At 71.2% G+C, this 56,928-nt stretch carries 51 protein-coding genes (1 of these 51 only partly in view); 31 read left to right on the top strand and 20 right to left on the bottom strand.

What is annotated here, in order from left to right; all coding sequences use genetic code 11:
* The first annotated feature begins 149 nt into the window (after window positions 1-149).
* The 9 genes from ABJI51_RS16915 to ABJI51_RS16955 all read left to right on the top strand — a co-directional run bounded on the left by ABJI51_RS16915 (window position 150) and on the right by ABJI51_RS16955 (window position 8,732).
* Window positions 150-1,040 carry a transposase family protein gene (locus tag ABJI51_RS16915; protein ID WP_348948736.1) on the top strand — a complete coding sequence of 297 codons (891 nt, stop codon included), beginning with the start codon at window positions 150-152 and terminating at the stop codon, window positions 1,038-1,040.
* A gap of 394 nt (window positions 1,041-1,434) precedes the next feature.
* Window positions 1,435-2,544: an inositol-3-phosphate synthase gene (locus ABJI51_RS16920; RefSeq protein ID WP_348951911.1), complete on the top strand. Its 1,110-nt coding sequence runs from the start codon at window positions 1,435-1,437 to the stop codon at window positions 2,542-2,544.
* Window positions 2,541-3,374 (top strand): SCO3242 family prenyltransferase, encoded by an 834-nt coding sequence (locus ABJI51_RS16925; RefSeq protein ID WP_348951913.1) that lies wholly within the window; start codon window positions 2,541-2,543, stop codon window positions 3,372-3,374. The genes ABJI51_RS16920 and ABJI51_RS16925 overlap by 4 nt, the downstream gene beginning before the upstream one ends.
* On the top strand, window positions 3,371-4,192 hold the full coding sequence (locus tag ABJI51_RS16930; RefSeq protein ID WP_348951915.1) for a sugar phosphate isomerase/epimerase family protein: 822 nt from the start codon (window positions 3,371-3,373) through the stop codon (window positions 4,190-4,192). Before ABJI51_RS16925 ends, ABJI51_RS16930 begins: the two co-directional genes overlap by 4 nt.
* The gene (locus ABJI51_RS16935; RefSeq protein WP_348951917.1) at window positions 4,189-4,734 is read left to right on the top strand and encodes an EboA domain-containing protein; all 546 of its coding nucleotides are present in this window, start codon (window positions 4,189-4,191) and stop codon (window positions 4,732-4,734) included. The genes ABJI51_RS16930 and ABJI51_RS16935 overlap by 4 nt, the downstream gene beginning before the upstream one ends.
* Complete coding sequence (locus ABJI51_RS16940; protein WP_348951919.1) at window positions 4,734-5,585, top strand: TatD family hydrolase; 852 nt, start codon at window positions 4,734-4,736, stop codon at window positions 5,583-5,585. The genes ABJI51_RS16935 and ABJI51_RS16940 overlap by 1 nt, the downstream gene beginning before the upstream one ends.
* On the top strand, window positions 5,582-6,709 hold the full coding sequence (gene eboE / locus ABJI51_RS16945; protein ID WP_348951921.1) for a metabolite traffic protein EboE: 1,128 nt from the start codon (window positions 5,582-5,584) through the stop codon (window positions 6,707-6,709). The genes ABJI51_RS16940 and eboE overlap by 4 nt, the downstream gene beginning before the upstream one ends.
* Window positions 6,706-8,076 carry an alkaline phosphatase family protein gene (locus ABJI51_RS16950; protein WP_348951923.1) on the top strand — a complete coding sequence of 457 codons (1,371 nt, stop codon included), beginning with the start codon at window positions 6,706-6,708 and terminating at the stop codon, window positions 8,074-8,076. The genes eboE and ABJI51_RS16950 overlap by 4 nt, the downstream gene beginning before the upstream one ends.
* Complete coding sequence (locus tag ABJI51_RS16955; protein WP_348951925.1) at window positions 8,073-8,732, top strand: ThuA domain-containing protein; 660 nt, start codon at window positions 8,073-8,075, stop codon at window positions 8,730-8,732. The genes ABJI51_RS16950 and ABJI51_RS16955 overlap by 4 nt, the downstream gene beginning before the upstream one ends.
* A 131-nt stretch (window positions 8,733-8,863) precedes the next feature.
* Here ABJI51_RS16955 and xylA read toward each other — a convergent pair whose 3' ends face one another.
* Window positions 8,864-10,012, bottom strand: a complete 1,149-nt coding sequence (xylA, locus tag ABJI51_RS16960; RefSeq protein WP_348951927.1) for a xylose isomerase — start codon at window positions 10,010-10,012, stop codon at window positions 8,864-8,866.
* A gap of 98 nt (window positions 10,013-10,110) precedes the next feature.
* On the opposite strand from xylA, the gene ABJI51_RS16965 reads away from it, so the two are divergent.
* Complete coding sequence (locus ABJI51_RS16965; protein ID WP_348951929.1) at window positions 10,111-11,274, top strand: ROK family protein; 1,164 nt, start codon at window positions 10,111-10,113, stop codon at window positions 11,272-11,274.
* Window positions 11,275-11,335: 61 nt separating this feature from the next.
* Here the strand turns inward: ABJI51_RS16965 and ABJI51_RS16970 are convergent, their stop codons facing one another.
* Complete coding sequence (locus ABJI51_RS16970; protein ID WP_348951931.1) at window positions 11,336-14,569, bottom strand: S8 family serine peptidase; 3,234 nt, start codon at window positions 14,567-14,569, stop codon at window positions 11,336-11,338.
* A gap of 207 nt (window positions 14,570-14,776) precedes the next feature.
* Between ABJI51_RS16970 and ABJI51_RS16975 the strand changes: the two genes are divergently transcribed.
* The 5 genes from ABJI51_RS16975 (at window position 14,777) to ABJI51_RS16995 (ending at window position 21,863) form a co-directional block, all read left to right on the top strand.
* Complete coding sequence (locus tag ABJI51_RS16975) at window positions 14,777-15,379, top strand: TetR/AcrR family transcriptional regulator (RefSeq protein ID WP_348951933.1); 603 nt, start codon at window positions 14,777-14,779, stop codon at window positions 15,377-15,379.
* Between the two features lie 2 nt (window positions 15,380-15,381).
* Window positions 15,382-16,290, top strand: a complete 909-nt coding sequence (locus tag ABJI51_RS16980) for an ABC transporter ATP-binding protein (protein WP_348951935.1) — start codon at window positions 15,382-15,384, stop codon at window positions 16,288-16,290.
* Window positions 16,287-17,831 carry an ABC transporter permease gene (locus tag ABJI51_RS16985; RefSeq protein ID WP_348951937.1) on the top strand — a complete coding sequence of 515 codons (1,545 nt, stop codon included), beginning with the start codon at window positions 16,287-16,289 and terminating at the stop codon, window positions 17,829-17,831. Before ABJI51_RS16980 ends, ABJI51_RS16985 begins: the two co-directional genes overlap by 4 nt.
* Window positions 17,832-18,004: 173 nt before the next feature.
* Window positions 18,005-19,453, top strand: coding sequence for an amidohydrolase (locus tag ABJI51_RS16990; protein WP_348951939.1), 1,449 nt, complete (start codon window positions 18,005-18,007; stop codon window positions 19,451-19,453).
* 76 nt (window positions 19,454-19,529) lie between these two features.
* Window positions 19,530-21,863, top strand: coding sequence for a GH92 family glycosyl hydrolase (locus ABJI51_RS16995; protein WP_348951941.1), 2,334 nt, complete (start codon window positions 19,530-19,532; stop codon window positions 21,861-21,863).
* A 48-nt stretch (window positions 21,864-21,911) separates the two neighbouring features.
* On the opposite strand, the gene ABJI51_RS17000 is transcribed toward ABJI51_RS16995, so the two are convergent.
* Window positions 21,912-23,282 (bottom strand): MFS transporter, encoded by a 1,371-nt coding sequence (locus ABJI51_RS17000; protein WP_348951943.1) that lies wholly within the window; start codon window positions 23,280-23,282, stop codon window positions 21,912-21,914.
* Window positions 23,283-23,398: 116 nt separating this feature from the next.
* Here ABJI51_RS17000 and ABJI51_RS17005 point away from each other — a divergent pair, with 116 nt between their 5' ends.
* Window positions 23,399-23,971 (top strand): TetR/AcrR family transcriptional regulator, encoded by a 573-nt coding sequence (locus ABJI51_RS17005; protein ID WP_348951945.1) that lies wholly within the window; start codon window positions 23,399-23,401, stop codon window positions 23,969-23,971.
* A 2-nt stretch (window positions 23,972-23,973) separates the two neighbouring features.
* Here the strand turns inward: ABJI51_RS17005 and ABJI51_RS17010 are convergent, their stop codons facing one another.
* The 3 genes from ABJI51_RS17010 to ABJI51_RS17020 are packed head-to-tail and all read right to left on the bottom strand — an operon-like array spanning window position 23,974 to window position 27,117.
* The gene (locus tag ABJI51_RS17010; protein ID WP_348951947.1) at window positions 23,974-26,250 is read right to left on the bottom strand and encodes an ATP-binding protein; all 2,277 of its coding nucleotides are present in this window, start codon (window positions 26,248-26,250) and stop codon (window positions 23,974-23,976) included.
* Entirely contained in the window at window positions 26,244-26,855 is a 612-nt protein-coding gene (locus ABJI51_RS17015) for a DUF6879 family protein (RefSeq protein WP_348951949.1), read from the bottom strand. Before ABJI51_RS17015 ends, ABJI51_RS17010 begins: the two co-directional genes overlap by 7 nt.
* On the bottom strand, window positions 26,848-27,117 hold the full coding sequence (locus ABJI51_RS17020) for a hypothetical protein (RefSeq protein WP_348951951.1): 270 nt from the start codon (window positions 27,115-27,117) through the stop codon (window positions 26,848-26,850). Before ABJI51_RS17020 ends, ABJI51_RS17015 begins: the two co-directional genes overlap by 8 nt.
* Before the next feature lie 178 nt (window positions 27,118-27,295).
* Here ABJI51_RS17020 and ABJI51_RS17025 point away from each other — a divergent pair, with 178 nt between their 5' ends.
* On the top strand, window positions 27,296-27,775 hold the full coding sequence (locus ABJI51_RS17025) for a DUF2127 domain-containing protein (protein WP_348951953.1): 480 nt from the start codon (window positions 27,296-27,298) through the stop codon (window positions 27,773-27,775).
* Window positions 27,776-27,897: 122 nt separating this feature from the next.
* Here the strand turns inward: ABJI51_RS17025 and ABJI51_RS17030 are convergent, their stop codons facing one another.
* The 4 genes from ABJI51_RS17030 to ABJI51_RS17045 all read right to left on the bottom strand — a co-directional run bounded on the left by ABJI51_RS17030 (window position 27,898) and on the right by ABJI51_RS17045 (window position 32,955).
* Window positions 27,898-28,608 (bottom strand): PP2C family protein-serine/threonine phosphatase, encoded by a 711-nt coding sequence (locus ABJI51_RS17030; protein ID WP_348951955.1) that lies wholly within the window; start codon window positions 28,606-28,608, stop codon window positions 27,898-27,900.
* Window positions 28,609-28,739: 131 nt separating this feature from the next.
* A complete protein-coding gene (locus ABJI51_RS17035) occupies window positions 28,740-30,581 on the bottom strand; it encodes an ArnT family glycosyltransferase (RefSeq protein WP_348951957.1) in 1,842 nt (613 codons plus the stop codon).
* Window positions 30,581-31,837 (bottom strand): bifunctional glycosyltransferase family 2/GtrA family protein, encoded by a 1,257-nt coding sequence (locus tag ABJI51_RS17040; RefSeq protein ID WP_348951959.1) that lies wholly within the window; start codon window positions 31,835-31,837, stop codon window positions 30,581-30,583. The genes ABJI51_RS17035 and ABJI51_RS17040 overlap by 1 nt, the downstream gene beginning before the upstream one ends.
* A 74-nt stretch (window positions 31,838-31,911) precedes the next feature.
* Window positions 31,912-32,955, bottom strand: coding sequence for a hypothetical protein (locus tag ABJI51_RS17045; RefSeq protein WP_348951961.1), 1,044 nt, complete (start codon window positions 32,953-32,955; stop codon window positions 31,912-31,914).
* A gap of 345 nt (window positions 32,956-33,300) precedes the next feature.
* Here ABJI51_RS17045 and ABJI51_RS17050 point away from each other — a divergent pair, with 345 nt between their 5' ends.
* Genes ABJI51_RS17050 through ABJI51_RS17060 form a run of 3 tightly spaced genes read left to right on the top strand, consistent with a single transcriptional unit; the run spans window position 33,301 to window position 35,673 of the window.
* Window positions 33,301-34,038: a hypothetical protein gene (locus ABJI51_RS17050; RefSeq protein ID WP_348951963.1), complete on the top strand. Its 738-nt coding sequence runs from the start codon at window positions 33,301-33,303 to the stop codon at window positions 34,036-34,038.
* Entirely contained in the window at window positions 34,020-34,628 is a 609-nt protein-coding gene (gene dcd, locus ABJI51_RS17055) for a dCTP deaminase (RefSeq protein ID WP_348951965.1), read from the top strand. Before ABJI51_RS17050 ends, dcd begins: the two co-directional genes overlap by 19 nt.
* The gene (locus ABJI51_RS17060; RefSeq protein WP_348951967.1) at window positions 34,612-35,673 is read left to right on the top strand and encodes a thiamine-phosphate kinase; all 1,062 of its coding nucleotides are present in this window, start codon (window positions 34,612-34,614) and stop codon (window positions 35,671-35,673) included. Before dcd ends, ABJI51_RS17060 begins: the two co-directional genes overlap by 17 nt.
* 3 nt (window positions 35,674-35,676) lie before the next feature.
* Here ABJI51_RS17060 and ABJI51_RS17065 read toward each other — a convergent pair whose 3' ends face one another.
* From ABJI51_RS17065 to ABJI51_RS17080, 4 genes are all read right to left on the bottom strand, one after another.
* The gene (locus ABJI51_RS17065) at window positions 35,677-36,300 is read right to left on the bottom strand and encodes a hypothetical protein (protein WP_348951969.1); all 624 of its coding nucleotides are present in this window, start codon (window positions 36,298-36,300) and stop codon (window positions 35,677-35,679) included.
* Window positions 36,297-36,569, bottom strand: a complete 273-nt coding sequence (locus tag ABJI51_RS17070; protein WP_348951971.1) for a hypothetical protein — start codon at window positions 36,567-36,569, stop codon at window positions 36,297-36,299. The genes ABJI51_RS17065 and ABJI51_RS17070 overlap by 4 nt, the downstream gene beginning before the upstream one ends.
* A gap of 80 nt (window positions 36,570-36,649) precedes the next feature.
* Window positions 36,650-37,312 carry a Crp/Fnr family transcriptional regulator gene (locus tag ABJI51_RS17075; RefSeq protein WP_348951973.1) on the bottom strand — a complete coding sequence of 221 codons (663 nt, stop codon included), beginning with the start codon at window positions 37,310-37,312 and terminating at the stop codon, window positions 36,650-36,652.
* Between the two features lie 23 nt (window positions 37,313-37,335).
* Window positions 37,336-37,956 (bottom strand): nucleotidyl cyclase domain-containing protein, encoded by a 621-nt coding sequence (locus ABJI51_RS17080; protein ID WP_348951975.1) that lies wholly within the window; start codon window positions 37,954-37,956, stop codon window positions 37,336-37,338.
* A gap of 235 nt (window positions 37,957-38,191) precedes the next feature.
* On the opposite strand from ABJI51_RS17080, the gene ABJI51_RS17085 reads away from it, so the two are divergent.
* Both ABJI51_RS17085 and ABJI51_RS17090 read left to right on the top strand, forming a co-directional pair.
* Complete coding sequence (locus ABJI51_RS17085) at window positions 38,192-39,253, top strand: helix-turn-helix domain-containing protein (RefSeq protein ID WP_348951977.1); 1,062 nt, start codon at window positions 38,192-38,194, stop codon at window positions 39,251-39,253.
* On the top strand, window positions 39,250-40,422 hold the full coding sequence (locus tag ABJI51_RS17090) for a hypothetical protein (RefSeq protein ID WP_348951979.1): 1,173 nt from the start codon (window positions 39,250-39,252) through the stop codon (window positions 40,420-40,422). Before ABJI51_RS17085 ends, ABJI51_RS17090 begins: the two co-directional genes overlap by 4 nt.
* Here the strand turns inward: ABJI51_RS17090 and ABJI51_RS17095 are convergent.
* The 3 genes from ABJI51_RS17095 to ABJI51_RS17105 form a co-directional block, all read right to left on the bottom strand.
* Window positions 40,367-40,924, bottom strand: coding sequence for a GNAT family N-acetyltransferase (locus ABJI51_RS17095; protein WP_348951981.1), 558 nt, complete (start codon window positions 40,922-40,924; stop codon window positions 40,367-40,369). The genes ABJI51_RS17090 and ABJI51_RS17095 overlap by 56 nt on opposite strands.
* 108 nt (window positions 40,925-41,032) lie before the next feature.
* Window positions 41,033-42,895: a glycosyltransferase family 39 protein gene (locus tag ABJI51_RS17100; protein ID WP_348951982.1), complete on the bottom strand. Its 1,863-nt coding sequence runs from the start codon at window positions 42,893-42,895 to the stop codon at window positions 41,033-41,035.
* 4 nt (window positions 42,896-42,899) lie between these two features.
* Window positions 42,900-44,435 carry a sensor histidine kinase gene (locus tag ABJI51_RS17105; RefSeq protein WP_348951984.1) on the bottom strand — a complete coding sequence of 512 codons (1,536 nt, stop codon included), beginning with the start codon at window positions 44,433-44,435 and terminating at the stop codon, window positions 42,900-42,902.
* Between the two features lie 169 nt (window positions 44,436-44,604).
* Here ABJI51_RS17105 and ABJI51_RS17110 point away from each other — a divergent pair, with 169 nt between their 5' ends.
* On the top strand, window positions 44,605-45,132 hold the full coding sequence (locus tag ABJI51_RS17110) for a hypothetical protein (protein ID WP_348951985.1): 528 nt from the start codon (window positions 44,605-44,607) through the stop codon (window positions 45,130-45,132).
* Window positions 45,133-45,241: 109 nt separating this feature from the next.
* On the opposite strand, the gene ABJI51_RS17115 is transcribed toward ABJI51_RS17110, so the two are convergent.
* Window positions 45,242-47,323, bottom strand: coding sequence for a fatty acid desaturase (locus ABJI51_RS17115; protein ID WP_348951986.1), 2,082 nt, complete (start codon window positions 47,321-47,323; stop codon window positions 45,242-45,244).
* A gap of 138 nt (window positions 47,324-47,461) precedes the next feature.
* Between ABJI51_RS17115 and ABJI51_RS17120 the strand changes: the two genes are divergently transcribed.
* From ABJI51_RS17120 to ABJI51_RS17150, 7 genes are all read left to right on the top strand, one after another.
* Entirely contained in the window at window positions 47,462-48,052 is a 591-nt protein-coding gene (locus ABJI51_RS17120; protein WP_348951988.1) for a TetR family transcriptional regulator, read from the top strand.
* Between the two features lie 116 nt (window positions 48,053-48,168).
* Complete coding sequence (tig, locus tag ABJI51_RS17125; protein ID WP_348951989.1) at window positions 48,169-49,548, top strand: trigger factor; 1,380 nt, start codon at window positions 48,169-48,171, stop codon at window positions 49,546-49,548.
* Between the two features lie 138 nt (window positions 49,549-49,686).
* Entirely contained in the window at window positions 49,687-50,295 is a 609-nt protein-coding gene (locus ABJI51_RS17130) for a ClpP family protease (protein ID WP_348951990.1), read from the top strand.
* A 26-nt stretch (window positions 50,296-50,321) separates the two neighbouring features.
* Window positions 50,322-50,975 (top strand): ATP-dependent Clp protease proteolytic subunit, encoded by a 654-nt coding sequence (locus ABJI51_RS17135; RefSeq protein ID WP_348951992.1) that lies wholly within the window; start codon window positions 50,322-50,324, stop codon window positions 50,973-50,975.
* A gap of 230 nt (window positions 50,976-51,205) precedes the next feature.
* A complete protein-coding gene (clpX, locus tag ABJI51_RS17140) occupies window positions 51,206-52,501 on the top strand; it encodes an ATP-dependent Clp protease ATP-binding subunit ClpX (protein WP_072477411.1) in 1,296 nt (431 codons plus the stop codon).
* A 50-nt stretch (window positions 52,502-52,551) separates the two neighbouring features.
* Window positions 52,552-52,962: a hypothetical protein gene (locus ABJI51_RS17145; RefSeq protein ID WP_348951993.1), complete on the top strand. Its 411-nt coding sequence runs from the start codon at window positions 52,552-52,554 to the stop codon at window positions 52,960-52,962.
* A 53-nt stretch (window positions 52,963-53,015) separates the two neighbouring features.
* Window positions 53,016-53,936: an anti-sigma factor RsbA family regulatory protein gene (locus tag ABJI51_RS17150; RefSeq protein WP_348951995.1), complete on the top strand. Its 921-nt coding sequence runs from the start codon at window positions 53,016-53,018 to the stop codon at window positions 53,934-53,936.
* 93 nt (window positions 53,937-54,029) lie between these two features.
* Here ABJI51_RS17150 and ABJI51_RS17155 read toward each other — a convergent pair whose 3' ends face one another.
* Together ABJI51_RS17155 and ABJI51_RS17160 are read right to left on the bottom strand one after the other, a co-directional pair.
* Window positions 54,030-54,980 carry an alpha/beta hydrolase gene (locus ABJI51_RS17155; protein WP_348951996.1) on the bottom strand — a complete coding sequence of 317 codons (951 nt, stop codon included), beginning with the start codon at window positions 54,978-54,980 and terminating at the stop codon, window positions 54,030-54,032.
* Window positions 54,981-55,057: 77 nt separating this feature from the next.
* Window positions 55,058-55,765, bottom strand: a complete 708-nt coding sequence (locus ABJI51_RS17160; protein WP_348951998.1) for a TetR/AcrR family transcriptional regulator — start codon at window positions 55,763-55,765, stop codon at window positions 55,058-55,060.
* A 73-nt stretch (window positions 55,766-55,838) separates the two neighbouring features.
* Between ABJI51_RS17160 and ABJI51_RS17165 the strand changes: the two genes are divergently transcribed.
* Window positions 55,839-56,928, top strand: partial view of a carotenoid oxygenase family protein gene (locus tag ABJI51_RS17165; protein ID WP_348952000.1) — the 5' portion only. The gene runs 350 nt beyond the window's last position; the window shows 1,090 of its 1,440 coding nt (coding positions 1-1,090); it begins with the start codon at window positions 55,839-55,841; its stop codon lies beyond the right edge, outside the window.

Below are 56,928 nucleotides of genomic sequence, written 5' to 3' on the forward strand. Positions count from 1 at the left end.
CCCGAGCGCCCCAATGGGGTTGTTTCATCGTGGTTTGTGCTGGTGAGGGGTGTTGGGTGGGTGGTGGTTTGCCTGTGGTGGCAAGGAGGGGTGTTGGGACCGGTGTGGGTGGTGCTGGGGATGGGTGAAGCCCTCGGCAAGATCGAGATGTGAGTCAACAACCCGCCGAGGGCTTCGAGGCCCTTTCCTACCAGGTGGTTCTTCCGCTCTCGCGGTCGACCCTGCGGATGCTGGCCGAGCTGATCGGTGCCCACCGCCGCCGGTTGCGGTCCCGCTGGCGTAAGGCCACTCCCGCCGGGCAGGCACTGGTCGTGCTGGCTGTGCTGCGCCACGACCCGCGCCTGGCCCACCTCGGAGCCGGTATGGGAGTCTCCGCCGCCACGGTGCGCCGCTGGGTGCTGGAAGCGATCGCCCTGCTCGCCGCCCGCGCCACCCACCTGCACCGGGTCCTGCGCCGCCACGCCCGCGCGGGCGGGCAGGTGGTGCTGGTGGATGGCACCCTGATCCGGACCCGTCGCCGCACCGGCACGCACAACCGGGCCCACTACAACGGCAAACACAAACACCACGGCCTGGTTGTGCTCGCCCTGACCGACGAACACGGCCGGCTGTTATGGATCTCCCCGGCCCTGCCGGGCCGCACCGCCGACATCACCGCCGCCCGCCGGCTACGCATCCGCGAACGGCTCCACGTCCACGGCCTGACCCCGGCCGCAGACAAAGGGTTCCACGGCTGGCACAAAGACATCCGCACCACCCGTGACTGCCGCCGCTGCGGCGGAGCGTGTGAGCAGGTTGTGCTCACGCCTTACAAGGCCGAAGCCCGCCGGCCGCTGACGAAAGCGCAGAAGCAGGCCAACGCGGTGTTCTCGGCGATGCGGTGCGCGGTTGAGGGCGGCTTCGCTGCCCTCAAACACTGGCACATCCTCGACACTCTCCGCCTGCACCCCCGCCACGCCACCACCCTGCTGCGCGCCCTGCTCGTGCTCACCCAGCACGAACAACACGCCCGCGACACTGCCCAACCAAGCCCGGCCTGACCACTACCACACCCAGCCAACACAGCCTGACCAGCACAAACCAAGATGAAACAACCCCAATGTGGCCTTCGGTGCTCCTCCCATGCCCCCGCCGCCGCCCTCAACGGAAGCGCTGCGCGCCGCAGTGCCCATCCAGCGCACCCAAGGTGGCCTTCGGTGCTCCTCCCATACCCGCCGCCGCCCTCAACGGAAGCGCTGCGCGCCGCAGTGCCCATCGGTGCACCCAACGCCACATTGGGTTGTCCCCAGGTGGCCCGTACGAGCGAATGGAAACACCCGATCGGGTACAGCGATGTAGATCAGGTGGACATTCGCTCGCTCGCGGCGAGCGGGGTCCGGACCCGCGTGACGCCGGGGGCGGCGGCGCGGGCTGACCTGCGGAACTGGAGGAATCATGGGGAAGATCGGCGTCTGGCTGATCGGCGCCCGGGGATCGGTGGCCACGACGGCCGTGGCCGGGGCGGCCGCCCTGCGGGCGGGGCTGGCCGCGCGGACCGGGTGCGTGACCGAGCTGCCGGACTTCGCCGGGGCCGGGCTGCCCGGCCTGGGGGACCTGGTCTTCGGCGGCCACGACGTCGTCGGCACGCCGCTGGTCAAGCGGGCCGAGCAGCTCGCCGCGGCCGGGGTGCTGCCCGCGGCGCTGCCGGGTGCGGTGGCCGCGGAGCTGGAAGCGGCGGAGGCCCGGCTGCGCCCCGCGCCGTCCGGGGGCGGGCGCGCGGCGGCCGAGCAGATCGTCGCCGACCTCACCGAGTTCCGGGCGGGCCTGGACCACGTCGTGGTCGTCAACGTTTCCTCCACCGAACCGCCGTGCGAGCCGCACCCGGCGCACGCCTCCCTCGCCGCGCTGGAAGACGCGCTCGACACCCTGCCGCCGAGTGCGCTGTACGCCTACGCCGCCTTCCGGGCCGGTTGTGGCTTTGTCGACTTCACCCCGTCCACCGGTGCCCGGCTGCCCGCGCTCGACGAGCTGGCCCGCGCCACCGGGCAGCCGTACGCGGGCCGGGACGGCAAGACCGGCGAGACGCTGCTGCGGTCGGTGCTCGCGCCGATGTTCGCCCAGCGTGCGCTGAACGTCCTGGCGTGGTCGGGCACGAACCTGCTCGGCGGGGGTGACGGCGCCACGCTGGCCGACCCGGGCGCGGCGGCCAGCAAGAACGCGTCCAAGCAGCAGGTCCTGTCGCAGAACCTCGGCCGCGAGGTCGACGGCGAGGTGCACATCGACTACGTCCCGGCCCTCGGCGACTGGAAGACCGCCTGGGACCACGTCCTCTTCGAAGGCTTCCTCGGCGCGCGCATGACGCTGCAGCTCACCTGGCAGGGCTGTGACTCCGCGCTCGCCGCGCCGCTGGTGCTCGACCTCGCCCGGCTGACCGCCAAGGCGTGCCGCGACGGTGTCGCCGGGCCGGTGGCCGAGTTCGGCTTCTTCTTCAAGGATCCCGTCGGCGACGGCCCGCACGACCTCGCCGCGCAGTACGCGGCCCTGCGCGAGTGGGCGCACCGGTGAAGGCCTTCGTCGAACTCGTCCGCGCGCCCGCGGCGCTGACCGTGCCCGGGGACGCCGTCGCCGGGGCCGCGGCCTCGGGCTGGCCGTTCGGCCGCCGCACGCTCGCGCTGACCGGCGCGTCCGTCTGCATCTACTGGGCGGGCATGGCGCTCAACGACTACGCCGACCGCGGGCTCGACGCAGTCGAGCGGCCCGAACGGCCGATCCCGTCGGGCCGGGTCACGCCGCGCGCCGCGCTCGGCGTGGCCACCGGGCTGACCGCGGGCGGGCTGGGCATCGCGGCCGTCGCCGGCGGACGCCGGGCCCTGCGCGTCGCCGTGCCGCTGGCCGCGACCGTGTGGGCGTACGACTTCGTGCTCAAGAACACCGTGCTCGGCCCGGTCGCGATGGCCGCCGCCCGCAGCCTCGACGTCCTGCTCGGTGCGGGCGGTTCCCGGGCCGCACTGCCCGCGGCGCTGACCGTCGGGGCGCACACCCTGGCCGTCACGGCGCTGTCGCGGTCCGAAGTGGACGGTGCGAAACCCGCGCTGCCCGCGACCACCCTGGCCGCGACGGCGGGGGTGAGCTTCGCCGGCGCCGGCGCCGGCGGTGGCGCACTGGCCTCGGGACTGGTGGGCACGTATGCGCTGACCACCGGCCGGGCGCAGTACGACGCCGTCCGCGACCCGGCCGCGCCGAAGATCCGGCGGGCCGTCGGTGCCGGTATCCACGGCATGATCCCGTTGCAGGCCGGGCTGATCGCGCGGACCGGCGCGTGGCGCTCGGCGCTGGCCGTGGCGGTGGCGTTCCCGATCGCGCGGGCGCTGAGCCGGAAGGTGTCGCCGACGTGAGATTCGGGTACGGCACCAACGGGTTCGCCAACCACCGCCTCGGTGACGCGCTGCGCGTCCTGGCCGACCTCGGCTACGACGGCGTCGCGCTGACGCTCGACCACCAGCACCTCGACCCGTTCGGGCCGGACCTCGCCCGCCGGGTCGCCGCGCTGGCCGGGGAGCTGGACTCCCTCGGCCTCGCGGTCGTGATCGAGACGGGCGCGCGGTTCCTGCTCGACCCGTGGCGCAAGCACTCGCCGACGTTCCTCGACCCCGACCGCGCGCGCCGCATCGAGTTCCTGACCCGGGCCGTGGAGATCGCGGCCGATCTCGGGGCGGAGGCCGTGTCGTTCTGGAGCGGCAACAAACCCGCCGGGCTGGCCACCGAGGAAGCCTGGACGCACCTGGTGGACGGCTGCGCGGAGGTGCTCAAGGCCGCCGACGAGCACGACGTCAAGCTCGGGTTCGAACCCGAACCGGGGATGCTCGTCGAGGACCTCGACGGCTACTTCGCCCTCTCGGCCCGGCTCGGCGATCCGGAGCGGTTCGGGCTGACGCTGGACATCGGGCACTGCCGGTGCAACGAGTCCGCGTCCGTGCCCGACTGCGTCCGCCGGGCGCTGCCGCGGCTGGTGAACGTGCAGATCGACGACATGCGCCGCGGCACGCACGAACACCTCGAATTCGGGAAGGGCGAGATCGACTTCCCGCCCGTGCTGGCGGCGCTGGCGCCCTACACCGGGCTGGTGGCCGTCGAGCTGCCGCGGGACAGCCACGCGGCACCGCGGATCGCCCGCGAGTCCCTCGAATTCCTGCGGAAGGCGGTGACGGCGTGAACGCCTGGCTCGACGACGCACTGACCAAGGTGGCCGCCGACGCGGCCGCGCTGCGGACGCTGTTCCCCGCCGTCGGCCGCCGGGTCGGACGGGGACCGTCGGACGTTCCCGGGTGGACGGTCGACGACGTGGCCCGCGTCCGGCTGCTGGAGGCCGCGCCGGGTGCCGCGGCCGAGATGCCGGATCTCTACCGGTTCGGCGACGCGGCCGAGAAGCGTGCCGTCCTGTATGGACTGTCCGTCGTGGACATCGGGGACGCCGGAGTCGAGCTGGTCGCGGACGCCCTCCGCACCAACGACACCCGGCTGGTCACCGCCGCGATGGGGGAGTACGCCGCCACGCACCTCGACGACGCCGCGTACCGCCACGGCGTCCTCAAGTGCGTCTTCATGGGCATTCCCCTGGCCTCGGTGGCCGGCCTGGACCGCCGGGCCGACGCGGAGCTGCGGCGCATGCTGCGGTCGTTCGCGGCCGAGCGCACCGCCGCGGGCCGCGAAGTGCCCGCCGACCTCCTCCCGCTGCTGGCAGAACAGGACGCCTGATGCGTATCTTCGATCCCCACATCCACATGAGCTCCCGGACCACCGACGACTACGCGGCCATGCACGCCGCCGGCGTCCGTGCGCTCGTCGAACCGGCGTTCTGGCTGGGCCAGCCCCGCACGAACGTCGGCAGCTTCACCGACTACTTCGACGCGCTCGTCGGGTGGGAGCCGTTCCGGGCGAGCCAGTTCGGCATCGCCCACCACTGCACGATCGCGCTCAACCCCAAGGAGGCCAACGATCCCCGCTGCACGCCGGTGCTGGACGTGCTGCCGCGCTACCTGGAGAAGGACGGCGTGGTCGCGGTCGGCGAGATCGGCTACGACTCGATGACCGCCGAGGAGGACACGGCGTTCGCCGCGCAGCTCGCCCTGGCGATCGACCACGACCTGCCCGCGATGGTGCACACGCCGCACCGCGACAAGGCGGCCGGGACCGAGCGCAGCATCGCCGTCGTCCGCGAGTCCGGCATCGCGCCGGAGCGGGTGGTGCTCGACCACCTCAACGAGGTGACCGTGCGGATGGTCAAGGAGTCCGGCTGCTGGATGGGGTTCTCGATCTACCCGGACACCAAGATGGACGAAGACCGGATGGTCGCGATCCTCCGCGAGTACGGCACCGAGCGCGTGCTGGTGAACTCCGCGGCCGACTGGGGCAAGAGCGACCCGCTCAAGACCCGCAAGACCGGCGACGCGATGCTGGCCGCGGGGTTCACCGAGGACGACGTCGACCGTGTGCTGTGGCGCAACCCCGTGGAGTTCTACGGCCAGAGCGGCCGCCTGGACCTCGACGGCGGGACGGCGGACGCCGAGTTCGCGGGCAACTCGATCCTGCGGGGAGCACGCAAGTGAGGTTCCGGCATCGCGACGGCACGCTCGTCCACCTCGCCTACTGCACGAACGTGCACCAGGCCGAGGACCTCGGCGGCGTGCTCGCCCAGCTGGCCCGCTTCGGCGAGCCGGTGCGCGAGCGGCTCGGCGTGTCCCGCCTCGGCCTGGGGCTGTGGCTGGCCCGGCCGGTGGCGTCGGAGCTGGTGGCGAACCCGGCGGCGGTGGCCCGGTTGCGCGCGGAGCTGGCCGCGCGCGGCCTGGAGGTGGTGACCTTCAACGGCTTCCCGTACCAGGGTTTCCACGACCCGGTCGTCAAGCACAAGGTGTACCGGCCGGACTGGGCGACGCCCGAGCGCACGCAGTACACCCTGGATCTGGCCCGGCTGCTCGGCGAGCTGATGCCGGACGACGCCGTGCGCGGCAGCGTGTCGACGCTCCCGCTGGGCTGGCGCACCGAATGGCGGGACGACCGGGGCCAGCTCGACGTGCTGGCCAAGGGACTGGCGGCGTTGGAGCGGCCGGTGCGGGTGGCGTTCGAGCCCGAACCCGGCTGCGTCATCGAAACCACCGGGCAGGCGGCAACACTGCTGTCCGAAGTGGACAAAGAATGGCTGGGTGTCTGCCTGGACACCTGCCACCTCGCCGTCGGGTTCGAGGATCCGGCGGCCGCGCTGGGCCGTCTCGGCGCCGCCGGGCTGGACGTCGTCAAGCTCCAGGCGTCGGCGGCGCTCGAGGCTGCTACGCCGGGCGATCCGGCGACGCGGCGCGCACTGGAGTCCTTTGTGGAGCCGCGGTTTCTCCACCAGAGCAACGAAGGCGCCCCGCCGGGCGCCGACGACCTCGACGTGGCACTGGCCGGTGGCCTGCCCGGTGCGACGCCGTGGCGCGTGCACTTCCACGTGCCGCTGCACGCCGACCCGGTGCCGCCGCTGACGTCGACCCGGCCGGTGCTGGCCGGGACACTGGCCGAGCTGTTCGGCGGCGCGGCCGCGCGCACCGACCACGTCGAGGTCGAGACCTACACCTGGCAGGTGCTCCCGGACGCACCCGCCGACGACGCCGGGCTGGTCGCGGGCATCGCGGCCGAGCTGGACTGGACCCGGCGCGAACTGACCACCCTTGGCCTGGAAGAGGTTTCGCTGTGAGCTTGCTGGTGCTCGACGTCGTCGGGCTGACCCCGCGGCTGCTGCCGCACATGCCCAACCTGCGCAAGATGGCCGAACCCGGCTTCACCGCGCAGCTGGACACGGTGTTCCCGGCCGTGACGTGCTCGGTGCAGTCGACGTTCCTGACCGGGCTGCAGCCGTCCGGGCACGGCATCGTCGGCAACGGCTGGTACTTCCGCGACCTCGGCGAGATCTTCCTCTGGCGCCAGCACAACAAGCTGGTCCAGGGCGACAAGTTCTGGGACGCCGCCCGCCGCGCGCAGGCCGGGCATCGCGTGGCGAACGTCTGCTGGTGGTACGCGATGGGCGCGGACACCGACCTGACGGTGACCCCGCGGCCGATCTACCACGCCGACGGCAAGAAGTCCCCGGACTGCTACACCTTCCCGCCCCAGCTGCACGACCGGCTGGTCGGCGACCTCGGCGAGTTCCCGCTCTTCACGTACTGGGGCCCGACGGCGGCCATCACGTCGTCGCGGTGGATCATCGCCGCGGCGCAGAAGATCATGACCGAGGACCGGCCGGACACCACCCTGGTCTACATCCCGCACCTGGACTACGACCTGCAGCGCTTCGGCCCGGACGCGCCACAGGCCGCGGCCGCCGCCCGCGAGATCGACGCGGCGTTGAAGCCCCTGCTGGACTTCGCGGCCGCGGGCGGGCACACGGTCGTCGCGTTGTCGGAGTACGGCATCACGAACGCGAGCCGCCCGGTGGACATCAACCGGGCACTGCGGCGCGAAGGCCTGCTCAACGTGTACGTCCAAGCGGGCATGGAGTACCTGGACCCGTGGACGTCGCGGGCGTTCGCGGTGGCCGACCACCAGGTCGCACACGTGTACGTCGCCGACCCGGCGGACCTGCCGCGCGTGCGGGACATCGTCGCGGGACTGTCCGGAGTGGACGTCGTGCTCGACCGGGCAGGCCAGGCCGGGCTCGGCATCGACCACGAGCGCGCGGGCGAGCTGGTCGCGATCGCCGAGCCGGACGCGTGGTTCACGTACTACTACTGGCTGAGCGACGACCGCGCGCCGGACTTCGCGAAGACCGTCGAGATCCACCGCAAGCCCGGCTACGACCCGGCCGAGCTGTTCTTCGACCCGAACGACCCGAAGGTCAAGCTGAAGGCGGCGGCGGCACTGGCCCGCAAGAAGCTCGGCCTGCGCTATTCGATGCAGGTGGTCCCGCTCGATCCCGCGCCGGTCCGCGGCAGCCACGGCCGCCTGCCGGATTCGCCGGAGGACGGCCCGGTGCTGCTGTGCTCGGACCCGTCGCTGGCCCGGGAGAAGATCCACGCGACGGAGGTCAAGGACCTCCTGCTGGCGGCCGCGGTTCCCACCGAGTGAAGCGGGTTTCCGTGCGGGTGCTGGTGTTCTCCAAGACGGCCGGGTACCGGCACGACTCGATCCCGGCCGGGATCCAGGCGATCCGGGAACTGGGTGCGGCACACGGGTTCGACGTCACGGCGACGGAAGACGCGTCGGCGCTGACGTCGGCCCCGTGGGCGGCGGTGGTGTTCCTGTCGACCAGCGGCGAGGTACTGGACCCGGCGCAGCAGGCGGCGTTCGAGTCCTATGTGGAGGAAGGCGGCGGCTACGCCGGCATCCACGCCGCGGCCGACACGGGGTACGGCTGGCCCTGGTACGGACGGCTGGTGGGGGCGTGGTTCAAGAACCATCCGGCAATCCAGCAGGCGCGGATCATGACCGAGGACGCCACCCACCCGGCGACGGCCCACCTGCCGCCGGTGTGGACCCGCACCGACGAGCTGTACAACTATCGCACCAACCCGCGTGGCCGGGTCCGCGTGCTCCAGACGCTGGACGAGTCCAGCTACACCGGCGGCGAGATGGGGGCGGACCACCCGATCACGTGGTGCCACCCCCAGGGCAGGGGCCGGGCCTTCCACACCGGGCTCGGCCACACGACCGAGTCGTACACCGACCCGGCCTTCCGCACGCTGCTGCTGGGCGCGATCCGGTACGCCGCCGGGCTCGCATAATTCCGTGAACGGCCCATGCACAGACGCCAAGTCCGTGAACGGGCCGGGCCGCCGCGGGCAGGCTGCCGCCGAGTGCTCTGAAGGCCACCTTCAGGGCATCAGGTGCCCTGAAGGTGGCCTTCGGAGGCTTGTCAGCGAACGCCCATCAGGTGCTCCAGGGCCAGCTGGTTGAGCCGCGTGAAGTGGTAGCCGCGGGCGGCGGCCTCGTCCAGGTCGAACTCGTCGTTCAGCACGTCGTCGAACGTCTCGCCCGGGGCCAGCGTCGGCGTCGACAGGTCGGTGACGCGGGATGCCGCCAGTGCCTCCGCGACCTCGGGGTCCGACCGGAACTTCGCCGACTTCTCCTTGAGGATCAGGTAGGTCCGCATGTTCGCCGCCGCCGAGGCCCAGACGTCTTCGGCGTCCTCGGTGCGCATCGGCTTGTAGTCGAAGTGGCGGGGACCCTCGTAGCCGGCGTTCTCCAGCAGGTCGACCAGGAAGAACGCGCTCTTCAGGTCGCCGTGGCCGAAGATCAGGTCCTGGTCGTACTTCGGGCCGTGCTGGCCGTTGAGGTCGATGTGGAACAGCTTGCCCTGCCACAGCGCCTGCGAAATGCCGTGCACGAAGTTGAGCCCGGCCATCTGCTCGTGCCCGACCTCCGGGTTCAGCCCGAACATCTCCGGCCGCGCGAGCTGGGAGATGAAGCCCAGCGCGTGCCCGATCGTCGGCAGCAGGATGTCGCCGCGCGGCTCGTTCGGCTTCGGCTCCAGCGCGAACCGCAGGTTGTAGCCCTTCTCGACGACGTAGTCCGCGAGGAGGTCGAGGCCTTCCTTGTAGCGGTCGAGTGCCGCGCGGACGTCCTTCGCCGCGTCGGACTCGGCGCCTTCGCGGCCGCCCCACACGACGTAGGTCTCCGCGCCCAGCTCGGCGGCCAGGTCGAGGTTGCGGCGCACCTTCCGCAGCGCGTACCGCCGGATGTCACGGTCGTTGCTGGTCAGGCCGCCGTCCTTGAACACCGGGTGGGTGAACAGGTTCGTCGTCGCCATCGGGACCTTCAGGCCGGTCTCGGCGAGCGCCTTGCGGAACCGCTCGATCGCCTTGTCGCGGTCGGGCTCGGTGGCCAGCAGGTCGTCGTCGTGGAAGGTCACGCCGTAGGCGCCCAGCTCCGCCAGGCGGTGGACGCTCTCCACCGGATCCAGCGGCGCCCGCGTCGCGACCCCGAACGGGTCGTTCGCCGGCCAGCCCACGGTCCACAGGCCGAAGGTGAACTTGTCGGCCGGCCGGGGGGCGTAGTCGCTCATGACTGTCCCTTCATTTAGTTCACGTTGTAGACTAAATATGCGCCGCGGCGGTCCCGGGCGTCAAGAGGCCGGTTAAGGTGCTTCGCAGGAGGGACACGATGACGCAGGCCGTGCGGCACGAGGAGATGCGCGCCCGCAACCTCGAGGTCGTGCTGGGCGCGGTCAGCCGCGGCGGGCCGCTGACCAGGGCCGCGCTGGCCGAGGTCACCGGGCTGACCAAGTCCACGGTGTCGAAGCTCGTCGGTGACCTGGTCGACGCGGGCCTGCTCGCCGAAACCGGTCCCGCCCGCGCGGGCGAACGCGGCCGTCCGGGCGTGGAGGTCGTGCTCAGCGGCGAGCGGGTGGCGGCGCTGGGGCTGGAGATCAACGTCGACTACCTCGCCGCGCGCGTCCTCGACCTGACCGGCGCGGTTCGCTGCGCGGCCCGCCGCGAGCGGGACAACCGCGGCTCGCGGCCGAAGAAGGTGCTCGGGGAGCTGCAGGCGCTGGCCACCGAGGTCCTCGCCGAGGCCCACCGGCTGGGGCTGGAGGTGGCGGGCGCGGCACTGGCGGTGTCCGGCCCGGTCGGCGACGGCGTCGTGTTCAGCGCCCCCAACCTCGGCTGGCAGGACGTCCGCGCGGCCGACCTGCTGCGGCTGCCGGTCCCGGTGGAGCTGGACAACGAGGCGAACCTCGCGGCACTGGGCGAGCTCTGGTACGGCGACGGCGAACGCGACTTCCTCTACGTGTCCGGCGAAGTCGGCATCGGCGCGGGCCTGGTGGTGAACGGCACGCTGTACTCCGGCGCGACCGGCCTGGCCGGTGAGCTGGGCCACGTCGTCGTCACCCCGGACGGCCCGGCCTGCCGCTGCGGCGGAAACGGCTGCCTGGAGACCTACGCGGGCCAGGAAGCGTTGCTGGCGGCGGGAAACAGCCCGTCGCTCCCGGCACTGCTGGCCGCCCTCGGCCGCGGCGACCGCGTGGCCCGCGACGCGTGCGCCTCGGCCGGACGGGCACTGGGCATCGCCCTGACGTCGGCGGTGAACCTGCTCGACCTCGACCGCATCGTGCTGGGCGGGGTGTTCACGCAGCTGTACCCGTGGCTGTCCGGCCCGGTGTCGGAGGTGCTGACCACCCGCCTCGGTGGCCTCCGCGGCGCACCCCCGGCAATGTCGGCGTCCCGCCTGGGCGGCGACGCGGCCACCCTCGGCGCCGCGGGCCGCGTCATCCACCGCGTCCTCGCCGACCCGGCGCCCTTCCTCACCCGCGCCCAGGAAGCCTGAATGCTCCGAAGGCCACCATCAGGGCGTCAGGTGCCCTGATGGTGGCCTTCGGAGGCGTTGCCTAGCTCACCGCGTTGATCAGCACCAGCGAGGAGCCGACCGGGACGCCGGTGTCGGTCTTCACCGTCAGCTGACCGCGCAGGGTGCGGCCCGCGGCCGGGGCCGCGGTGGCGGTCACCGTCGCCGGCACCGTCCACGAGGTGCCCGACGCGTGCGCGGTGTCCGTGTCGGTCACCGCGACCGAACCGAACGCCGGGTTGGTGAACACGTCGAGGTAGTCGAACTCGGTGCTGCCGCTGGGCACCGCGTACCCGTCGACCAGCGCGACCCACGTGCCCGCCGCCGGGTTGGCCACGGTCACCGACTCCTCCGAGTCACCGTCGGCGCTCGATCCCGCCTGCACGCACGTTCCGGTCGTGCAGTTGTACAGCACCAGGTCCAGGTCGGCGCCGACGTCGGACGTCCGGCCGATCGTGACGGTCAGCGACTGCGAGCCCGCCGTCACCGGGATCTGGTACTGCTGCTTGACGCCTTCGGTGATCGACGGCCGCTGCGTCTTCGCGCTGCCCAGCGTGGCGCCGGTCAGCTTGCCGGTGAACGCGCCGAGCGTGTTCTGCACGGTGTAGGACCGCGCGACCGGCGTGTTCAGCGTGGCCGATGCGATGGTGTCCGGGTTCGGCGAGATCGCCGTGCCCAGCACCGACGCCGACAGCTTGTACGGCGCTTCGTCCACATCGGACGTCCGCCGCGCCTCGACGACGATCTCCCACACACCCGGCAGCGGGTTGGCGATGGTGCGGCTGGTCGGCGTGCCGCCGGCGCAGCCCGCGCCCGCGTCGGGCAGGTAGCACGCGGTCGTCGCGGTGCTCGCCTCGGCCGGGACACCGGTCGGGTCGTACCGCAGGAACCGCACCTGGCCCTTGCCGGGGGCGCCGCCGCCCGCGTCCAGGTCCACCTTCAGCGCGCTGGCGCCCTGCGGCACCCGCACGAAGTAGCTGGCCGCCTGGTTGCGCGCGGCCTTGCCCGAGACGTCGACCTGGAAACCCTTCGCGGCGACGAACTCCTGCGGCGCGAAGACCGTGTTGAGGGTCTGCACGTCGATGCCGATCGTCAGCGGGTTGTCCAGGTACAGCAGCGCGGAGTGCACGCCTGCCGTCTTCGGGTTGACGTCCACCTTGAACGACACCGGCGTGTTCAGCGGCAGGACCACTGTGGACGGTGAGGAGAACGTGCCGTCGTTGCCGACCCAGCGCACGAAGTACGGCACCGGGTGCGCCGAGCCCGTGCTGCGGGTGATCGTGTACGTCCGCGTGTAGGCCTTGCCGACCGTCACGCCTTCGCGGTCGTGGATGCCCACGCCCGTGTTCGGCTTGGCCAGCAGGCCCGACAGCGCGGTGTGCACCTCGACCGACGTCGACACGGCGTCCGGCTTCGGGTTCAGCGAAAGCGCGACGAACGCCGCGGGAACGTTGAACAAGCCCGCGCCCTGGGCGTACGCGCCGATGCCCGGCACGAACCGCGCGGTCGACTTGATCGCCGCACGCAGCTGCGCCACCGGCGGCCGCTGCCCGTTGTGCGTCGCCTTGTACGCGCTCACCAGCAGTGCCGCCGCGCCGGTCGCCTGCGGCGCCGCCATCGACGTGCCCTGCAGCATCGCGTACCCGGCGGGCAGGGTGTACGTGCCGGCCACCGGGCTCGGCTTCTCCCACCGCGGGACGGTCGCGATCGCCGCGCCGGGCGCGATGATGTCCGGCTTGAAGCCACCGTCCTCACGCGGGCCGCGCGAGGAGAACGGGTGCATCGACTCGGGGTTCTGCGTGACCGAGCCGTAGTTCGACAGCCAGGTCTCCTTGGTGATGTACGAGCCGACCGAGAGCGCGTCCGTGGCCACCGACGGGTCGCCGACGGTGTTCGCCCCGGCGCCGCTGTTGCCCGCCGAGATGAAGATCTGGACGTTGTACTCGGCGATCGTGCGGTTGTACAGCTCCGCGCGGGCGTTGTTGCCGTCGTTGAGCGCGGGCAGGCCGCCGATCGAGATGTTGATGACGTCGGCGCCGTGGCTCGCGGCGTAGACGACACCGTCGATCAGGCCCGAGGAGGTGCAGCCGGCGCTGGTCAGGCAGACCTTGACCGAGAGCACCTTCGCGCCCGGCGCCGCGCCGTCCATCTTGCCGCCGAACAGGTCGTTGCCGGTGGCGATGCCTGCCACGTGCGAGCCGTGCTCGGCGCCGGCGATGCCGATGCCGACGAAGCCCGCCTTGTCGGTCTGGACCACGAAGGCCATCCGCTCGGCGATGTCGGTCGCCGGGTTGTCGGTGCCGAAGAAGCCGACGTCGTACTTCTTGTTGTAGTCGGTCATCGGCTTCTCGTCGGTGAAGTCGCCGTCGCCGTCGAGGTCGACCCGGACTTCCTTGGTGGCGGTGTCGAGCAGCACGCCCCAGGAGTCGGCGCGGTCGCCGTCGCGGTTGACGTCCCCGCCGGTCTCGCTGTCCGCGGCGCCCAGGTCGCCCGCGGTCTCGCCGAACACGCCGAAGGTGTACGGGCCACCGGTCGCCGGGGCCTTCCACGTCTTGCCGTTCGCGGTGAAGTCGCCGGTGTAGGTCTGCGTGGACTGCTTGACCCAGGTGCCGTCGCCGGAGTTGGTGGCGTTGGCGTTGTACCAGTCGACGATCTTGCGTTCGCCGTGGCTGGTGGTGGCCAGCGCGGGGGAGTCGAGGTCGACGCCGGAGTCGAGCACCGCGACCGTGGTGTCCTTGCCGTCCCAGTTCGGCAGGACCTGGCCGAACTGCGCGGCGTAGGTGTCCCCGGTGGGCAGGTACGGGTTGACGCGCGGGGTGTCCTTGCCCGGGGCCGGCTGCGGCAGCGGGGTCATCGCGCCGTCGGGCTTCGGGTCGTCGCGCACGATCAGGCCGTCGACGTCGACGGCGTTCACGGACTTGAGCTTCGCGGCCTTTTCGGCCTTGTCGGGCGGGATGCTGACCTTGAGGTAGTCGAGCTTCGCGTCGGTGGACTGGACGACGCCGCCGAGGGCCTTCAGCTCGTCGGCGGCGGCGCCGGTCTGGCCCTTCTCCGCAGCGATGAGCAGCGTGACGTCCGGCTTGCCTGCCTTTTCGGCCTCGGCGACCAGCGCGCGGTCGTGCTCGTCGAGGGTCTTGCCGTCGGCCGCGCCGTTGACGGGCGGGGCCTGCTGCGCGGAGGCCACGGGAACGGCGACGCCGAGAACGGAGGCGCCGAGTGCGGTGGCGAGGACGGTGATCCCGGCCCGCCGTCTCCAGCGCGATCTGTGCTGTGTCATCCGAGCAGTACACAGGGTGGGATCTTCGGCAGCAATCAGACGATTAGCCCATCGACCGCAATTGGTTGCGAGCCGAATGGCCTAACCGGCTCGGCGGTTAGGCGGTCACCGGAAGCGCCACTTTCACGTGAAAGTGGCGCCTTGCTATACGCACGTATAGCGCGCTACATTCTCGTGTAGTCGACTACACGCACGTATAGGACCTTGATGAACTCCGAAGACCTCACTGCCCGGGCCCGGATCCGCGACGCCGCCATCCGGCTGTTCACCGAACGCGGCATGGAGAAGACGTCGATCCTGGACATCGCGCGGGAGGCCGGGGTGTCCGGCGGGCTGATCCGCCACCACTTCGGCTCGAAGGACGGCCTGCGTGCCGCCTGCGACACCTACGTCTTCGGCGAACTGCTCAAGTTCAAGGAGGAGGCGCTCGAGAAGGGGCACGCGGATCCGGGTTTCGTGCCGACGTTCGACGCCCGGCAGCTGCTGTTCCGCCGCTACATGGGCCGGGCGATGATCGACGGCTCGGAAGCCGCCGCCGTGCAGTTCGCCGAGATCGTCGACGGCACCGAACGCTACTTCCGCGAGCAGGAGCCGGGCATGCCCGACCCGCGGGCCTGCGCGGCGGCGCTCGCGGCGATGACCGGCGGGATGATGATCCTGCAGGACCACGTCGCCCGCGCGCTCGGCGAGGAACCGGGCACCCACGAGGCCATGCTGCGCATGTCGCTCGCCGCCGGATACCTGTTCACGCATCCCCTCGGCACGCCCGAATCCCTCAAGAAGGCCACGGAAACCCCACGGAAGGAATGACGATGGCCGAAGCGATCACCGCGGACGGCCTCACCAAGGCGTTCGGCGCAGTGAAGGCCCTCGACGGGCTCGACCTGACCGTCCACACCGGGGAGGTGCACGGGTTCCTCGGACCCAACGGCGCCGGCAAGACCACCACGATCCGCATCCTGCTGGGGCTGATGCGGGCCGACGGCGGCCGCGCCACCCTGCTCGGCGGCGACCCGTGGACCGACGCGACCGAGCTGCACCGGCGGCTCGCGTACGTGCCCGGCGACGTCACCCTCTGGCCGAACCTCACCGGCGGCGAGGTCATCGACCTGCTCGGCCGCCTACGCGGCGGTCTCGACCCGAAGCGGCGCGCGGACCTCGTCGAGCGCTTCGGCCTCGACCCGCGCAAGAAGGGCCGGACGTACTCGAAGGGCAACCGGCAGAAGGTCGCGCTGGTCGCGGCCCTGGCGTCCGATGTGGAGCTGCTGGTGCTCGACGAGCCGACGTCCGGGCTCGACCCGCTGATGGAGGAGGTGTTCCGGCAGGTCGTCGCGGAGGAACGGGAGCGCGGCGACCGGACCGTGCTGCTGTCGTCGCACATCCTGTCCGAGGTCGAGGCGCTGTGCGACCGCGTCACGATCGTCCGGGACGGCCGCACGGTCGAGTCGGGCACCCTGGACGAGCTGCGCCACCTCGGCCGGATCACGATCGACGCCTCGCTCGCGCACGTGCCACCGGACCTGGCGGCGGTGCCGGGCATCCACGACCTGAGCACGTACGGCTCGCACGTCCACCTGTCCGTCGACCAGGCGGACCTGGACGACGTCATGCGGCACCTGGCCGAAGCGGGACTGCGCAGCCTGGTGAGCCGCCCGCCGACACTGGAGGAGCTGTTCCTGCGTCACTACCGCCACGACGTCCCGGCGGGAGCGGCGCGATGACCGGGACCGCGGCGCTGCTGCGGCTCGTGCTGCGCCGCGACCGGCTGCTCATGCCGCTGTGGATCCTCGCCCTGGCGGCCGCGCCGCTGGGTTACCTGTCGTCGATCGAGGCGGCGTACCCGGATGCGGTGTCGCGGCAGCACTTCTACGACCTCAACGCGGCCAGCGCGACGTTCGTGGTCCGCAACGGCCCGCTCTACGGCTCCTCGGCGGGGAACCTGCTGGCGTGGCAGTGCGGGTTCGTCCCGGTCGTCGTGGGCCTGATCGCGCTGCTCACGGTGATCCGCCACACCCGGGCTGAGGAGGAGGCGGGCCGCCGGGAACTGACCGGCGCGACGGTCGTCGGACGGCACGCCGGACTGGCCGCGGCGATGCTCGCCACGTGCGGCGCATGCGTGGTCCACGGGCTGCTGGTGGCGTTCGGCGTTGCCGCGCAAGGGGTTCCGCCGGCGGGCGCGCTGGCGCTGGGAGCCGGATTCACGCTGGCGGGCTGGGTGTTCGCGGGCGTCGGCGCGGTCGCCGCGCAGCTCACCTGGGGCGCGGGCGGCGCGCGCGGCATCGGGATCGGTGTGCTGGTCCTGGCGTTCCTGTTGCGCGCCGCGGGTGACAGCTCGTCGGCGGGCTGGCTGTCCTGGCTGTCGCCGATCGGCTGGGCGCACCGGCTGCGGCCGTTCGCGGGGGAGCAGTGGTGGGTTCTCCTACCGGGCGTCGCGGCAACGGGCTTGCTGGCGGCACTGGCGGTCGCGTTGGCCGGACGTCGTGACCTCGGCGCGGCCCTGCTCCCGGCCCGGCCGGGCCGGGCGGCGGCGAAGGCGTCCCTGCGGTCGCCGTGGGCACTGGCCTGGCGGCTGCAGCGGGGAACGCTGCTGGTCTGGACCGTCTGCCTCGGGCTTGTCGGGCTGCTGATGGGCGGCGTGGCGAAGAACGTCACGGAGATGATGCGGGACAACAAGGCGGTCGCGGACGTGCTGTCCCGGATGGGTGGCGGCGGCGAACCGTACCTGGCGGGGACGATGACGTTGTTCGGCCTGGCAGCGGCGGGCTACGCGGTGCAGGCGACGCTGAAACTGCGTGCGGAGGAGGCGTCCGGGCGCGCGGAACCGGTGCTGGCGACGGCGACCGGGCGGATCGGCTGGGCGCTGGGACACCTGACGTTCGCGGTGCTGGGCCCGGCGTTCGTGCTGGCGGTGACGGGCCTGGCAACCGGCCTGACGTCCGGCGTCACGCTGGTCCCGGCGGCGCTGGCACAGCTGCCGGCGGTCTGGGTCCTGACCGGGCTGGCCGCGGCGCTGATCGGTTTCCTGCCCCGCTTCGCGGCGGCGGCGTGGGGACTGCTGGGCGGATTCCTGCTGCTGTCGCTGGTGGGTTCGGCGTTGCGGTGGAACGATGTCGTCCTCGGCATCTCGCCGTTCCAGCATCTGGCGCGGCTGCCGGGCGGGACGTTCTCGGTCACGCCGGTCCTGTGGCTGGCGCTCATCGCTTTCGGCACCGGCATTGCGGGCCTGGCTGCCTTGCGGCGCCGGGACATGCCGGTGGGCTGAGCGGCAACCGAGGGAGTCGAACCCTGCGCGGCTTGTGAAGGCGGCGCTCGTAACCGGCCCAGTCCCTTCGGCGGGCGACGGCTGCCAGTGACTACAACGGAAGGAATACCCCCGCTGTTTTACTTTCAAGCGCGGTTTCACCCGGACGGGTCCGGGCTGGCAAGGTAACCGGCATGGATGATCTCCTGCTGCGCCGCGTGCGGCCCGGGCTCGGCGGCGCGCTCGCGGACGTCCGGGTGAACGACGGCCGGGTCACGTCGATCACCGAGCCGGGCTCGGACGGCTTCGCGGCCCGCGTCGTCGACGGGCACGGCGGCACGCTGCTGCCGGGACTGGTGGACGCGCACGTCCACGTCGTCCAGTGGGCGACGTTCCGGCGCCGGATCCCGCTGGACGCCGCGCGGTCGGCGGCCGAGGCGATCGAGCTGCTGCTGGCGCACCTGCTGGCGACGCCGTCTCCGCAGACGGAACTGGTCGTGGGCGCGGGGTTCCGCGACGGGCTGTGGCCGGACAAGCCGCACAAGGACCTGCTGCAGCGGGCGCTGCCGGGCCGCGCGGTCGCGTTGTTCAGCGCGGACCTGCACACGCTGTGGCTGAGCCCGGCGGCGCTGAAGCTCATCGGCCGCGACCACCTGACGGGGGTGCTGCTGGAGAACGACTGCATGAGCGCGACGGCCCAGCTCCCGACGGCGGCGATCGACGTCCAGGACCAGTGGGTGACCGAAGCGCTGGCCGCGGCGGCCGCGCGGGGTGTCACGCAGATCGTCGATTACGAATACGCGGACACGGTCGCGGACTGGACGCGCCGCGGGTCGAAGTCGATGCGCGTTTCCTGCGTCATCGCCCGGCACCTGCTGGACCAGACCATCGAGCGCGGCCACCGCACCGGCGACGTCCTGCCGGACTCGGGCGGGCTGCTCACGGTGGGGCCGTACAAGCTGTTCGTGGACGGTTCGCTCAACACGCGCACGGCGTACTGTCACGAGCCCTACCCCGGCAGCGGCTCGCCGGGCCTGCTGGAACTGCCGCCGTCCGAGCTGGTTCCGTTGATGCGGCGGGCGTTCGACCACGGGCTGCTCCCGGCGGTGCACGCGATCGGCGACCGCGCCAACACGATCGCGCTGGACGCCTTCGAGGAGGTCGGCTGCCCGGGCCGCATCGAGCACGCGCAGCTGCTGACCCCCGAGGACGTCCCGCGGTTCGCGGCGCTGGGCGTGATCGCGGCGGTCCAGCCCGCGCACCAGCCGGACGACCGCGACGTCGCCGACCGCCACTGGCACGGCCGGACGGCACGGGCGTTCCCGTACCGGTCGCTGCTGGAATCGGGTGCCCGCCTGGAATTCGGCTCGGACGCGCCGGTGGCCCCGCTGGACCCGTGGGACGGCATCGCCTCGGCGATCGCCCGCACGGACGACGACCGCCCGCCGTGGCACCCGGAGCAGGCGATCCCGTTCGCCGAGGCGCTGGCCTGTTCCTCGGGCGGCCGCCGCGGCGTCGCGGTGGGGGACGTGGCGGACCTGATGGTGACGGCGACGGATCCGTCCCTGCTGTCCCCGGCGGACCTGCGCAACCTCCCCGTGACGGCGACGATCGTCGGAGGGCACGTCACGCACCAGGTCTGAGCGGGGCTTGATTTGTCCACCGGACAACGGAAAGGATCATCCCGTGCAGTTGACAACGTTGTCAGGAGGACACGGGATGAGAGCGCGGACACGCGTCCTTGCCACCCTGCTCGCCGGTGCCGCCGCCGTGGCGCTCGCGACGCCCGCCCAGGCCGCCGGGCCGCGGTTCGCCGACGATCCCACCACGCTCGTCGACACCTCGATCGGCAACAACGGGGACGGCACCACCTTCCCGGGCGCCACCACGCCCTTCGGCATGGTCCAGCTCAGCCCGGACACCCAGCTCAAGAAGTACGCGTCCTACGACTACGCGCAGGACACCATCCTCGGCTTCAGCCACACCCACCTGTCCGGCGTCGGCTGCCAGACGATGGGGAACTTCCGGTTCATGCCCACCACCGGCGCCGTCACCAGCAGCGATCCCGCCCAATACGGCGCGAAGTTCAGCCACGGCAACGAAATCCGGCAGCCCGGGTACTACGGCGTCAAGCTCGACAGCGGCATCGACGCCGAGCTGACCGCCACCCAGCGCACCGGGCAGCACCGCTACACCTTCCCCGAGACCGCGACCAGCGAGAACGTCCTCATCGAGGTCGGCGAGAGCAACGGCTACACCTACGCCGGGGACGTCCACGTCGTCGGCGACGACACCGTCGAAGGCTGGCTGCAGGGCGGCAACTTCTGCTGGGAAACCCAGAAGGAACGCTACAAGGTCTTCTTCAGCGCCAAGTTCGACCGCAAGTTCACCGGTTTCGGCACCTGGACCGACGCGAAGCTGACGCCGAACCAGCGCGACGCCAAGCTCGGCTCCCGGCGCGCCGGGGCCTGGCTCACCTTCGACACCGCCAGCAAGCAGGTCGGCGCCTCCGTCGGCCTGTCGTACACCTCCGTCGACGGTGCCCGGCTCAACCGGACCGCCGAGCAGCCCGGGTCGTTCGGCCGGGCGCGGCAGGCCGCGCACGACACGTGGCGGGACGAGCTGAACCGGCTGCGCGTCGCCGGCGGGACGACCGCCGACCAGCGCACCTACTACAGCGCCCTCTACCGGTCGCTGCTGCACCCGTCCGTCGGGTCCGATGTGGACGGTGCATACCGCGGCTTCGACGACCGCGTCCACCGCAGCCGCGACACCTACTACCAGATGTTCTCGCTGTGGGACACCTACCGCTCGCAGAACCAGCTCGTCGCGCTGCTGCACCCGGACAAGGCGGCCGACATGACAAAGTCCGTCCTGAAGATCGCCCAGGACGGCGGCTGGGTACCGCGGTGGGCGCTCGCGAACGGCGAGACGAACGTGATGAGCGGCGACCCCGTCACGCCGTGGGTGGTGGACAACTACCGCCGCGGCCTGCTCGACGACCGGACCGCGCGGCAGCTGTTCGACGCCTTGTGGCGCAACGCCAACGAGGTGCCGCAGGACCAGTCGGTCTTCCGCGGCCGTGACGGCAACCCGACGTACGTCAAGAACGGCTGGATCGGCTACCAGGACCTGCCGGGCTACACCTACGGCGACACCCGCCAGGCCGGTTCGGCGACCCTGGAGTACGCACTCGCCGACTGCGCACTGTCCACAATGGCGTCCGGGCTCGGCTACCGCGACAAGGCGGCCACCCTGCGGGCCCGCTGCGGCAACTTCGCGAAACTGTGGGACACCGGCGTCGAATCCCGCGGCTTCACCGGGTTTCCGCGGACGAAGGCCGCGGACGGCACCGGCGTCGGCGACCCCGACCCGGCGAAGTCAACCGGGTTCCACGAGGGCACGCCGTGGCAGTACCAGTGGCTCGCCCAGCAGGACACCGCGAAGCTGTTCGGCCTGATGGGCGGGCCGGCGAAGGCGGAGCAGCGGCTCGACACCTTCTTCGACCTGCCGCTGCTGCTGACCGATCCGGCCAAGGCCGCCAAGGACTCCTGGGTCCACGGCGCGTACGACTACCACAACAACTTCGCCTTCAACCCGAACAACGAGCCCGACCTGCACGCGCCCTGGATGTACAGCTGGACCGGCGCGCCGTGGAAGACCTCGGCGGTGCTGCGGGCGGCGCGGACGTTGTTCACCGACACGCCCTACGGCATGCCCGGCAACGACGACCTCGGCACCATTTCGGCGTGGCTCGTCTTCGGCATGACCGGCGTGTTCGAGGCCCAGCCCGGGTCCGGGACGTACCTGCTGAGCACGCCGATGTTCGAGAAGGTCGAGATCCGCCCGGCAGGCGGCCGAAAGATCGAGATCGAGGCGCCGGGCGCGAGCGCGGCGAAGCTCCAGTACACGAAGGACGTCCACATCGGACACCGCGGCTACGACCGCAGCTGGATCTCCCACGCCGATCTGCTGCGCGCGGGCAAGATCCGCTTCTCCCTCAGTGACACCCCCACCTCCTGGGGCACCCTCGCCACCCCGCCCGCCATGTGACCAAGTTGGTGAAGGCCGCCTTGAGGCTCAAGGCGGCCTTCACCAACTTCAGGCGCGGCGCAGGGAAGGGAGCATCGCGACCACCCCGAGGACGGCCACGACGAGCGGGACGGCCAGTGCGGCCTGGAGGCTGCCTGCGGCGACGACGGCGGAGACGACACCCAGCGACAGTGCCGGGCCGACCTGGAACGCCGTGTTCACCAGCCCGCCTGCCAGGCCCTGGTCGGCCGCCGGGACGCTGTCGGCCGCCGCCATGGTCAGCGGGCCGTAGGTGAGCGTGAACGCCAGTCCCACCAGCAGGAACGCGGGCAGCATCAGCGTCACGTACCCGGACGAGGCGTCCAGGAACTGCAGCAGCACGTACGCCGCCACCGACGACACGAGCCCGGCCAGCGCGACGCGGCCCGAGCCGAACCGGCCGACCAGCGGCGCGGCGATCCGCGGTGCCAGCACCGCCACGACGATGCCGCTCGGGCACACCGCCAGTCCCGTCTGCAGCGCCGACCAGCCGCGGATGTCCTGCAGGTACAGCGTGATGATGAACAGCGCGCCGACCCAGCCGCCGAGCAGCGACATGGCCGCGACGTTCGCCCGGACCAGCGCGCCGGACCGCAGGATGCCCAGCCGCAGCAGCGGACTCGCCACCCGCCGTTCGAGCACGACGAACCCGGCCAGCAGCGCCGCGACGGCCACCAGCGAACCCAGCGTGCGCACCGACGCCCAGCCCGCGTTGGGCGCCTCGACCAGCGTGAACACCAGCAGCAGCATGGCCGCGGTGATGGTCGCGGACCCGGCGATGTCGAAGCCGCGGCCCGGCGCCGCGGGCGAGCGCGGGACGACGGCCAGCGCGCCAAGGAGCGTGGCGACCGCGACGAGCACGGGCGCGTGGAACACCCATCGCCAGCTGGCCTCGGTGAGCAGCCCGCCGGCGACGAGCCCGAGTGAGAAGCCGGTCGCGCCGGTGGCGGTGTAGATCGACAGCGCCTTGTTGCGGACCGGGCCCTCGGCGAAGCTGGTCGTGATGATCGAGAACCCGGCGGGTGCGCTGAAGGCGGCGCTGATCCCGGTGACGAACCGGGCGGCGATCAGCAGCGGGCCGCTGGTGGCGAAGCCGCCGAGCGCGGTGGCGACGGCGAACACGGCGAGCGCGCCGGTCAGCATCCGGCGGCGGCCGAGCAGGTCGGCGGCCCGCCCGCCGAGCAGCAGGAAGCCGCCGAAGCCGAGGACGTAACCGCTGACCACCCACTGCAGCGACCCGGCGGCCATGCCGAGCTCGGCGCCGATCGACGGCAGCGCAACGCCCTTCATCGAGACGTCGAGCGCGTCGAGGAACATGGCGCCGCAGAGCACGAGCAGCAACAGGCGGGCGCGCGGGGTCAGGCGGTCGTGGACCGCGGCGGGTGAGGTGGAGACGCTCAAGGGAACCCCCAGATGAGTCGGACCGATCGGTCCGGGACCGAACGGTCCGAATCATGGCCGGGCGGCGGAGCCGTTGTCAAGCGATGTGGACCATTCGGTCCGGTACGATGGGCGGCATGCCGCGCAAACCCACGCCGGACGCCCGCGAGCGCATCCTCGAGACCGCGACCCGGCTGTTCAACCGGTACGGCGTCCACGCCGTCGGGATGCAGCAGATCATCGACGAGTGCGGCTGCGGCAAGAACCTGCTCTACAGCCAGTTCGCGGGCAAGGACGACCTTGTCGTGGCCTACCTGCGGCGCTGCAGTGCGGACTGGGACGACATCGTGGCCGTGGCGCAGGAGCGGGCCGGCGGCCCGGAGCAGCACCTGGTGGAGGTGGTGCGCGAGGTCGGCATCCGGGTCATCGAGCCGGGCATGCGCGGCTGCCCGCTGCGCACGACGTTCGCGGAGTTCCCGGAGCGCGAGCACCCGGCCCACCGGGTGTCGATGGATCACTTCGTGCGGGTCCGCACCGAGCTGCGGGAGCTGGCGAAGCGGACCGCGGCGGCGGAGCCGGACCGCCTCGCCGACCGGATCATGGTGATCATCGACGGCCTGTACACGAACGGCCCGATCTTCGGCGACGACGGCGTCAAGACGGCGGTTTCCTTCGCTGAGGACCTGGTGAAGGCCGAAACCGCGGGCTGAGGTCAGGTTCCGAGCACCGCCGAGAGCCGTGCGTGGTGGCGGCGTGCGCGGGGATCGGGGAACCGCGCGAACAACGTCAACGCCTCCCGGCGTCCCTCTTCGGCCTCGCCGGAGCTGCCCGCGGTAGCGAGCGCGGTCGCGAGGTGGTCGAGCGCGCAGGCGAGCAGCCACGTCTCGTCCAGCTCGCGCAGCACCGAAACGGCCCTCCGGAAGAACTTCACCGACTCTTCCGCCCGGCCCAGCGCCTGGTAGGCCGTTCCGGTGGCGTCCCACGCCTCGGCCTCCCGCGAACGGTCACCGAGCTGCCGCTGCACCGCCGCCGCGCGCTGGAAGGTCTCCAGGGCGTCCGCCGGACGGCCGAGATCGATCAGCACCCGCCCTTCTTCGAGCAGCCAGAACGCTTCCCGTGCCGGGTTTTCCTCCGCCCGGGCGATGGCTACGGCCGCCCGGATGTGCTCGTACGCCGCCGCAGGCCGCCGCAGGTCGCGGCTCAGGCGGCTGAGCCCGCGCAGCGTGTCACCTTCGTTGCCGCGCAACCCGAGCCGGCGGAACCTGGCCAGCGCGTCGGTCAGCAGGCGCTGTGCCTGCTCGAAGGACTCCAGTTCGAGGTCGACGTTGGCGGCGTTGTTGGCCGCGAGCGCCAGCCAGTACTCGTCGCCGAGCTCGCCGGCCAGGACGGCGACGCGCTCGAACGAACGGCGGGCCGCCGTGAGCGCCCGCACCCGCAGCTGGGCCAGCCCGAGTGCGTTGGCCGACTTCAGCTCGCCCAGCGGGTCGCCGAGTTCGCGGCGCAGGCGCAGCGCGGCCGTCTGCAGCTCGATCCCTCGCTGCCGGTCGAAGTGCTGGGTGTGGGCCTTGCCCAGGCTTTCCAGCAGTTCCGCCTCGGCGACCCGGTCACCGAGCCTGCGGGCGACGCGCAGCGCGAGCGTGCTCGTTTCGAGCCAGTCGCCGAAGTGGTTGTGCTCGGCGTAGATGGGGTAGAGCGCCGCGGCGAGCTGCCAGGTGAGGTCGGGGAGGTCCAGGTCGTCGGCGAGGCGGACCGCGCGGACCAGGTTGTCCCGTTCACGCCGGTACCAGGCGAGCGCGTCCGCCCGGTCCCGGAACGCCGGTACGGCGACGTCCGCGCCGGGCGGTGTCCAGCGGGGCGGGTCGACGGCCAGCCGGGCGCGCGCGGCGAGCGCGCCGTGCAGGTACCACAGCAGCACGCGGCGGGTGGCCGCGGCCGCCGTCTCGGCCGGTTCCTCGGCCTTGGCCTGGTCGATCGCGTACATCCGGAGCAGGTCGTGGAACTGGTACCGGTCGGCCTGGGGCTGCTCCAGCAGGTGGGCGCCGACCAGGTCGTCGAGGACGCGCCGGGTCCGGCCGGGGGACCAGCCGGCCAGTGCCGCGGCGGCACCGGCGGCGAACTCCGCGCCAGGGTGCAGGCCGAGCAGCCGGAACATCCGGCTCGCCGCCGGCGTGAGCGCGCGGTACGACCAGGCGAAGACGGTCCGGACCGCGTCGGACTCGTCGTCGTCGTCCGCGGTCAGCGCGTCCCACAACGCGGATTCGTCGCGCAGCTCCGCGACGAGGTCACGCAGGGGCAGCCACGGGCGGTTGATCGCCCGCTCCGCGGCAATGCGCAGCGCGAGGGGCAGGTGCGCGCACAGCCCGGCCAGCTCGAGCACGTCCGCGGGATCGTCGTGGCCGCGGTAGCCGGCGGTGATGCGGTGGACCAGCTCGCTCGCTTCCTCCTCCGACAGCACCCGCAGGCTCAGCCGCCGGGCGCCGTCCCTGGCCACCAGCCCGGTCAGGCTGCTGCGGCTGGTCACCAGGACGAGGCAGCCGGGACTGCCCGGCAGCAGCGGCCGCACCTGGCCGACCGTGGCGGCGTTGTCCAGCACCACGAGCATGCGGCGGCCGGCCAGGACCGACCGGAACAGCGCCGCCCGCGACTCGGGATCGGCCGGGATCGCCTGCCCCGGCACGTCGAGGGCTTGGAGGAACCGTTCCAGCACCTCGTGCGGCGTGACCGGCGGGCCGGGGTCGTACCCGTGGAGGTTGACGTAGAGCTGCCCGTCGGTGAACCGCTCGCGCACCCGGTGGGCCCAGTGCACCGCCAGCGACGTCTTGCCGACGCCCGCCGTGCCGACGAGGACGATCGTCGCCGCGGGATCGGCCGGATCGCCGGCGATCTCGTCGAGCCGGGCGAGGTCCTCGACCCGGTTGACGAACCCGTGGACGTCGGCGGGCAGCTGCCGCGGAATCCGCTCCGGCGGGCCGCCGTCCCCGCTCACCACGCCGCAGACGGCACTCGCCCGGCGACCTTCCTCGCGAAGAACGTGCCGAGGTCCTCGCCCTCGTCGTAGAGCCGCCGGGTCGTCGCCGTCCACCGGCGGATCAGTTCCGGATCACCCGATTTGATCGCGCCGTCGAGTTCGCCGCTTTCGGTGTAGAGCACCTGGTAAATGACCTTCCGGCCGAGGATGAACAGTTCCGGCAGCACCTCGTGCCGTTCCGCTTCGGCCACGGCTTCGCCGTCGGCGATCCGGATCTTCCCACCCTCCTGGAAACGGACGTTCAGCGAGTGCAGCTCCCAGATCAGATACGCGCTGATCGGTTCCTCGACCACCCGGACGCGGCGCACCTCGAATCCGTGCCGCGCAATGCGTTTTTCGTAGTCGGCCAGTGCGTGGCGGCGCTCTTCCATGAGGGCCAACGCCCTGGGCCAATCGCCGCGGTCGAAGGCGTCCCAGCTGGCGTCTCCGGATTCGACGAAGTGCTGTTGCCGTTCGAGCTTCCAGCAGCCACTGCTGTCGGTGCGCCAGAAATTCTCGTCGTGGTCGGCGAGGTACTCGTCCGGCGTCAGGCGCTCACCGGGAAGGGTGACGAGTGGTCTAGGCATCGGGAATATCCTCCTTCGCCGTGCGCATCATCACACCCGGAATGACGACGAGGCGCTCGTCCGCGGCGATGCTGACCCCGTCCGGAAGCCGCAGTGCGTAACCGGCGGTGAGATCACGGCCGATGACCGCGACGTCGCCGTTGGAAAGTTCCCAGATGTCGGGGCAGCTCGGATCGTTGTTGGTCTCGTCGAGTTCGCTCGCGGACTTCCCGAGACGGCGTTTGAACGAGGCGTTCGGATCGGCTTCCCATGGACGCGGCACGGCACGCTCCCCTCATCACCGGCGAACGGAAATTACAGCATAGAGTTGATCTTGCAGCACCGGCAATGATTTCGCCGGACATTTCGGCGGATTGACCAGTAATTGCCCCCTTTTGGGCGTCCGCCGTCCCCGCGTGCGGACACGCCGTGCGTGGGGCAGAGTGGCGGCAGGAGGCACGATGACGGAGCAGAAGACGACAACGACCGAGAAGTTCTTCCGGATCGCGATCGCGATCAAGGGTCTCGACGGCGCACTGCAGGTCGCCGGGGCGCTGATCCTGGCGTTCATCCCGGCGTCGGCCGTCAGCGGGTTCACCCACGCGGTGATCACCCGCGACCTGCTCGGCGACCCGTCGGGCACACTGGCCCGCCACCTCCAGTCGGCAACGGAGAACTTCCTCCACGGCGGCACGAAGACGTTCGCCGTCGCCTACCTGCTCGCCCACGGGCTGATCAAGCTCGGCCTGGTGTGGGCGCTGGCCCGCAAGATCGTCCGCGCCTACCCGGTCGCCGCGCTCGTGCTCGCCGCGTTCGTGGTGTACGAGATCTTCCGTGCGGTGCACACCCACTCGATCGCGCTGCCGTTCTTCGCCGCGCTGGACGTCGTGATCATCGTCCTGGTGCTGCGGGAGTACCGCCAGCTCAAGCGTGCCGCCTAGGACTCACGCGGCGCAGGTCTGCCGCCGCCGGTTGTGAGTGGTAATTCGCGTTCTAACCCGAATTACCACTCACGACAAGCCGAGGAAGACCACGCGGTCAGGGATTCATCGGCTCACCGGGGTCACGCGGCGACGGGAAATCGCACCGTCGTGCTGCCGGCCTCCAGGGGTTCGACGTAGAGGGCGGTCGCGTTGTCCGAGCCGCCGCGGGCGAGTGCGGCCTCGACCAGTTCGGCCGCGCCCGTGCCCGGCCGGGCCAGCACCGCCCGCATGCCCGCGGCTGCCAGGGGCTTGTGGACGCCGTCGCTGGTCAGCAGCAGGCCGGTGCTCGCGGTCTCGGTGGTGCCGATCTCGTCCGCCCCGGCGGTGCGGACGCTGGTGGTGACGACGTGTTCCATCCGCGGCGTCACCGGCTGGTGGCGGGCGCGGAAGTACTCGGCGAGCGTGTGGTCAGTGGTCAGTTTGGTCAGTGTCCCGCCGTCCCAGGCATACGCGCGCGCGTCGCCGACCCAGGCAATGCGGTAGCCGCCCTGTGCGGCGGGCATGGCCACGACCAGCACGGCATCCCCGCCGCCCAGCTCCCGCACGGCCCGCTGCGCGGCGAGAACGGCCTCGACCGGTCCTTTGTGGACAGCAGTACGGGCGGCGGCCGCGGCGGCAACGCGGGCCGCCCGGGCGGCCGTGGGATCATCGCCGACACCGTCCGCGAGCGCGAAGACGATGCCCGGCCCGCCGGCGGCGGCATAGGCACCGACGGCATCGGCGTTGTGCGAGCGCGGGCCCTGCGCGCTCGCGGTGTGCCAGCGCGGATATCCGGGACGTGTGGTGATCATCGCGGCCTCCTCATCCCCTCTGACCTCCATGATCCGCGCCGAACCTGTGTGCCGTCTGAGATTTTCCCGTGCCGCCGGCGCGCCGAAGGGCCGTGAGCGGAAATCCGCACACGGCCCTTCGGGGGTTACCTTCAGCTCTGCAGGTCGTAGACCGTCTGGCCGCCGACCGTGGTGGCGGTGAAGTTCGCCGTCACCCAGTCCGTGATCTCCGACGAGCCGCCGCCCGGGCCGCCGCCGCGGCCTCCCTCGACGTAGTACTTGATCTCGCCCGCCGCGACGTACGCCTTGAACTCCTCCAGTGTCGGGGCCGGGTCGCTGCCGCTCCAGCCGCCGATGCCGATCACCGCCTTGCCGCTGGCCAGTTCGAGGGATGCCGCGCTCTGCGAACCGTTCGTCGCCGCCGCCCACTTCGTCGTCGTCTTCGCGAGCAGCTCGCCGATCGCGCTCGACGACGTCTCGTCGCCGCCGAAGCCGAAGCCGCCCATCGCGCTCGACGTCGGGCCGGACGTCGGGATGGAACCGGTGTGCGCCACCGACGCCGTCTCGACGCCGTAGGCCGCGGACGACACTCCGATCGTCAGGACCACCGCCGCCGCCACGGCGGCCGCCAGCCGGCGGGTGGCGGGCACGCCCATCACCAGCACTGTGCCGGTCACGACCCCGAGCACCGCGACGATCCAGCGCAGCGCCGGGAACCACTCCGGCGTGCGGTCGAGCAGGATGAACGACCACACCGCGGTCGCCACGACCATCCCGGCCAGCACCGCCCGCGGCGCCGTGTTGGCCCGGCCCTGCCACAGCGCGCGGCCGGAAATCGCGACCAGCGCGGCGATCGCCGGGGCCAGCGCCACCGAGTAGTACGGGTGCACGATGCCGCTCATGAAGCTGAACACCAGCGCCGTCACGACCAGCCAGCCGCCCCACAGGACCAGCGCCAGCCGCGTCCGGTCGGTGCGGGGCGCGCGGCGGGTGAACCACAGCCCGGCGACCAGGCCGATCAGCGCCGCGGGCAGCAGCCACGAGATCTCCGTCCCGAAGCTGGCGCCGAACATCCGGAACAGCCCGGCGGCGCCGCCGAACCCGGTGTTCCCGCCGCCACCGCCACCGCCGGGCCCGCCACCCGCGCTGTCGCCGAAGATGCGGCCCAAACCGTTGTAGCCCAACGCGAGTTCGAGCAGACTGTCCCCTTCGGACCCGCCGATGTACGGCCGGGACGCCGTCGGCCACAGGTCCACCAGCGCGACGTACCAGCCTGCCGAGACGACCAGCGCGACGACCGCGCCGCCGAGGTGCAGCAGCCGCTTGCCCAGACTGGCCGGCGCCGCGATCAGGTACGCCAGCCCGAACGCCGGCAGCACCAGGAACGCCTGCATCATCTTCGTCAGGAAGCCGAAACCGATCGCGGCACCGGCCAGTGCCAGCCACCGGGGGCTCGCCGTTTCGGTGGCCCGCACGACGAAGTAGGCACCGGCGACCATCAGCAGCACGAGCAGCGCGTCCGGGTTGTTGAACCGGAACATCAGCGCCGCGACCGGCGTCACCGCCAGCAGCGCGCCGGCCAGCAGCCCGGCGACCGGGCCCGCGGTGCGTTTCACCGTGAGGTACAGGATGCCGACGGACGCGACACCCATCAGCGCCTGCGGCGCGAGCACGGTGAAGCTGGAGAAACCGAAGATCCGGGCGAACGCCGTGCCGACCCAGAGCGCCGCGGGCGGTTTGTCGACAGTGAGCACGTTGCCCGAGTCGAGCGACCCGAACAGCCACGCCTTCCAGCTCTGCGTCCCGGACTGCACGGCGGCGGCGTAGAACGAGTTGCCGTAGCCGGAGGCGGTCAGGTTCCAGAAGTACAGCACGGCGGTCGCGGCCAGCAGCCCGAACACCGCCGGGCGGACCCAGCGCGGCGGCGCGTGTGCCACGGATTCCTTGCGGTGCCGGGACTGTACCGGCGCGGCAGTGGGCAGGACGGCGGTCATCAGGACTCCTTCTGCGGGGCGGACTGGCGGCGGGGGTTGAACACCCAGCCGCGCAGGAGCAGGAACCGCAGCACGGTGGCGGCGAGGTTCGCCAGCACGAGCACGGTGATTTCGAGGACGAGGCCGGGCGTGGTGGACCCGTGCAGCAGGGCGAGCGCGCCGCTGGTCAGCGCGAGGCCGAGGCCGAAGACGAGCAGCCCTTCGAACTGGTGGCGCCCGGCGCCGGCGCGGCCGCGGATGCCGAAGGTGAGCCGCCGGTTCAGCGCGGTGTTCCCGATCGCCGTCACCAGCAGCGCGGTGAAGTTCGCGGCCTGCGCGCCGACGACGGTGCGCAGCAGCAGGAACAGCACGAGGTAGGCGAGGGTGCTGCTGACGCCGATGGCGGCGAACCGCACCAGCTGCGTGACCAGCCGCGGCGGCACCCCGGGCGCCTCGACGCCGATCGGCTGCCTGCCCAGCTGCTCGCGCAGCCTGCTGATCGGGATCTCGCCGGTGAAGGTCGCCTTCGTGACGCGGGCGATGCCCTTGAGGTCCTCGGTGGCGGTCTTGACGATGTTGACCGAGGAGTTCGGGTCGTCGACCCAGTCGACGGGCACTTCGTGGATCCGCAGGCCGGCACGCTGCGCCAGGACGAGCAGCTCGGTGTCGAAGAACCAGCCGGTGTCCTCGACGTGCGGCAGCAGTTCCCGGGCGACGTCCGCGCGGATGGCCTTGAAGCCGCACTGGGCGTCGGTGAACTTCGCGGCGAGTGTCGAGCGGAGAATCAGGTTGTAGCACCGCGAGATGAACTCGCGCTTCGGCCCGCGCACGACGCGCGCGCCGCGGGCGAGCCTGCTGCCGATGGCGAGATCGGAGTGCCCGGACAGCAGGGGAGCGACGAGCGGCCCGAGCGCGGCAAGATCGGTGGAGAGATCGACGTCCATGTAGGCGAGCACGGCGGCGTCGGAGGCCCGCCAGACGGCGTTGAGCGCCCGGCCGCGCCCCTTCTCGTCGAGATGCCGGACGGCGACCTCGGGGAACTCCCTGGCGAGCCGTTCGGCCACCTGCAGCGTCGCGTCGGTGCTCGCGTTGTCGGCAACGGTGATCCGGTACGGGTAGGAGACGTGCGCGGCCAGGTGCGCGTGCAGCCGGCGAATGCACGGTTCGAGATCGGCCTCTTCGTTGTAGACCGGGATGACGACATCGAGAACAGGCTGCGGCCCGGCGAGATCGACCGGAACAATCCCGGGCCGCGATGCGGAGGCGGTGGCTGTCATGCCACTTACGGTCGCGTGCCCCGCTTTGGTGACCGTGTGATCTCTCTGTGCGCTTGCTGTGTACCGTCGCGCAGTCAGCGGTACGGGTTGGTCGGGTTCAACGCGAGTTCGCGGATCGAGTCGAGCGGGAGCCGGTCCAGGGTCTGCTCCGCAATGCCCACGTCGCGGAGCACCCGGAACACGTCGTCTTCGGTGACCTTGCTCTTGTCGGCAGGGACTCTTACGTCGCTCTTGGCCTTCAGCACCGGCTTGAGTGACGTGAAGCTGAGGTCGAAGTCCGCGCGATATGCATGGTACAAGGCAGAGGCGCCGCCCAGCCGGCGTATGTGCAGCGCTGGGAACTGGTTGTCTTCGTTCGTGATTATGACCGAATCGGGGGAGATGTCGTGTCGCAGTGTCGAGAATTCCGACCGGAGTCGTATTTCGATGACCAAGAACTCATGCTGCTGGTGCCACTGAGCGGCAAATATGGTCGCTAGGCAGCTCGTTTGCACGAACTCGGTGGTCCATGTCGCAGGCAGTGCGCTCTCCGGCCTCCGGGAAAGCTTGGCCCGATACTCGTCGTATTCTCGGCACCGTGTCGTGTTCTGTGGGTCCAATATCTGCAACTGCGCTCGCCAATGGGTGCCGGTGCTGTTTTCGCGAGCTCGTGCGGCGAGCTGTGGCAGAGTCCAAGCGCGGGTGAATGAGCCCGTGCCGCCTCTGAACTGCCACATGTCCGCGCTGGCCATGGCTGCTTCGAAAGCTTTTTGCCTGGAGGCGAGCGTGGTCAACTCTCCGACGGACGGGGTGATCGTCAAAGCGTGTTCGACTTCGCCGACTCCCTTTTCGACCAGGTTCACCGACCTGACCAGTTCGACGACTCGCCGGTCGTTGTCCTCTTGCCGCATGGACTGCTTGAAAAGCGAGAAGCCCAGGATGGCCAGTGTTGCCAGCGTTGCGGCGAGAAGTGTCTTGACGTCGTTCACCATGTCGGTAGCGCCGAGTATCGCCACCGTCGCGGCGGCGATGAGGATGACGAGCTGCTCGGGATCCCGGCGCAGTCCGCGAAGCAGCCGAGCGGTCCTGCCAGCGGGGACATGTGAGGCGGCACGGGAGTTCTGGTGGCGTGTCGTCATTTCGGCCTCTCGTTCGTCGACGCTGACTGTCCGTTGCCATGCGGGTCGATGTCCACTCCTATGGCCGCTTGACGAAGTAATGGCGGCTGTGGGCGGTGTGCACGATGATGGGTGTCTCGGTCCGAGCCGGTTACCATGGGCAGGCAACTGCAACTCGTCGTGTTGAGCGCGCGGCCATGGGGAAGTGGTATGACGTTCGCTGTAGCGGTCCGCCCGGGTGGTGATGTCCGTGCCACGTTCCCATAAGCTGTTCACGCCGGCCGTCCCCCGGCCGGTTGCCTTTGTCGGGGCACCGATGGCATGTGGACGTTGCGGGAGGCGAAGCCTGGAGACGGAGCACCGTCCATGAACGCGTCCACCTCCGACGCTGCCGAGTCCGGATTTGTCGCTGCTCTCGCCGCTTTGGTGGGACGAGGCACGCTCCACGGGCTCGCGGCAGCGGCGCAAGCTGTGAGCGACGATCCGGATGCGTTCGGAGGCTGGCTCGAAACCAGCTTCCGTGACATCGACGTTGCCCGCGCGACCGCGGCACGTTCATATTGGCACCCCAACGGCTTCGCGAAGCTGGTCTTGTACACCTCGGCAGAGCCGGAGTTCAAGATCCGCATGCATGTTTGGCCCGAGTCGGGGTTGTCGAGACGAGGTGAAACGAATCCGCACAGCCATCGCTGGGAGTTCGCTTCCACCCTGATTACGGGACAGGGCATCCTCCTGCCCGAGTATCGTGAGGTTGTCGAGGGAGGGGAGCAGTTCACCCGTTACCGCTACGGCACGAATCCCGCCGACCCCGCGCTGCTCGTGGACGACGGTGCCGTGCGCCTGGCCAAGGTGAGATCGTCACGCTTGTCGCGAGGTGGCCTCTACACCTGCGGCACCGAGGTTGTTCACACTGCCGAGCCGGTCGGCGAACAGCTGACCGCAACACTGGTCGTCCAAGGCCGGCACCGCACATCCACGACAGCGGTCTTCCGCTCACCCGGCGAGACCGGCGAGCAGCCCAACCGACCACTGCCTGTAACAGATTTGCTGCGGCTCGTCAAAGCGGTCGTGACCGAGGTTCGCGGATGCTCTTCTCGTCGTTGACCTGGCGCTCGCGTGCGAAGTATCGGGGAGTGCTGACCGATCGTGCCATTCGCCGCTCTCGCGCAAATGGTGAGTTGTTCGTCGAACCATTCGATCCTGCACTCGTCCGCCCCGCATCCCTCAGCCTGCGCCTTGGGGCTGAAGCGTTCAGTCTGCAAAGCCAGAGAACCGTCGACGTCGCCGATCGCACCACTCACCCGGATCTGGTCGCCAAGAGCCTCGATGCCCGCGGAAGGCTCGTGGTCGAGCCGGGTGAACTGGTGCTCGCTCCGACATGGGAACGGATTGGGTTGTCCAAGAAGCTCGTCGGCCTGGTCGACGGGATCAGCGACTACGCGCGGCTCGGTGTGAGCGTACTCTGCGGCCAGGTGAGTCCCGGGTTCGGTATGGAACGTGGCGCGGTGCTGACTTTGGAGATCGTGAACCACCTGAGACATCCGGTCCTGCTGTACCCCGGTGCGCGGATCTGCAACCTGATGCTGTTTGCTTCCCCGGAAAGCGAGCAAGCCTACGGGGCGATGCCGCACAATTATTCGAACGACCAAGCTGTCGTCGCGTCGCGATTGGCGGATCATGTCCGGTATAATTGAGCTCCGTCTTGACGACCTGGGCGAGCGTGGGATACAGGAGCATGTGCTGCGGCCGCGCTACGGCGGCACGGAAGGTTTCGGGGACGACAGCGCCTTGCTCGCCGCGCTGAGCACGCCGAGCGAACTTGTCGCCACTACTGACAGTTGTCCCACCCCTGTGGTTGTCAACTTTCTGGGTGAACCTGACCTTTACCACGCGGGCTGGCTGTTGGCGACGATCAACCTTTCGGACCTGGCTGCCACCGGCGCGGAACCGCTCGGTCTGGTCGCGGCATACACGCTGCCGAAGGCAACCACGGTGCGCGAGTTCGAGCGGCTCCTGGATGGAGTCGACGACTGCTGCGTGGAGCACGGCACCAAGATTGCCGGAGGCGACACCCGCGACGGCGAAACCGTGCAGTTGACGGCGACGGCGATCGGACGGTGTGCGCCTGGAAGGAGGCTTCGGCGATCGGGGGCATGTGCCGGGGACCGCCTGCTCCTGGTGGGATCACCCGGCTACCTCTGGGCTGCGGCTTTGCTGGCGGCCGGGCATGCGACCCTTCCGGAAGCGGCACGGGAGGAGGTCCGGCGACGCGCCTGCCGGCCAATGGCCCAGCTCAGAGCCGGGCAGGTGATGGCCGCGACCGGGCTTGGGCAGGCAGCAATGGACGTCTCGGACGGCCTGTTCGCCACGGTACGTGCCCTTTGTGAAACCAACGGGCTGGGCGCCGCGATCACCGGCGATTACGAACTGGACCAGCCGGTGGCCGAAGTTGCGCGACAGAGCGGCCTCCATCCCTTCGACCTCGCAGAGACCTGGGGCGATTGGGGTCTCGTCATCGTGACCCGGGCCGAGGATGTCGATTTGGCCATGAAAGCTCTGCAAACGGAAGGGATCGTGGCTCAGGAGATCGGCGTTCTCACCGCGGATCCGCGGATCGTGATGGGCGCCGGTGGACGTCCGTGGAACGGGATCGCGCAAGAGCGCTTCTCGAACAGCTCCTGGCACGGCGGCGACCTTGCCGATTTGATCACCGCCGTACTCGGAACTCCGCGGAGCTGACCCTCAGCTGTGCACCCGCAGCGGCACCACGTTGCTCGGCAGCGCGGCCCGGCCCGGTTCGCGCTTCGGCGCCGTCGGGCTGAGGGTCAGCGTCACAAGGCTCGCGTACTTCGGGTGGCGGTCCACGTAGACCTCCGGTACCGAGCACGCCGCCGCGAGGACCGAACGGTGGCGGTGCAGGTGCTCGAATGCCTCGCGGCCGAACAGCGACACCACGATGTCGCCGCCGCGGGGACGGCTCCACAGGATTGCCGGGCGGCGGCCGCCCGGGAGGCGGAGCCGGGAGAACGCCGCGCGCAGCCGGTGCTGCAGCGCGATCGCGCCGATCCGGGCTCGGAGCCGTCGGCGGCCCAGGACCGCCAGCCCGAGCAGGGCAGCGGACACTATGGACGTCCATAGTGGACCGGCGAAGGACGCGAACGTCACGATGCCGTAGGGAAGCAGTGTCACGGCGAGGATCTCCCACCGCCAGTGGTACAGCCGCAGCGGGAAGGACGGGCGCAGGCTCGTCATGGCCGTGCTCCTCTCGTTCGGTCGGCGGCGGAGAAGGCCGCCGAAGTAGCGCAGGAGACGTCCGGCGCCGGTCGCCGCCACGAGGGCGGCGACGATCACCGGGCCGGACGTCATGTCGGGATCCGCGTCTTGCGGGCGGGCTCGGGCTGCCGGTCGCGGTCGCGGCCGAGCCGCCACGTCCAGCGCCACCCCGCCCAGATCGCGGCCGCCGAGCCGAGCAGGACCAGTGCGATGGCCTGGCCCACCAGCCCGTCGAGCGGGGCGAGCCGCAGCAGCACCAGCAGCGCCCACACCTGGGAAGCGGTGAAGGGGATGACGAGCCCGGCCGCGTAGACGCCACGGCGCCAGCGGCTCCGGCGCGGTGGGATGGTGTAGGGGTCCATGAAAGCCCTCCTCTGCCCTGGATCCAGGAAACCTCCGGCTCGCCGCGGCCTGTGTGTCAGGTGACACACAGGCGGCGGATTCAGCTCGCCAGTCGTCGAAGTTCGGCCAGGCGGTGGATCGTCACCTGTCTTCTGCCGGTGCTGATCACCCCCTGCCGCCGCAGGTCGCGCGTCGCGCGCGCCCACGATTCGCGGGAGATCGCCGCGGTCATCGCCAGCTCCGCCTGGGTGGCCGGGACCGCGATCTCGATGTCGGTGCCGCGCGGCACGCCGTGCTGGACGGCCAGCTGCATCAGCTGCGCCGCGACCCGCCGCGACGCGGCGCCGCCGCCGAGGTCCAGCCACTGCCGCCCGACGGACCGCAGCCGCGTGGACAGCACGAGCAGCAGCGCCCAGGAAATCCGGGACCGCGCCTGGCACAGTGCGGCGAAGCGGTCGCCCGCGATCTCCAGCACGGCGAGATCGTCCAGCGCCTCGACGGTCGCCGAGCGCGGCTGCGTGTCGATGGCCGCGAGCTCGCCGATGACGTCGCCGGCGCCCCGGACGCCGACGACGACGTCGCGCCCGTCCGGCGTGCCGTGCACGATCCGCACGTGACCGGACAGCAGCACCAGCACCACGGTGGAGCGGTCGCCTTCCCGGCACAGCGTTTCGCCGCGCCGGTAGGACCGCCGCGTGGCCGAGTCCGTCAGCGCGCGCCGGTCCGCTCGTGGCAGCCCGGCCCAGAATCCCGTCGGTTCCACTGTCCCCACCTCATTCCGGTCAGTTACGCGCTGATGCCCTCTCCGCCCTGCCCGGCCTCGGGGGTGTAGAGCCACCCTCGGACCCGCTGAGTCCCGACCTTGACGGTGACCACCTGCGTAAAGGCGTCGTGGTCGATGCCGGGATAGCCGTGCCGCACCACCGACCGGTGCAGCTCCTGCGAGACGACGAGCGCGAGCGGCGCGGTCGTGCTGCGCAGCCGCCGCCGGACTTCGGGCGCATCGACGAAGCGGCAGGCAATGTCGACGTCTTCGCCGTAGGGCCCGCGGCTGTCGTAGTGGACCTCCCCGGCATGCACGGCAACGCGAAGCCGGAAGGCCAGCTCGGGACGGCTTTCGGCGTGCTTGCCGAGCAGCGTGCCGAGGGTGGGGACAACGGTGGCGAGCAGCACCGGCTTCGGTGCCTGGTCGACCGGCCGCACCAGGCACAGCGCGCCGTCGCCCCGGTCGACGAAGGCGTCGCGGTGCTTCCTGCTGATCCCGCCGGCGAGGAAGGCCTCGTCCAGCAGGTCGAACAGGACGGTCCGGAGCTGGGCCCGCGCCGGGTTGGTCCGCGTCGTCGAGCCCTCGATGTCGACCGCCACAATGGCCCGGTGAAGCGGCAAGGCGTGCGCTGAAGTGTCCATGGCCTGCTCCTGGCTTCAGGTGGCAACTGAAGTTCAGTCAACTTGACTGTAAGAGCTGAGGTACCCCGGATCAACTGAGATGAATCAGGCGTTACCTGTTTGGTTTGCGTGAGAATCGAGGGAAGTAACGGTTCAGTCCCGGCTTCCGAGGGTCGCCGATCGTCCCTCGACTCACGGGGAGTAATATCTGTGCCCTCGGCCACAGTACTGAAATTTCCTGAAGGGTGGCGAAGTCGTGTCCCCAGTCTCGCCGCGGCCTGAACTCGCGCGCCGCCTGCGTGGCCTGCGGGAGGAGCAGTGGCCCGAGGTCGGCCTGACGCAGGCTCAGCTCGCCGAGGCCTTCGGCGGGGTCAGCATCTCCTTGATCTCGTCATGGGAGAACGCCGACAAACCCGTCCGCCCCCCGGTGCGGCGGCTCGAGATGTACGCGACGCTGTTCGCCACCCGCCGCTCGGTGCACGGCGACACCGTGCGTGTCCTTTCGCTCGAAGAACTGACGGACGAGGAGCGGGTCCAGCGGAAGGAGCTGCTCGACGAGCTGCTCCGGCTGCGCGAGGGCCGGGTGCCGCCGGTGGCCGCGACGGCCGACATCTGGACCTACCCCGAGGGCGAGGACGTCACCATCGTCTGCGCCGAACTTCCCCGCGAGCTGCGGGTCCACATGGAGTACGTGGATCCGGAGAGTGCCGACTTCGTCACGCTCTACACTTACGCGGACCCGGACGCGTTGATCGAACTCTACGGGCACATCCGGGCCAGCAACCCCCGGAACCAGGTCAACTTCCGCAAGACCGAGGAACTGACCCCCGACGACTACACGACCCACCTCGTACTCCTGGGTGGGGTCGACTGGAACACCGTCACCGCCGCCGTGATCAAGCGCGTGGACCTGCCGGTGGAACAGGTCGTCCGCGCCGACGAGGCTCCGACCAGCGAACCTGGCGGCTTCCAGGTGCAGCGTGACGGCGAGAACGTCCTGTTCTCGCCCCTCCTGGACAGCGAAGGTCACCTGTTGGAAGACGTGGCACATTTCTACCGGGGCGTCAGTCCGTTCAACCGGAAGCGCACCGTGACCGTGTGCAATGGCATGTACGGTCGTGGCACTCTCGGCGCGGTCCGCGCGCTGACCGATCGCAGGTTCCGTGATCGCAACGGGGAGTACCTGCGCAAGCGGTTCGCCGGCGCGGAGTCGTTCAGCATCATCAGCCGCGTACCCGTCGTGGACGGGAAGGGGCTCACCCCCGACTGGACGCTGCCGGAGAACCGGTTGCACGAGTGGCCCGAGGACGTCGCGTGAACGCGCTGCAGCACCAGACGCACCAGGGCCTGCTCACCCGCGTCGACGCGGACCGCGTGCCGCACGCGAGGATGAACGCGATCATCGTGCCCAACGGGCGGCCCGCGCGCTATCTGGAGCAGGCCATCGAGCTGGCGGACCAGCACGACGCCCACTTGCTGCTGATGTGCAGCCTGCGCGCGGACGCTTCGAGCGCCGCGCTGATGGCCAAGCAGGCGGGGGTCCGGGTCACGGCCATCGACATCGACCCGAACCTGCTGCCGCCGGGGCTCGTGCCCGCGTTCGCCACCGACAAGCTGCTGCGGCTCAGCCCGTTCCAGCGGCGCGTCGACACGAGTTTCAAGCGCAATCTCGGCCTCCTGATCGCGACACTGGCGGGGTGGGAGCGGATTCTCTTCCTCGACGACGACATCGTGCTGCCGCGGCTCGGGGATCTCGGTGCGGCGGCGGGGCTGCTCGCCACCCACCCGGTCGTGGGCCTGGCGAACGAGGGCATGCCGGACAACTCCGTCGTGTGCCACGCCCTGCGCGACATCGGCGAAGCCCAGGACACGTTCATCGGCGGTGGGGCGCTCGCGGTCGGGGCGGAAGCCTTCGGCTCCTTCTTTCCCAATATCTACAACGAAGACTGGTTCTTCCTGCTGGACGAGGGGCGGCTGCGGCCGTCGGCCGTCACCGGGAAGGCGTTCCAGGACGACTACGACCCGTACCGCGACGACAAGCGGGCTCGCGGCGAGGAACTCGGCGACACGCTCGCCGAAGGCGTGTTCAGTCTCCTCGACAACGGCGACAGCCTGGCCGCCGCCGACGCAAAGTACTGGAAGGCGTTCCTGCTCGAGCGGCGGCGCATCATCTCCACCACCATCGACCGGGTGGGGGAGGCCCCGATCCACGCGGCCCAGAAGGAGCGGATGATCGTCGCGCTCAAGGCGGCGATCGGGCGCAGTCACCTCATCAAGCCGGAGCTGTGCGTGCAGTACCTCAAGGCGTGGCAGACGGACTGCCTGCGCTGGTGGCGGCACGTGGACGGATATCCGCGCAACCTCGGCATCGACGGCGCGCTCGCCGCGCTCGGCCTCGCCCAGCTGGCCCAGCCGGGGGTGGACGGCCGGATCAGGACGAGGGGAGGGCGGCGACCGACGTCGGCTCGGCGCGCGGCTTGGGTGTGACCGGTGGGAGGTCCTTGACCAGTACCCGGCACCGCTCCGGCTCCCGCAGTACCGCTCCGCTCGGCAGGACCAGCTGGGCGAAGCAGACGACCTCGCCGTGTCCCCAGTCGCGGTAGCCGAGCCGGTCGTACAGGCGGGCCGCGCCGGGGTTGTCCGTCCGGACCGCCAGGGCGACGCGCGTGTGGCCCGCCGCGGCCAGGTAGTCCTCCGCCGCGCCCACCAGTGCCCGGCCGACGCCGCGGTTGCGCAGGTCCGGGTGGACCTGGAGGTGCGTGATCAGTGCGACGCCGGGCAGGTACCAGCGGATCGGGGGTTCCTCCGCCTGCTCCAGCCACAGGTAGACGGCGCCCGCGGGGCGGCCGTCCAGCCGGGCCAGAAACAACCGGCCTAGTGCTTTTCGCTGGCGATTGAAGCGGTCGGTGAAGAATCCGTGGTCGCCGAGGGTGGCGGCGAAGGAATCCAGGTCTGCGGAGTCGGCCGGCCGGATGTCTGGCTCGGTCATCAGCAGGAGCTCCTGTTCGCCTGGGCACCACCAGTGTGCCGGAGTGAGCCGGTCCTTGACCAGGTTGCCCCGGGGCCGGACCGGTGTCACACCTGCTTTCGTCGGGCCTCAGGCGGTGAGGTCGTACACCGTCACTCCGTCCACAGTGGACGCCTGGTAGTGCTCGGCGACCCACTCGGCGATCTGCTGTGCCGCGTCCGAGCCGCTCGTTCCTCGCATCGTCATGCCCTCGCCGAGGAAATAATGGATCCGGCCGTCCGCCACGTACTGGCGGAACTGCTCCAGCGTCGGGTACGGGTCCGTGCCGTTGAAGCCGCCCACCGCCATTACCGGGGCGCCGCCGGCCAGCTGGTAGCCCGCCGCCGCGTTCGACAGCACCGTGGCCGCCGTCCAGGTGTACTTCGATGCGTCCTTCCGGAGCAGGGCCGTCAGCGATTCGCCCGGCGTTGTCGTGTTCAGCAGGGCACCCGGGCCGCCTCCGGGGCCGCCGGGACCGCCGCCGAAACGGCCGCCGCCGAAGCCTGAGGACGGACCGGCCGACGGGATGGCTCCGCTGTGCGTTGCCGACGCCGTTGCCAGCGTGTACGCGCCGCTGCCAGTCAGCAGGATGACCAGGGCGAACGCCGCCGTTGCCGTGGCCGCCCAGCGGGTCAGGTGCGGGGCGAAGAACAGGGCCACCGCCGCCAGCAGGCCACCCACCAGCACGGTCGGCGCCAGCCACGGCTGCCACGACGAGCGCGACAGCAGCAGGTACGCCGTCACCGCCGTCACGGCTGCGCCGCCGCTCAGCAGGCCCGCCGCCAGCGGGCGGGACCGCAGGCGCCACAGCTGGACCGCCGCCGTGCCCACCAGCGCCGCGATCGGCGGGGCCAGTGCCACCGTGTAGTACGGGTGGATGATGCCGCCCATGTAGCTGAACACCGCCGCCGTCACCAGCAGCCAGCCGCCCCACAGCAGCAGGGCCGCCCGTGACCGGTCCGTGCGGGGCGCGCGGCGGGTGAACCACAGGCCCGCGCCCAGCGCGAGCAGGGCCGCCGGGAGCAGCCAGGCGATCCCGCCCGCCATCTCGCTGCCGAACAGCCTCGTCAGCCCGGTCGAGCCCCAGCCGCGGCCGCCGCCACCGCCGACGCTGCCCACCTCGTCGCCGGTGAGCCTGCCGAAGCCGTTGTAGCCGAAGACCAGCTCCCACAGCGAGTTCGTCTGGGAACCGCCGATGTACGGCCGGTCCGCGGCCGGCCACAGCGCCACGACCACCAGGTACCAGGCCGCCGACACCAGGGTCGCCGCGAGCGCGCCGAGCAGGTGCAGCAGCCGCCTGCCCAGCGGCACCGGGGCCGCGACGAGGTAGGCGAGCGCGAAGGCGGGCAGCACCAGGAACGCCTGCAGCATCTTCGCCAGGAACCCGAAGCCCACGGCGGCACCGGCCAGCGCCAGCCAGCGCGGGCTCGCCTGCTCCAGCGCGCGGACCACGCCGTACGCCGCCGCGACCAGCAGCAGCACCAGCAGCGCGTCCGGGTTGTTGAAGCGGAACATCAGCGCCGCGGCCGGCGTCAGTGCCGGCACCAGGCCGGCGACCAGCCCGGCGGCCGGGCCCGACGTGCGGCGGACCGTCGCGTGCAGCAGCCAGACCGAGCCGACGCCCATCAGCGCCTGCGGCACCAGGATGCTCCACGCGTTCACGCCGAACAGCCGGGCCGACAGGCCCATCACCCACAGCGCCGCCGGGGTCTTGTCGACCGTGATCGCGTTCGCCGCGTCGCTGGCGCCGAAGAACAGTGCCTTCCAGCTCTGCGAGCCCGCCTGCGCGGCCGCGGAGTAGAACGCGTTCGCCCAGCCCGAGGCGCCCAGGCCCCACAGGTAGAGCACCGCCGTCGCGAGCAGCAGCGCGGCCAGCGCGGGGCGGTGCCAGGTGCGGCGGACGGGCGGGGACGGGGTCACGGCGAGGGCTTCACGCGACTCGAGAACGGTCATGTCCTCAGCTTCCGGTCCCCAGCTGGGGCCGGGTTGTGCCGACGCTGTGCACTCGCTGTGCGGGCACGGCCACGGGCAGGCGCACCGCGAACTCGGTCCGGCCGGGACGGCTGTGCACCTCGATCGTGCCGTGGTGGGCGACGACGACCGCGGCGGCGATGGCCAGCCCGAGCCCGGTACTGCCCGCGGTGCGCGAGCGGGACGAGTCGCCGCGGGCGAACCGCTCGAAGACCTCGGGCAGCAGGTCCGGGTCGATGCCGGGACCGTCGTCGGTCACCGTGAGCACGGCGCTGCCGTCGGCCGAGCGGGCCAGCGCGGTCACCACCGTCGTGCCGGCCGGCGTGTGCGTGCGCGCGTTGGCCAGCAGGTTCGCCAGCACCTGGTGCAGCCGCTGGACGTCGCCGTGCACGAGCACCGGGTCCTCTGGCAGCTCCAGCAGCCACCGGTGGTCCGGCCCGGCGACCCTGGCGTCCCCGGCCGCGTCCGCGACCAGCCGCGTGAGGTCCACTTCGCGCACGTCCAGCGGTCGGCCCGCGTCGAGCCGGGCGAGCAGCAGCAGGTCCTCGACGAGCGCCGTCATCCGGACCGCCTCGGCCTGGATCCGGCCCATCGAGTGCGCGACGTCCGGCGGCACCAGCGCGCTGCCGCGGGCGGCCAGCTCGGCGTACCCGCGGATCGCCGCCAGTGGCGTCCGCAGCTCGTGGCTGGCGTCCGCGACGAACTGCCGGACCCGGATTTCGCTGCCGTGCCGGGCTTCCAGTGCCTGCGCGACGTGGCCGAGCATGAGGTTCAGCGCCGAGCCGACCTGGCCGACCTCGGTCCGCGGGTCGGTGTCGGCCTCCGGGACGCGGATGGACAGCGCCACCTGGCCGCGGTCGAGCGGCAGTTCGGTGACGCGCGCGGCGGTCGCCGCGACGCGCTCGAGGGGCCGCAGCGTTCGGCGGACCGCGAACGCGCCGAGGAACGCCGCGCCGACGACGCCCGCCGCGGCGACGCCGAACAGGATGATCCCGACGGTGAGCAGCGTGTCGTCGACCGGCTGCAGCGGCAGGCCGGTGACCACGACCTCGCCCGTCCCCGGCACCGGCAGCGCCATCAGCCGGTAGTCGCCGAGGCCGGGGAAGGACACGGTGTGCGGCTTGCCGTCGGCGGGCACCGCGAGCATGGCGGCCTGCTGGGCCGCGCTGAGCGGCATCCGCTGGCCGTGCTCGGAAATGCTGTCGTTGTGGACGAGCTGCCGTCCGTCGAAGGTGCCGCTGACCGTGCCGACGTTCTGTCCGAGCGGGTGCCGTCCCGCGTCGTCCGGCGGCGGTCCGCCGTCCGAGCGCGGGGAGGTGGCCGCGAACATCTGCGAGCGCGCCGCCGCGGCGGACAGCTGCTGGTCGACCTGGCGGGTGAGGAACACGTCGAGCGCGAACTCGCTGACCACGCCGACGATCAGGCACACGACGGTGAGCAGCACGACCACCGACCCGGTCAGCCTCGCGCGCAGCGAAAGCCGTCCCCGGCGGGGACGTGGCGAAGAGGTGCGCGCGGCCATGGATCCAGCGTCCGGCGGCGCGGTGTGTGCGGGTTGTGCGCGGCCTGTGAGGTGGCTGTGTGGTGGTTCCTTCCCCGGTCACAGGCACGGCTGACGGCGGGCACAGTCCGCACACAGCCTGCCGCCGGACGGTGGAGCACACCGGACGAAACCGAGAAGGAGCACCAGCATGAGCACACCGCAGGAACCGTCCACTCCGGACCGGACGTGGGGCGCGGCACCGGCAGGGCCCGCGCGGCCGGGCTGGTCGCCGGGCCGGAAGATCGCGGCGGGCGCCGTCGCGGCCGCGATCGTGGCGGGCGGCGGAGCGGCGGTCTGGGCCGCTTCGTCCTCGGCGGCCACCGAGCAACAGGCCGGAGGGGCGGGCGGCATGCCCGGCGGTCCGGGGCTGGGCACGACGCTGCACGGCGAGTACGTCGCGTCGGACGGAAACGGCGGCTACGTCACGAAGATCACGCAGACGGGTGAGGTGACGGCACTGAGCGCGACGTCGCTGACGGCCAAGAGCGAGGACGGCTTCTCGAAGACGTACACGATCACGGCCGAGCAGGCGACGGGCCTGGCGACCGGGGACACGGTGACGGTGGTGGCGACGGAGTCGGGCACCACGGCAACGGCGACGTCGGTCACCGACGGCGAGGCGGGCCCGCAGGCTCCCGGCGGCGGCCAGGGGACCCCGCCCACCCGGACGGGCTGACCCCGGCGGGCTGAAAGGGACTCTCCTGGCGTCTGGCGCGACGAAAGTCCCTTTCACCGCACCAGATGAGACGAAAGCGCCTTTCCGCTCACCCGTGCGAAACGGCGGGTCAGCGGTCGTAGTCGACCGCGACCTCCGGGGTCGTCGCCCGGGAGCGGCACGTCAGGATGCGGCCCGCCGCCACGTCCTCCTCGGTCAGCGCGTAGCGGACGTCCATGTCGACCTGGCCGTGCAGCAGCGTCGCCCGGCACGTGCCGCACGCTCCGCCCGTGCACGAATACGGCACCTCGAAACCCGCGCGCAGCGCCGCGTCCAGGACCGTCTCCCCGGCGGCGGACGGCACGCACGTCGTCCGGCCGCCCAGGGTCACCGCCACCGTTGCCGGGGTGCCCGCCGGGTCGAGCAGCGGGGCCGCGCCGCGGAACAGTTCGAAGTGGACGTTCTCCTCCGGGACGTCCGCGTCGGCCAGGGTGCGGCGGGCCAGCTCCGTCAGGCCGCGCGGGCCGCACAGGAACCACTCGTCCACCTTCGCCGGGTGCAGGCGGTTCTGCAGCAGCGCGCGCAGCCGGGTCCCGTCGAGGCGGCCGCGCTGGTAGCGCTCGTGGGAGATCGCGAGCGCCTCGCCGACCGTGTCGAAGTGGCGGGGCCGGTGGGTGTGCAGGTCCGGGTCGCGCTCGTCGGTGCGGTAGTGCACCACGTGCAGCCGCCCGCCGAACTGCTCGGCCAGCGCACTCAGCTCCGTGGCGAACAACGTCGTCGCGCCCGAGGTGTTGACGTACAGCAGCGTCGCCCGGCTGTGCGGCTCCGCGTCCAGCGCACTGACCACAATGGACAGTACCGGCGTGATCCCGCTGCCCGCCGCCAGCGCCACGTAGTGGGCGGCGCGAGCGGGGTCCGGCACCAGGGTGAACGTCCCGGACGGCGGGAGCACGTCGAGGAAGTCGCCCGCGGCCAGCGTCGTCGTCGCGAAGCCGGAGAACGCGCCACCCGGACGCCGCTTCACCGCGATCCGCAGCTGCCCGCTGTCCGACGGCGCGCAGATCGAGTACGTCCGCCGCACCGGCTGCCCGTCGAGCACCGCGCGCACCGCCACGTGCTGGCCGGGCGTGAAGCGGAACTCGGCCGCCAGGTGCGGCGGGACGTCGAAGGCGATCTCGACGGCGTCGGCGGTCAGCGGCCTGACCTCGCGCACGCGCAGGCGGTGGAACCGGCTCGGGTGCGTGCGTCCCGGTGGCCCGGGATCGGGCTCGCCGCCGGCCAGCTCGCAGGTCAGCCGCCGCCACGCGCGGTACTCCGCCGGCGTCAGCTCACGGCCCCACGCCGTGATGATCGGCACGTCGCGGGCCAGGTACGCCTCGCGGTTGGCCTTCCAGATCCGCAGGTAGCGGTAGAACGGCACGGCGGGGTGGACGTGGTGCACGAGGTGGTAGTTCTGGGACAGCATCATCGGCGTCATCAGCCACTCCAGCCCCACCCGCACCCGCGTCGTGGCGAACTTGTCCCGCGGCTTCGCGGCGGGCAGGCCGTGGTGCGGCAGCCAGTCGAACCACCACGCCAGCACTGCCAGCCCGATCCGCTGCGGCAGCAGGTAACCGAGCAGCAGCTCCCGGCCGTGGCCGCAGGCGATGAGCATCGCGGCGAACGCGAACGCCAGCGACAGCAGCACGATCGTCTCCGCCCGCTCCTGCCCCGGCCTGCTCCGGACGCGGGCGGCGTAGAACCGCGCGTACCAGAAGTCGATGGTCAGCCAGCGGAACGGCAGCGACCACCACGCGCCCTCCGACGTCCAGGCGTCCGGGTCGGTGCGCGGGTCCGCGTTGGTGTTGCGGTGGTGCTCGCTGTGGATGAACCGCAGCAGCGGGAACGACGCGTAGGCCGCGACGAACGGCATCGCCAGCCTGCCGAGCAGCTCGTTGACCCAGGTGAGCTTGCCCGCGGCGTGGTGGGCCGACTCGTGCACGACGGTGAACATCGTGAAGGTGACGATCGCGTGCAGCGGCACCGTCCACACCGGTGCGGTGCCGGTCAGCAGCAGCCAGGTCGCGGTGCCCCAGAGCGCCACGCCGGCGGCGAAGAGCAGGAGCGTCGGCACGGAGACGCGGGGGAGCGGGACGCGGGGCGACGGCACCGTGCGGGCGGCGGCCGCCGAGGACGTCCCGGAGCCACGCGGCGGGGTATCGACGACGGGCATCGAGCGGTCTCCTCGGTCGAGAAGCTCCTGGCGAGGCGGGAGTCACCGTAGACAACCCGACGGGGTTTGTAAACGTTGTGCCACGCTCCGAAAAAAGGTCTCGGCCAGCGGAACGCAAGCGGCAGGTAAGCTCGCCTTGTGAAGGCCGTCACCCGCCCCCTCCCGGTGAGCACCCGGGACCGGCTGCTGGACGCGGCCGCGGGCATCATCGCCGCGGACGGCTGGGCCGCGGTGACGATGGGCAAGCTCGCCGCGCACGTCGGCGTCAGCAGGCAGACCGTCTACAACGAACTCGGCTCCAAGCCCGAGCTGGCCGAGGCGCTGATGCTGCGCGAGACCGAGCGCTTCGCCGAGCGCGTGACCGAGGTCGTCGCCGCCCACCCCGGCCGCCCGGTCGACGGCGTCACCGCGGCGTTCCGCCAGACCCTCGAAGCCGCCAGGGCCAATCCGCTGCTGCTGATCGCGCTCGGCTGCCCGCAGGGCGGCCGCGACGACTTCCTCCCGCTGCTCACCACCCGGCCCGAGGGCGTGCTCGGGCGGTCGGTCGACACCGTCGCGGCGCTGTTCGCGCGCTGCTATCCCGAGGCCGGGCTGACCCCGTCGGAGTGGGCGGTCGCGGTCGAGGCGTTCGTCCGGCTGCTGCTGTCCCACCTGGTGCAGCCCAGCGGCTCGGCCGAGCACGCGAGCGGCCAGATGCGCTGGGTGATCGGCCGCATGCTCGGCGCCTGACACTGCAGGTGGCCCCCGGCCGGGCGGCGAAGGCCACTGGCCTAGACTCGGACGTCGCGGTGCGCACTGCGCGCCGCTGTTCCGGCAAACCATCCCATCCGCTCGAGGAGAAGACCTTGAAGAGCACCGTCGAGCAGCTCAGCCCGACGCGAGTCAAGATCAATGTCGAGGTGCCGTTCGACGAGCTCAAGCCGAACTTCGACCGCGCCTACCGCAAGATCGCCCAGCAGGTGCGCATCCCGGGCTTCCGGCCCGGCAAGGCGCCCGCTCGCGTCCTGGAAAGCCGGATCGGGCGCGCCCCGGTGCTCGACGAGGTCGTCAACGAGGCCATCCCGGCCAAGTACATCGAGGCCGTCCGCGCCAACGAGGTCCGCACGCTCGGCAACCCCGAGTTCGACGTGACCAAGCTCGAGGACCGCGAGGTGCTCGAGTTCACCGCCGAGGTCGACGTGCGCCCGGAGATCGAGCTGCCCGACCTGGACGGCTTCACGGTCACCGTGGACGACGTCGAGCTGACCGACGCGGAGGTCGACGAGCAGCTCGACGAGCTGCGCGCCCGGTTCGGCACGCTGACCGGCGTCGACCGCCCGGCCGAGAACGGCGACTTCGTCTCGATCGACCTGTCCGCGACCGTCGACGGCGAGGCCGTCGAGGAGGCGAGCACCACCGGGCTGTCCTACGAGATCGGCTCCGGCCAGCTCGTCGACGGCATCGACGAGGCGATCATCGGCGCGACCGCAGGCGAGACCAAGACGTTCACCACCCAGCTCGTCGCCGGTGAGCACGCCGGCAAGGACGCCGAGGTGACCGTGACCGTCCAGTCGATCAAGCAGCGCGAGCTGCCCGAGGCCGACGACGAGTTCGCCCAGATGGCCAGCGAGTTCGACACGATCGAAGAGCTGAAGAACGACCTGCGCGAGCGCCTCGGCCGCGTCAAGAAGATGCAGCAGGGCGTCCAGGCCCGCGACAAGGTGCTCGACGAGCTCCTGGAGCGCACCGAGGTGCCGATCCCTGAGAAGGTCCTCGACGCCGAGATCGAGAACCGCAAGCACGACGCGATCCACCCGTTCGACCACGACGAGGCGCAGTTCGCCAAGGCGCTGGAGGCCGAGGGCCGCACGCTCGAAGAGTTCGATGCGGAGACCCGCACCGAGTCGGAGAAGGCCGTCCGCACGCAGCTGCTGCTGGACACCATCGCCGACAAGGAGCAGGTGTCGGTCAACGACGGCGAGCTCACCGAGCGGATCATCTACCAGGCCCAGCGCTTCGGGATCAGCCCGGACGAGTACGTCCAGCGCGCCCAGCAGTCGGGCCAGCTGACCGCGATCTACGCCGACGTCCGGCGCGGCAAGGCCCTCGCGTCCGTGGTCCGCAAGGCCACCGTGACCGACGGCTCCGGCGCCGAGGTCGACCTTTCGGAGCTGTTCGGCACCGACGAGCCGGCAACCGAGGAGACGCAGGTCACCGACGAAACGGCGAAGACTCCGGCGGAGTGAAGCTGTGAGCGAACTTGGGCGGTGTCAGGCATTCTGCGCCGCCCAAGTTCGTTAGGGTCGGGTACAAGATCTCAAGCATCTGAAACGACAGCGGCGGCCGTCAGTACCGGGCCGCCGCCGGCGAAAAGGCAGGCAGACGTGACGCAGCACACGCCCGAGGCGCGGACCGGCACCGCAGGGCTCAACCTCACCGACTCGGTGTTCGAGCGGTTGCTCCAGGAGCGCATCGTCGTCCTCGGTTCCGAGGTCAACGACGAGGTCGCCAACCGGATCACCGCGCAGCTGTTGCTGCTCGACGCCGACGACGCCGAGTCCGACATCCGCTTCTACATCAACTCGCCGGGTGGTTCGGTCACCGCCGGGTTCGCCATCTACGACACCATGCAGCTGATCCGCCCGGACGTCGCGACCTACGCGATGGGCATGGCGGCCTCCATGGGGCAGTTCCTGCTCTCCTCGGGCACGCCGGGCAAGCGCTACGCGCTGCCGCACGCCCGCATCCTGATGCACCAGCCCTCGGCCGGTGTCGGCGGCACGGCGTCGGACATCGCGATCCAGGCCGACCTGTTCAACAAGTGGAAGCAGGAGCTGGCCCGGATCACCGCGGAGCAGACCGGCCAGACGGTCGAGCAGATCATCAAGGACGGCGACCGCGACCGCTGGTTCACCGCGCAGGAGGCGAAGGACTACGGGTTCGTGGACCACGTCCTCACCGCCGACATGGCCCGCCGTCACAGCGCGAACTGACCGCGAAGCACACAGGAGACTCGATCATGAGCAACTTCAGGCTCCCGGGTGACTTCCGGGCCCCGAACATCCCCCAGTCGCGGTACATCCTGCCGTCGTACGTCGAGCGCACCAGCTACGGCGTCAAGGAGTCGAACCCGTACAACAAGCTGTACGAGGAGCGGATCATCTTCCTCGGCGTCCAGGTCGACGACGCCTCGGCCAACGACGTCATGGCCCAGCTGATCCACCTCGAGCACGAGGACCCGGACCGCGACATCCTGGTCTACATCAACTCGCCGGGTGGCTCGTTCACCTCGCTGATGGCGATCTACGACACCATGCAGTTCGTCCGCCCGGACATCCAGACGTACTGCCTCGGCCAGGCCGCTTCGGCCGCCGCGGTGCTGCTGTCGGCCGGCACGCCCGGCAAGCGCTACGCGCTGCCGAACTCGCGCGTGCTGATCCACCAGCCTGCCACCGAGGGCACCTACGGCCAGGTCTCCGACCTGGAGATCCAGGCGAACGAGATCCAGCGGGTGCGGCGCCAGATGGAGGTCATCCTGGCCAAGCACACGAACAAGGACCCGGACCAGATCAAGGCCGACATCGAGCGCGACAAGATCCTCACCGCCGAGGAGGCGAAGGCGTACGGCATCATCGACGAGGTGCTGCCGTACCGCAAGGCGTCGGCTCTGTAGATCCGCCAGGCCGGTGTGTGTCGAGGAGACGACACACACCGGCATCCTGGTTTAGGGTCGTCCTCTGACGTGCTCCCGGAGGCCGTGGGTGTTCCCGCTCACGGCGTCGGACGGGTACCGTCAGTGGCAATGCGTGAGGCTCGCACCCGGTCACCCGTGGCCGGGGGGTCGCACCGTCGCAACACAGTCAGGCGTGGGCAGCCGCGCCGGAGGGGACGAGGTCAACGGCCATGGCACGGATCGGTGACGGCGGAGACCTGCTGAAGTGTTCTTTCTGCGGGAAGAGCCAGAAGCAGGTGAAGAAGCTCATTGCCGGCCCCGGGGTCTACATCTGCGATGAGTGCATCGACCTCTGCAATGAGATCATCGAGGAGGAGCTGGCCGAGGCCGGCGACGTCAAGCTCGACGAGCTGCCCAAGCCCGCCGACATCCACGAGTTCCTCGAGCAGTACATCATCGGCCAAGAGGACGCCAAGCGGACCCTCGCGGTAGCGGTCTACAACCACTACAAGCGGATCCAGGCGGACGACAAGGCCGGGCCGAAGGACTCCAAGGAGGAGTCGGTCGAGCTCGCCAAGTCGAACATCCTGATGCTCGGCCCCACCGGGTGCGGCAAGACCTACCTGGCGCAGACGCTCGCGAAGCTGCTGAACGTGCCGTTCGCCATCGCGGACGCCACGGCGCTGACCGAAGCGGGCTACGTCGGCGAAGACGTCGAGAACATCCTGCTCAAGCTCATCCAGGCGGCGGACTACGACGTCAAGCGGGCCGAGACCGGGATCATCTACATCGACGAGGTCGACAAGATCGCCCGGAAGAGCGAGAACCCGTCGATCACGCGGGACGTCTCGGGCGAGGGTGTCCAGCAGGCGCTGCTGAAGATCCTCGAGGGCACCACGGCCTCGGTGCCGCCGCAGGGCGGCCGCAAGCACCCGCACCAGGAGTTCATCCAGATCGACACGACGAACGTGCTGTTCATCGTGGCCGGCGCGTTCGCCGGGCTGGAGAAGATCATCAACGAGCGGGTCGGCAAGCGCGGCCTCGGCTTCGGCGCGGAGATCCGCACCAAGTCCGAGATCGAGGAGAGCGACGTCTTCTCCGACACGATGCCCGAGGACCTGATCAAGTTCGGGCTGATCCCGGAGTTCATCGGCCGGCTCCCGGTCGTGGCGACGGTCAGCCACCTGGACAAGGAATCGCTGGTCAGCATCCTCACCAAGCCGCGCAACGCCCTGGTGAAGCAGTACAAGAAGCTCTTCGAGATGGACAACGTCGAGCTCGAGTTCACCAAGACGGCGCTCGAGGCCATCGCGGACCAGGCGGTCCTGCGCGGCACCGGCGCCCGCGGGCTGCGCGCCATCATGGAAGAGGTGCTGCAGCCGGTCATGTACGACATCCCGAGCCGCGACGACGTGGCGAAGGTCGTCATCACCGAGCAGACCGTCCGGGAGAACGTGAACCCGACGATCGTCGCCCGGCAGCCGACGCGGCGCGCGCGCAGCGAGCGCGGCGAGAAGTCGGCCTGAGGCCGGGCGTCTCCGGGCCGCCCGGCCCGGAGACCCGACAGGAAAGCTGAATGACTGCTGACTCTTTCCCGGGTACCGGGGACACGGTCGCCGGCGGCGGCGTGCAGGCGCCGCCGCCACCGGCCCCGGCGCCCGCGCCGGTGGCCGCCGGGCCGGTCCTCGGCTTCCGCGAGCTGAGCGAACGCGTGATCGCGTCCGTCTTCGACCGGTACCCGTGGCTGAACCGCGTGCTGATGGGCATGCTGGCGGTGTTCACCGGCACGTGCGTCGTGGCCGTGGTGGCGCGGCTGTCGCCGTTGCCGCTGCTGCCGGTCCCGTTGTTCCTCGTCGGCGGGTACGGCCTCTGGCAGGCCCGCGGGGTGACCGCGCGGCGTCAGCTGTTCAACTGGGTCCTGCTGTTCGCGGTCGCGACCATGGCCGGCTTCTGGCTGATCTCCGTCGTGGGTCGCTGGGTCGAGTGATTTCCGGGCGTTCGCCGGGTTTGCGATCAGCGCGGCGCGGGTACGTGTGATCCGTGGTAGATGCCCTCGGACCCTTCCGGCATCCAGCCTTGTTCTACCGTGGTGACACCGAGTATCTCGACGGTGTCGTTCCGTTCCTCCTCGAAGGTCTCGACCGGGGTGAACCCGCGGCGGTCGCCGTGCCCGGGCGCAACCTCCTGCTCGTCGAGAAGGCGCTGGAGGACCGCGCGAGCGAGGTCCGGCTGATCGACATGGAGCGTGCGGGCCGCAACCCCGGCGCCATCCTGCCGTCGGTGCTGCACGCCTTCGCCGGGCAGCACGCGGGCCCGGTGCGGATCGTGGGCGAGCCGATCTGGGCGGGCCGCACCGACGTCGAGTACCCGGCGTGCGTGGTGCACGAAGCGCTGATCAACACCGCTTTCGCGGGCCGTGACCTGACGGTGCTGTGCCCGTACGACGTCGCGGAGCTGCCGGTGGACGTCCTCACCGACGCCGAGCGCACCCACCCGGAGGTGCGGGGCCCGGCGGGCCCGTTCGACAGCCCGCGGTTCGACCCCGACGGCGTGCGCGCGGACTTCACGCGGCCGCTGGCGTCCCCGCCTGCCGTGGTCGAGCGGCCGTTCGACCTCGGGCAGCTGGCGTCGCTGCGGGGGTTCGCGGAGATCTGGGCGGCCCGCCACGGCCTGCGCCGTCCCCGCCGGGACGACTTCACGCTGGCGATCGCCGAGCTGACGACCAACAGCGTGCTCTACGGCGGCGGCACCGGCGTCCTGCGGCTGTGGGCGGAGCCGGCGCAGGTGGTCGCCGAGGTGACGGACACGGGCACGATCACGTCCCCGCTCGCGGGCCGCATCCCGCCGTCGGCGTCGACGCTCGGCGGCCGCGGTCTGGTCCTGGTCAACCGCCTGGCCGACCTGGTCCGCACGTACTGGGTCCCCGGCCGCACCACGACCCGGGTCCACTTCCGCCGCTGAGTCCGGCGAAAGGGACGTTGGTCTCGTGAGACGAGCTGAAAGGGACTTTCCTCTCGCCACATGCGAGGAACGTCCCTTTCAGCCCACCTTGCGTCAGGCCGCGCGGGGGACGTGCTTGCCGAGGAAGCTGACCACGCTGGGCACGACCGTCCGGTTGAACGGGTCGCCGTGCTTGCCGTGTGCCGTGTGGGCGACTGCCGGGCGGGCCGCCTCGATGTAGCGGCGGACGCCGGTGATGAACGGGTCCTCCGTGCCGCACCAGATGCCGTTGGGCACGCTCTTCGTCTCGTCGACGTGCTTGAGCGGGTCGAGGGCCGTCCAGTCCTGGATGCCGGTGAAGATGTGCCGCTTGGCCATCTCCGGCCACGCCGTGATCAGGGCCGGGGCCAGCGTCGCGACCGCGGACGGCGGCTGGCGCCGCTCGATCCGGCGGCGCGTGTACACCAGCGCGCCGAAGCCGCCCATGGAGACGCCGGTGCAGGCGAACGGCAGCCCGCTGGGCCCGGCGAAGCCGCGGGCCCGCAGCCACTGCGGGACCTCCTCCAGCAGCATCGCCATCGGGTCGTCGCCCGGGTGGACCTCGTGCCAGTAGTTGTCGCCGCCGTCGACGGCCACGAACCCGAACGCCGGGACGGCCTTGCGGGCGACGTCACTGGCGAGCTGCTTGAGCGTGCCGGTCGGGGCCGCGCTGCGGGCGTTGCCGTGCAGGCCGTGCAGCATCAGCGACATCGGCAGCCCCTTCGGCGGGGTCTTCGACGGCAGGATGAACACCAGGTCGACCATCCGGCCGCGCGCGGCCGAGTAGACGCGCTCGACGCGGGTGCTGCCCAGCTGGGTCGTCGGGTTGGACGACGTCACGCCGAGCGTGCGCTGCAGGGCCTGGCTGAACGGCAGCTTGCCCGTCGCGGTGCCGACGGCCAGGCCGGTCACGGCCAGCCCGGACGCGCCCGCGATCAGCACCGACCGGCGGCTCAGCCACCGCCGGGCCCCCTGGACCGCGTCCGCGACCGCCCCGGAAGGCTCCGCGTCGTTGTTCTCGTTCACCTGTCTCCGTCCCCCGCCTGCCCCTCATGGGACGCCGCGCACCCGCTCCGCGTTCCCTCGCGCCCCGGTTCACCGGGTTAGTCGTTCCCACCCTGCCCGGTGTTTCCGTTCCTCGCCCGCCAGGCCGCCTTGGCCGTCTCGGCCGAGCGTTCCGCCCTGTCCACAGTGTCCCCGAGGCCGATCGCGAGCGTGATGCCGAGGGGTATCAAAATGTGGTCTATCCCCTGTTCGCCGGGGCCGAAGTGGCCGGACGCCTCCAGCGTGACGAACCCGTGCAGCGCGCTCCAGAGCTGGGCGGCCGCCTGGTACGGGTCCACGGGCCGGAACCGGCCCGCGGCGATGGCCCGCTCGCTCGCCCGGACGATGTGGCCGAACGCCTCCAGGCCCTCCCGTGCGGACTCGCGGCCTTCCTCGGTGGTGAGGTCCGACAGCGTCGCCCGCTTGCCGCCCGGCGCGGACTGGCCGAAGGTCACCGCGAACAGCTGTGGCTGCTCGGCGACCGCCTGCCGGTAGGTGCGGGCCATGCCGAAGATGTCCGCCACCGGGTCGGCTGTCTCGCCGACCTCGGCCAGGCACGCGCTGAGCTTGACGAACCCGGCCCGCGCGACCTCGTCCACCAGCGCGGCCATGCCGCCGAAGTGCGTGTACACGGCCATCGTGGAGACGCCGATCTCGGCTGCCAGCTTGCGTGCCTGCAGGGCTTCCGGGCCGCCTTCGTCGAGCAGCCGGATGGCGGCCTCGACGAGCCGGTCCTTGACGTCGGTCGCGCGCGGTTTCGGGCTCACGCTTGCCAGTGTCCCATAACCCTGTTATACCTGGATGACATAACCGAGTTATTCATCCGCGGAGGGGTCACGCATGGGCAACAAGTTCCTCGACGGCAATTTCGCCCCGGTCAGCCGGGAGCACACGATCACCGAGCTGGCCGTCACCGGGCGCATCCCGGAGTTCCTCGACGGCCGCTACCTGCGCAACGGCCCCAACCCGCTGTCCGAAGTGGACCCGGCCGCCTACCACTGGTTCATGGGCGACGGCATGGTCCACGGCGTGCGCCTGCGCGACGGGAAGGCCGAGTGGTACCGCAACCGCTGGGTCCGCAACCCCGCCGTCGCCGCGGCGCTGAATGGCGAGGACGCGAGCCGGTTCTGCGGGCTGGACGCACTCGGCGCCAACACCAACGTCATCGGCCACGCCGGCAAGACCCTCGCGCTGGTCGAGGCAGGCGCGCCGATCTACGAGCTGACCGACGAGCTGGACACCGTCGGCCGCTGCGACTTCGACGGCACGCTCCCCGGCGGCTACACCGCCCACCCCAAGCGCGACCCGCAGACCGGCGAGCTGCACGCCGTGTCGTACTTCTTCGGCATGGGCAACAAGGTCCAGTACTCCGTCGTCGGCACCGACGGCCGCGCCCGCCGCACGGTCGACGTCGAGGTCACCGGGTCGCCGATGATGCACGACTTCTCCCTGACCGAGAAGCACGTCGTGTTCTACGACCTGCCGGTGACGTTCAACGCGGAGATGGCCGTGGCCGCCAACGTGCCGGGCATGCTGCGGACGCCGGCGAAGCTGGTGCTCTCGGCACTGGTCGGCAAGGTCCGCGTCCCGGACCCGGTGACCGCGATGATGGCCCGCAAGATCGGCGCGAACGGCGGCCTGCCGTACCGCTGGGACCCGCGGTACCCGGCGCGGATCGGGGTCATGCCGCGGGAGGGCGGCAACGGGGACGTCCGCTGGTTCGACGTCGAGCCGTGCTACGTCTTCCACCCGCTCAACGCCTACGACGACGGCGACGGCATCGTGCTCGGTGTCGTCCGCCACCCGAAGATGTTCGACCGCGAGCTGCACGGCCCGGACGAGGGCGGCCCGACGCTGGACCGCTGGACGGTCGACCTGGCCGCGGGCAAGGTCCTGGAGGAGCGGCTCGACGACCGCGGCCAGGAGTTCC

Source organism: Amycolatopsis melonis (assembly GCF_040064235.1).
Taxonomy (GTDB): domain Bacteria; phylum Actinomycetota; class Actinomycetes; order Mycobacteriales; family Pseudonocardiaceae; genus Amycolatopsis; species Amycolatopsis melonis.

Coding starts and splice junctions, on each gene's coding strand:
- ABJI51_RS16920 (WP_348951911.1), top strand. CDS start 1,435: ATGGGGAAGATCGGCGTCTGGCTGATCGGCGCCCGGGGATCGGTGGCC.
- ABJI51_RS16940 (WP_348951919.1), top strand. CDS start 4,734: ATGCGTATCTTCGATCCCCACATCCACATGAGCTCCCGGACCACCGAC.
- xylA (WP_348951927.1), bottom strand. CDS start 10,012: ATGAGCGACTACGCCCCCCGGCCGGCCGACAAGTTCACCTTCGGCCTG.
- ABJI51_RS16965 (WP_348951929.1), top strand. CDS start 10,111: ATGACGCAGGCCGTGCGGCACGAGGAGATGCGCGCCCGCAACCTCGAG.
- ABJI51_RS16970 (WP_348951931.1), bottom strand. CDS start 14,569: ATGACACAGCACAGATCGCGCTGGAGACGGCGGGCCGGGATCACCGTC.
- ABJI51_RS16975 (WP_348951933.1), top strand. CDS start 14,777: ATGAACTCCGAAGACCTCACTGCCCGGGCCCGGATCCGCGACGCCGCC.
- ABJI51_RS16980 (WP_348951935.1), top strand. CDS start 15,382: ATGGCCGAAGCGATCACCGCGGACGGCCTCACCAAGGCGTTCGGCGCA.
- ABJI51_RS16985 (WP_348951937.1), top strand. CDS start 16,287: ATGACCGGGACCGCGGCGCTGCTGCGGCTCGTGCTGCGCCGCGACCGG.
- ABJI51_RS16990 (WP_348951939.1), top strand. CDS start 18,005: ATGGATGATCTCCTGCTGCGCCGCGTGCGGCCCGGGCTCGGCGGCGCG.
- ABJI51_RS16995 (WP_348951941.1), top strand. CDS start 19,530: ATGAGAGCGCGGACACGCGTCCTTGCCACCCTGCTCGCCGGTGCCGCC.
- ABJI51_RS17005 (WP_348951945.1), top strand. CDS start 23,399: ATGCCGCGCAAACCCACGCCGGACGCCCGCGAGCGCATCCTCGAGACC.
- ABJI51_RS17015 (WP_348951949.1), bottom strand. CDS start 26,855: ATGCCTAGACCACTCGTCACCCTTCCCGGTGAGCGCCTGACGCCGGAC.
- ABJI51_RS17025 (WP_348951953.1), top strand. CDS start 27,296: ATGACGGAGCAGAAGACGACAACGACCGAGAAGTTCTTCCGGATCGCG.
- ABJI51_RS17030 (WP_348951955.1), bottom strand. CDS start 28,608: ATGATCACCACACGTCCCGGATATCCGCGCTGGCACACCGCGAGCGCG.
- ABJI51_RS17035 (WP_348951957.1), bottom strand. CDS start 30,581: ATGACCGCCGTCCTGCCCACTGCCGCGCCGGTACAGTCCCGGCACCGC.
- ABJI51_RS17040 (WP_348951959.1), bottom strand. CDS start 31,837: ATGACAGCCACCGCCTCCGCATCGCGGCCCGGGATTGTTCCGGTCGAT.
- ABJI51_RS17045 (WP_348951961.1), bottom strand. CDS start 32,955: ATGACGACACGCCACCAGAACTCCCGTGCCGCCTCACATGTCCCCGCT.
- ABJI51_RS17050 (WP_348951963.1), top strand. CDS start 33,301: ATGAACGCGTCCACCTCCGACGCTGCCGAGTCCGGATTTGTCGCTGCT.
- dcd (WP_348951965.1), top strand. CDS start 34,020: ATGCTCTTCTCGTCGTTGACCTGGCGCTCGCGTGCGAAGTATCGGGGA.
- ABJI51_RS17060 (WP_348951967.1), top strand. CDS start 34,612: ATGTCCGGTATAATTGAGCTCCGTCTTGACGACCTGGGCGAGCGTGGG.
- ABJI51_RS17065 (WP_348951969.1), bottom strand. CDS start 36,300: ATGACGTCCGGCCCGGTGATCGTCGCCGCCCTCGTGGCGGCGACCGGC.
- ABJI51_RS17070 (WP_348951971.1), bottom strand. CDS start 36,569: ATGGACCCCTACACCATCCCACCGCGCCGGAGCCGCTGGCGCCGTGGC.
- ABJI51_RS17080 (WP_348951975.1), bottom strand. CDS start 37,956: ATGGACACTTCAGCGCACGCCTTGCCGCTTCACCGGGCCATTGTGGCG.
- ABJI51_RS17095 (WP_348951981.1), bottom strand. CDS start 40,924: ATGACCGAGCCAGACATCCGGCCGGCCGACTCCGCAGACCTGGATTCC.
- ABJI51_RS17100 (WP_348951982.1), bottom strand. CDS start 42,895: ATGACCGTTCTCGAGTCGCGTGAAGCCCTCGCCGTGACCCCGTCCCCG.
- ABJI51_RS17105 (WP_348951984.1), bottom strand. CDS start 44,435: ATGGCCGCGCGCACCTCTTCGCCACGTCCCCGCCGGGGACGGCTTTCG.
- ABJI51_RS17110 (WP_348951985.1), top strand. CDS start 44,605: ATGAGCACACCGCAGGAACCGTCCACTCCGGACCGGACGTGGGGCGCG.
- ABJI51_RS17115 (WP_348951986.1), bottom strand. CDS start 47,323: ATGCCCGTCGTCGATACCCCGCCGCGTGGCTCCGGGACGTCCTCGGCG.
- ABJI51_RS17135 (WP_348951992.1), top strand. CDS start 50,322: ATGAGCAACTTCAGGCTCCCGGGTGACTTCCGGGCCCCGAACATCCCC.
- clpX (WP_072477411.1), top strand. CDS start 51,206: ATGGCACGGATCGGTGACGGCGGAGACCTGCTGAAGTGTTCTTTCTGC.
- ABJI51_RS17145 (WP_348951993.1), top strand. CDS start 52,552: ATGACTGCTGACTCTTTCCCGGGTACCGGGGACACGGTCGCCGGCGGC.